General features: G+C 73.6%; 52 protein-coding genes, 1 pseudogene and 1 riboswitch (1 of these 54 only partly in view). Of the genes and pseudogenes, 25 read left to right on the top strand and 28 right to left on the bottom strand.

The features are described from left to right. From ACFY2L_RS00410 to ACFY2L_RS00400, 3 genes are all read left to right on the top strand, one after another. Positions 1–598, top strand: partial view of an amino acid ABC transporter ATP-binding protein gene (locus ACFY2L_RS00410; protein WP_390656092.1) — the 3' portion only. 194 nt of this gene lie to the left of the window's left edge; only the last 598 of its 792 coding nucleotides appear in the window; the start codon falls outside the window, past its left edge; it ends in the stop codon at positions 596–598. A 21-nt stretch (positions 599–619) separates the two neighbouring features. Beyond that, positions 620–1,711, top strand: a complete 1,092-nt coding sequence (locus ACFY2L_RS00405) for an amidohydrolase family protein (protein ID WP_390821138.1) — start codon at positions 620–622, stop codon at positions 1,709–1,711. Positions 1,712–1,874: 163 nt separating this feature from the next. Beyond that, complete coding sequence (locus tag ACFY2L_RS00400; RefSeq protein WP_390821137.1) at positions 1,875–2,780, top strand: SCO1860 family LAETG-anchored protein; 906 nt, start codon at positions 1,875–1,877, stop codon at positions 2,778–2,780. Between the two features lie 565 nt (positions 2,781–3,345). Here the strand turns inward: ACFY2L_RS00400 and cobC are convergent. The 5 genes from cobC to cobM are packed head-to-tail and all read right to left on the bottom strand — an operon-like array spanning position 3,346 to position 9,135. After that, positions 3,346–4,407: an Rv2231c family pyridoxal phosphate-dependent protein CobC gene (gene cobC, locus ACFY2L_RS00395; RefSeq protein ID WP_390821680.1), complete on the bottom strand. Its 1,062-nt coding sequence runs from the start codon at positions 4,405–4,407 to the stop codon at positions 3,346–3,348. Then, a complete protein-coding gene (locus ACFY2L_RS00390; protein WP_390821136.1) occupies positions 4,397–5,338 on the bottom strand; it encodes a sirohydrochlorin chelatase in 942 nt (313 codons plus the stop codon). The genes cobC and ACFY2L_RS00390 overlap by 11 nt, the downstream gene beginning before the upstream one ends. Before the next feature lie 46 nt (positions 5,339–5,384). Then, on the bottom strand, positions 5,385–7,067 hold the full coding sequence (gene cobJ, locus ACFY2L_RS00385) for a precorrin-3B C(17)-methyltransferase (RefSeq protein ID WP_390821135.1): 1,683 nt from the start codon (positions 7,065–7,067) through the stop codon (positions 5,385–5,387). Further along, positions 7,064–8,320, bottom strand: a complete 1,257-nt coding sequence (gene cbiE / locus ACFY2L_RS00380) for a precorrin-6y C5,15-methyltransferase (decarboxylating) subunit CbiE (RefSeq protein ID WP_390656097.1) — start codon at positions 8,318–8,320, stop codon at positions 7,064–7,066. The genes cobJ and cbiE overlap by 4 nt, the downstream gene beginning before the upstream one ends. Next, positions 8,317–9,135, bottom strand: coding sequence for a precorrin-4 C(11)-methyltransferase (gene cobM, locus ACFY2L_RS00375; RefSeq protein ID WP_390656098.1), 819 nt, complete (start codon positions 9,133–9,135; stop codon positions 8,317–8,319). Before cobM ends, cbiE begins: the two co-directional genes overlap by 4 nt. A gap of 110 nt (positions 9,136–9,245) precedes the next feature. Between cobM and ACFY2L_RS00370 the strand changes: the two genes are divergently transcribed. Next, positions 9,246–9,974 carry a ZIP family metal transporter gene (locus tag ACFY2L_RS00370; protein ID WP_390656099.1) on the top strand — a complete coding sequence of 243 codons (729 nt, stop codon included), beginning with the start codon at positions 9,246–9,248 and terminating at the stop codon, positions 9,972–9,974. An 11-nt stretch (positions 9,975–9,985) separates the two neighbouring features. Here ACFY2L_RS00370 and cobI read toward each other — a convergent pair whose 3' ends face one another. From cobI to ACFY2L_RS00325, 9 genes are all read right to left on the bottom strand, one after another. Then, on the bottom strand, positions 9,986–10,750 hold the full coding sequence (gene cobI / locus ACFY2L_RS00365) for a precorrin-2 C(20)-methyltransferase (RefSeq protein WP_390656100.1): 765 nt from the start codon (positions 10,748–10,750) through the stop codon (positions 9,986–9,988). Further along, a complete protein-coding gene (locus tag ACFY2L_RS00360; RefSeq protein WP_390821134.1) occupies positions 10,735–12,111 on the bottom strand; it encodes a cobyrinate a,c-diamide synthase in 1,377 nt (458 codons plus the stop codon). The genes cobI and ACFY2L_RS00360 overlap by 16 nt, the downstream gene beginning before the upstream one ends. Beyond that, entirely contained in the window at positions 12,111–12,710 is a 600-nt protein-coding gene (gene cobO / locus ACFY2L_RS00355; RefSeq protein ID WP_390656102.1) for a cob(I)yrinic acid a,c-diamide adenosyltransferase, read from the bottom strand. The genes ACFY2L_RS00360 and cobO overlap by 1 nt, the downstream gene beginning before the upstream one ends. Then, complete coding sequence (locus tag ACFY2L_RS00350; RefSeq protein WP_390656103.1) at positions 12,710–14,704, bottom strand: putative cobaltochelatase; 1,995 nt, start codon at positions 14,702–14,704, stop codon at positions 12,710–12,712. Before ACFY2L_RS00350 ends, cobO begins: the two co-directional genes overlap by 1 nt. Next, positions 14,701–18,357, bottom strand: a complete 3,657-nt coding sequence (cobN, locus tag ACFY2L_RS00345; RefSeq protein ID WP_390656104.1) for a cobaltochelatase subunit CobN — start codon at positions 18,355–18,357, stop codon at positions 14,701–14,703. The genes ACFY2L_RS00350 and cobN overlap by 4 nt, the downstream gene beginning before the upstream one ends. Further along, a complete protein-coding gene (locus ACFY2L_RS00340) occupies positions 18,354–19,862 on the bottom strand; it encodes a cobyric acid synthase (protein WP_390821133.1) in 1,509 nt (502 codons plus the stop codon). The genes cobN and ACFY2L_RS00340 overlap by 4 nt, the downstream gene beginning before the upstream one ends. Next, the gene (locus ACFY2L_RS00335; RefSeq protein WP_390821132.1) at positions 19,859–20,803 is read right to left on the bottom strand and encodes a cobalamin biosynthesis protein; all 945 of its coding nucleotides are present in this window, start codon (positions 20,801–20,803) and stop codon (positions 19,859–19,861) included. Before ACFY2L_RS00335 ends, ACFY2L_RS00340 begins: the two co-directional genes overlap by 4 nt. A 97-nt stretch (positions 20,804–20,900) precedes the next feature. After that, a riboswitch (cobalamin riboswitch) is annotated at positions 20,901–21,044 on the bottom strand. Between the two features lie 129 nt (positions 21,045–21,173). Continuing rightward, positions 21,174–21,395: a hypothetical protein gene (locus tag ACFY2L_RS00330; protein WP_390656107.1), complete on the bottom strand. Its 222-nt coding sequence runs from the start codon at positions 21,393–21,395 to the stop codon at positions 21,174–21,176. Positions 21,396–21,429: 34 nt separating this feature from the next. Next, positions 21,430–22,665, bottom strand: coding sequence for an anion permease (locus ACFY2L_RS00325; RefSeq protein ID WP_390656108.1), 1,236 nt, complete (start codon positions 22,663–22,665; stop codon positions 21,430–21,432). Between the two features lie 256 nt (positions 22,666–22,921). Here ACFY2L_RS00325 and ACFY2L_RS00320 point away from each other — a divergent pair, with 256 nt between their 5' ends. The 3 genes from ACFY2L_RS00320 to ACFY2L_RS00310 all read left to right on the top strand — a co-directional run bounded on the left by ACFY2L_RS00320 (position 22,922) and on the right by ACFY2L_RS00310 (position 26,512). Continuing rightward, positions 22,922–23,653: a class II aldolase/adducin family protein gene (locus ACFY2L_RS00320; RefSeq protein WP_390821131.1), complete on the top strand. Its 732-nt coding sequence runs from the start codon at positions 22,922–22,924 to the stop codon at positions 23,651–23,653. Positions 23,654–23,768: 115 nt separating this feature from the next. Further along, on the top strand, positions 23,769–24,905 hold the full coding sequence (locus ACFY2L_RS00315; RefSeq protein ID WP_390656110.1) for an alpha/beta hydrolase: 1,137 nt from the start codon (positions 23,769–23,771) through the stop codon (positions 24,903–24,905). A gap of 170 nt (positions 24,906–25,075) precedes the next feature. After that, complete coding sequence (locus ACFY2L_RS00310) at positions 25,076–26,512, top strand: hypothetical protein (protein ID WP_390656111.1); 1,437 nt, start codon at positions 25,076–25,078, stop codon at positions 26,510–26,512. 18 nt (positions 26,513–26,530) lie between these two features. Here ACFY2L_RS00310 and ACFY2L_RS00305 read toward each other — a convergent pair whose 3' ends face one another. Continuing rightward, positions 26,531–26,953, bottom strand: coding sequence for a VOC family protein (locus ACFY2L_RS00305; protein WP_390821130.1), 423 nt, complete (start codon positions 26,951–26,953; stop codon positions 26,531–26,533). 220 nt (positions 26,954–27,173) lie between these two features. Here ACFY2L_RS00305 and ACFY2L_RS00300 point away from each other — a divergent pair, with 220 nt between their 5' ends. From ACFY2L_RS00300 to ACFY2L_RS00290, 3 genes are all read left to right on the top strand, one after another. After that, positions 27,174–28,772, top strand: a complete 1,599-nt coding sequence (locus ACFY2L_RS00300) for an ABC-F family ATP-binding cassette domain-containing protein (RefSeq protein ID WP_390656113.1) — start codon at positions 27,174–27,176, stop codon at positions 28,770–28,772. Positions 28,773–29,136: 364 nt separating this feature from the next. Continuing rightward, entirely contained in the window at positions 29,137–29,358 is a 222-nt protein-coding gene (locus ACFY2L_RS00295) for a helix-turn-helix domain-containing protein (RefSeq protein ID WP_004002281.1), read from the top strand. A gap of 128 nt (positions 29,359–29,486) precedes the next feature. Beyond that, positions 29,487–30,290, top strand: coding sequence for an enoyl-CoA hydratase/isomerase family protein (locus ACFY2L_RS00290; RefSeq protein WP_390656114.1), 804 nt, complete (start codon positions 29,487–29,489; stop codon positions 30,288–30,290). Positions 30,291–30,620: 330 nt separating this feature from the next. Here ACFY2L_RS00290 and ACFY2L_RS00285 read toward each other — a convergent pair whose 3' ends face one another. Beyond that, positions 30,621–31,331, bottom strand: a complete 711-nt coding sequence (locus ACFY2L_RS00285) for a nucleopolyhedrovirus P10 family protein (RefSeq protein ID WP_390821129.1) — start codon at positions 31,329–31,331, stop codon at positions 30,621–30,623. An 88-nt stretch (positions 31,332–31,419) separates the two neighbouring features. Here ACFY2L_RS00285 and ACFY2L_RS00280 point away from each other — a divergent pair, with 88 nt between their 5' ends. The 5 genes from ACFY2L_RS00280 to amaP are packed head-to-tail and all read left to right on the top strand — an operon-like array spanning position 31,420 to position 33,747. Next, entirely contained in the window at positions 31,420–31,902 is a 483-nt protein-coding gene (locus tag ACFY2L_RS00280) for an Asp23/Gls24 family envelope stress response protein (protein ID WP_390656116.1), read from the top strand. Between the two features lie 30 nt (positions 31,903–31,932). Continuing rightward, on the top strand, positions 31,933–32,118 hold the full coding sequence (locus ACFY2L_RS00275; protein WP_390656117.1) for a hypothetical protein: 186 nt from the start codon (positions 31,933–31,935) through the stop codon (positions 32,116–32,118). Next, a complete protein-coding gene (locus ACFY2L_RS00270; RefSeq protein ID WP_390656118.1) occupies positions 32,115–32,531 on the top strand; it encodes an Asp23/Gls24 family envelope stress response protein in 417 nt (138 codons plus the stop codon). Before ACFY2L_RS00275 ends, ACFY2L_RS00270 begins: the two co-directional genes overlap by 4 nt. Next, positions 32,528–33,163: a DUF6286 domain-containing protein gene (locus ACFY2L_RS00265; protein WP_390656119.1), complete on the top strand. Its 636-nt coding sequence runs from the start codon at positions 32,528–32,530 to the stop codon at positions 33,161–33,163. The genes ACFY2L_RS00270 and ACFY2L_RS00265 overlap by 4 nt, the downstream gene beginning before the upstream one ends. Continuing rightward, positions 33,160–33,747, top strand: coding sequence for an alkaline shock response membrane anchor protein AmaP (gene amaP / locus ACFY2L_RS00260; protein WP_390821128.1), 588 nt, complete (start codon positions 33,160–33,162; stop codon positions 33,745–33,747). The genes ACFY2L_RS00265 and amaP overlap by 4 nt, the downstream gene beginning before the upstream one ends. A 176-nt stretch (positions 33,748–33,923) precedes the next feature. Here the strand turns inward: amaP and ACFY2L_RS00255 are convergent, their stop codons facing one another. Genes ACFY2L_RS00255 through ACFY2L_RS00235 form a run of 5 tightly spaced genes read right to left on the bottom strand, consistent with a single transcriptional unit; the run spans position 33,924 to position 39,009 of the window. Continuing rightward, entirely contained in the window at positions 33,924–34,679 is a 756-nt protein-coding gene (locus tag ACFY2L_RS00255) for an SDR family oxidoreductase (protein WP_390656121.1), read from the bottom strand. Positions 34,680–34,684: 5 nt separating this feature from the next. Beyond that, positions 34,685–36,472 carry a glycoside hydrolase family 15 protein gene (locus tag ACFY2L_RS00250; RefSeq protein ID WP_390821127.1) on the bottom strand — a complete coding sequence of 596 codons (1,788 nt, stop codon included), beginning with the start codon at positions 36,470–36,472 and terminating at the stop codon, positions 34,685–34,687. Between the two features lie 34 nt (positions 36,473–36,506). Further along, the gene (locus tag ACFY2L_RS00245; protein WP_390656123.1) at positions 36,507–36,884 is read right to left on the bottom strand and encodes a hypothetical protein; all 378 of its coding nucleotides are present in this window, start codon (positions 36,882–36,884) and stop codon (positions 36,507–36,509) included. Next, complete coding sequence (locus ACFY2L_RS00240) at positions 36,881–37,438, bottom strand: RNA polymerase sigma factor (protein ID WP_390821126.1); 558 nt, start codon at positions 37,436–37,438, stop codon at positions 36,881–36,883. Before ACFY2L_RS00240 ends, ACFY2L_RS00245 begins: the two co-directional genes overlap by 4 nt. A gap of 14 nt (positions 37,439–37,452) precedes the next feature. Further along, positions 37,453–39,009 carry a sodium:solute symporter gene (locus ACFY2L_RS00235; RefSeq protein ID WP_390656124.1) on the bottom strand — a complete coding sequence of 519 codons (1,557 nt, stop codon included), beginning with the start codon at positions 39,007–39,009 and terminating at the stop codon, positions 37,453–37,455. A gap of 247 nt (positions 39,010–39,256) precedes the next feature. Here ACFY2L_RS00235 and ACFY2L_RS00230 point away from each other — a divergent pair, with 247 nt between their 5' ends. From ACFY2L_RS00230 to ACFY2L_RS00220, 3 genes are all read left to right on the top strand, one after another. Further along, positions 39,257–41,410: a carbon starvation CstA family protein gene (locus tag ACFY2L_RS00230; RefSeq protein ID WP_390821125.1), complete on the top strand. Its 2,154-nt coding sequence runs from the start codon at positions 39,257–39,259 to the stop codon at positions 41,408–41,410. Beyond that, positions 41,407–41,598, top strand: coding sequence for a CstA-like transporter-associated (seleno)protein (locus ACFY2L_RS00225; RefSeq protein ID WP_390656126.1), 192 nt, complete (start codon positions 41,407–41,409; stop codon positions 41,596–41,598). The genes ACFY2L_RS00230 and ACFY2L_RS00225 overlap by 4 nt, the downstream gene beginning before the upstream one ends. Positions 41,599–41,836: 238 nt before the next feature. Beyond that, positions 41,837–42,790: a hypothetical protein gene (locus ACFY2L_RS00220; RefSeq protein ID WP_390821124.1), complete on the top strand. Its 954-nt coding sequence runs from the start codon at positions 41,837–41,839 to the stop codon at positions 42,788–42,790. A gap of 75 nt (positions 42,791–42,865) precedes the next feature. Here the strand turns inward: ACFY2L_RS00220 and ACFY2L_RS00215 are convergent, their stop codons facing one another. The 3 genes from ACFY2L_RS00215 to ACFY2L_RS00205 form a co-directional block, all read right to left on the bottom strand. Further along, positions 42,866–43,660, bottom strand: a complete 795-nt coding sequence (locus tag ACFY2L_RS00215) for an SURF1 family protein (protein WP_390821123.1) — start codon at positions 43,658–43,660, stop codon at positions 42,866–42,868. A 58-nt stretch (positions 43,661–43,718) separates the two neighbouring features. Then, positions 43,719–43,952 (bottom strand): hypothetical protein, encoded by a 234-nt coding sequence (locus ACFY2L_RS00210; protein WP_078947469.1) that lies wholly within the window; start codon positions 43,950–43,952, stop codon positions 43,719–43,721. Positions 43,953–44,049: 97 nt separating this feature from the next. Next, on the bottom strand, positions 44,050–45,042 hold the full coding sequence (locus ACFY2L_RS00205) for a DEDDh family exonuclease (protein ID WP_390656129.1): 993 nt from the start codon (positions 45,040–45,042) through the stop codon (positions 44,050–44,052). A gap of 177 nt (positions 45,043–45,219) precedes the next feature. On the opposite strand from ACFY2L_RS00205, the gene ACFY2L_RS00200 reads away from it, so the two are divergent. The 3 genes from ACFY2L_RS00200 to ACFY2L_RS00190 all read left to right on the top strand — a co-directional run bounded on the left by ACFY2L_RS00200 (position 45,220) and on the right by ACFY2L_RS00190 (position 47,660). Further along, positions 45,220–45,963, top strand: coding sequence for a VIT family protein (locus ACFY2L_RS00200; protein ID WP_390656130.1), 744 nt, complete (start codon positions 45,220–45,222; stop codon positions 45,961–45,963). Positions 45,964–46,116: 153 nt separating this feature from the next. Beyond that, positions 46,117–46,995 (top strand): sterol desaturase family protein, encoded by an 879-nt coding sequence (locus tag ACFY2L_RS00195; protein ID WP_390656131.1) that lies wholly within the window; start codon positions 46,117–46,119, stop codon positions 46,993–46,995. A 2-nt stretch (positions 46,996–46,997) separates the two neighbouring features. Continuing rightward, complete coding sequence (locus ACFY2L_RS00190; RefSeq protein WP_390656211.1) at positions 46,998–47,660, top strand: lysoplasmalogenase; 663 nt, start codon at positions 46,998–47,000, stop codon at positions 47,658–47,660. A 64-nt stretch (positions 47,661–47,724) separates the two neighbouring features. On the opposite strand, the pseudogene ACFY2L_RS00185 reads toward ACFY2L_RS00190, so the two are convergent. Beyond that, positions 47,725–49,113, bottom strand: a pseudogene (locus ACFY2L_RS00185) (CoA transferase). 130 nt (positions 49,114–49,243) lie between these two features. Beyond that, complete coding sequence (locus ACFY2L_RS00180) at positions 49,244–50,773, bottom strand: S8 family serine peptidase (protein ID WP_390656133.1); 1,530 nt, start codon at positions 50,771–50,773, stop codon at positions 49,244–49,246. A 247-nt stretch (positions 50,774–51,020) separates the two neighbouring features. On the opposite strand from ACFY2L_RS00180, the gene ACFY2L_RS00175 reads away from it, so the two are divergent. The 3 genes from ACFY2L_RS00175 (at position 51,021) to moaA (ending at position 54,145) form a co-directional block, all read left to right on the top strand. Then, a complete protein-coding gene (locus ACFY2L_RS00175; protein WP_390656134.1) occupies positions 51,021–51,377 on the top strand; it encodes a DUF485 domain-containing protein in 357 nt (118 codons plus the stop codon). Next, the gene (locus ACFY2L_RS00170) at positions 51,374–52,999 is read left to right on the top strand and encodes a cation acetate symporter (protein ID WP_390656135.1); all 1,626 of its coding nucleotides are present in this window, start codon (positions 51,374–51,376) and stop codon (positions 52,997–52,999) included. Before ACFY2L_RS00175 ends, ACFY2L_RS00170 begins: the two co-directional genes overlap by 4 nt. A 156-nt stretch (positions 53,000–53,155) precedes the next feature. Further along, positions 53,156–54,145, top strand: coding sequence for a GTP 3',8-cyclase MoaA (moaA, locus tag ACFY2L_RS00165; RefSeq protein ID WP_390656136.1), 990 nt, complete (start codon positions 53,156–53,158; stop codon positions 54,143–54,145). Positions 54,146–54,184: 39 nt separating this feature from the next. On the opposite strand, the gene ACFY2L_RS00160 is transcribed toward moaA, so the two are convergent. Then, positions 54,185–54,397 carry a hypothetical protein gene (locus ACFY2L_RS00160; protein WP_390656137.1) on the bottom strand — a complete coding sequence of 71 codons (213 nt, stop codon included), beginning with the start codon at positions 54,395–54,397 and terminating at the stop codon, positions 54,185–54,187. A gap of 186 nt (positions 54,398–54,583) precedes the next feature. Continuing rightward, positions 54,584–54,985, bottom strand: a complete 402-nt coding sequence (locus ACFY2L_RS00155) for a DUF3099 domain-containing protein (protein ID WP_390656138.1) — start codon at positions 54,983–54,985, stop codon at positions 54,584–54,586. Positions 54,986–55,187: 202 nt separating this feature from the next. Between ACFY2L_RS00155 and ACFY2L_RS00150 the strand changes: the two genes are divergently transcribed. Further along, positions 55,188–55,469: a GlsB/YeaQ/YmgE family stress response membrane protein gene (locus ACFY2L_RS00150; protein WP_390656139.1), complete on the top strand. Its 282-nt coding sequence runs from the start codon at positions 55,188–55,190 to the stop codon at positions 55,467–55,469. The last annotated feature ends 154 nt before the right edge of the window (positions 55,470–55,623 follow it).

Genomic DNA, 55,623 nt, shown 5'->3' with positions numbered 1-55,623 from the left:
CGGCACCGAGGTCACCGACCCGGACGTCGACATCGACGCCGTACGCCGCCGTATCGGCATGGTGTTCCAGCAGTTCAACCTCTTCCCGCACCTGTCGGTGACCGAGAACCTCACGCTCCCGCAGCGCCGGGTGCTCCGGCGCGACAGGGCGACCGCCGCGAAGGTGGCCGCCGAGAACCTGGAGCGCGTGGGCCTGTCCGAGAAGGCGGACGCCTACCCCTCCTCGCTCTCCGGCGGCCAGCAGCAGCGGGTCGCGATCGCCCGGGCGCTCGCCATGGGGCCCGAGGTGATGCTGTTCGACGAACCGACCTCGGCGCTCGACCCGGAGCTGGTGGGGGACGTCCTGGCCGTCATGCGCATGCTCGCGCACGAGGGCATGACCATGATGGTCGTCACGCACGAGATGACCTTCGCCCGCGAGGTGGCCGACCGGGTCGTCTTCATGGACGGCGGAGTGATCGTCGAGGACGGCACCCCCGCCCAGGTCATCGGCGCCCCCCGGCACGAACGCACCCGCCACTTCCTCTCCCGCCTGCTCGACCCCGCGATGGCGGACGTGGAGGAGGAGACCTCCGACCAGGTGGGCGGGAGCGACTAGCCGGTCACTAGGGTGCGGTACATGAGCGATCAGGCGGTGCTGCACGTGAAGGGCCGGGTCCTCGCCGGACCCGACGACATCCGCGACGAGCTGTGGGTCGTCGACGGCCGGATCTCCTACGACCGTCCCGTCGGCGCCCGCGACGTGCGGAGCGTGACGGGCTGGGCGCTGCCCGGCCTCGTCGACGCCCACTGCCATGTGGGCCTGGGGCCGGACGGCCCGGTGGACGCGGACGTCGCCGAGAAGCAGGCACTGACCGACCGGGAGGCCGGCACCCTGCTGATCCGCGACGCCGGCTCGCCCTCCGACACCCGCTGGGTGGACGAGCGCGAGGACCTCCCGAAGATCATCCGGGCCGGCCGGCACATCGCCCGCACCCGCCGCTACATCCGCGGCTACGCCCACGAGATCGAGCCCGCCGACCTGGTGGCGTACGTCGCCCGGGAAGCCCGGCGGGGCGACGGCTGGGTCAAGCTGGTCGGCGACTGGATCGACCGCGAGGTGGGCGACCTGGCCCCCAGCTGGCCCCGGGAGGCGGCCGAGGCGGCCATCGCCGAGGCGCACCGCCTCGGTGCCCGGGTCACCGCGCACTGCTTCGCCGAGAACTCCCTGCGCGACCTCGTCGAGTCGGGCATCGACTGCATCGAGCACGCGACGGGCCTGACCGAGGACCTGATCCCGCTGTTCGCCGAGCGCGGCGTCGCGATCGTGCCGACGCTCGTCAACATCGCGACCTTCCCGCGGCTCGCGGCGAACGGCGAGGCCAAGTTCCCGCGCTGGTCCGTCCATATGCGCCGGCTCCACGAGCGCCGCTACGACACCGTCCGGTCCGCGTACGACGCCGGCATCCCGGTCTTCGTCGGCACGGACGCGGGCGGCACCCTTCCGCACGGCCTCGTGGCCGCGGAGGTGGCGGAGCTGGTGACGGCGGGGATCCCGCCCCGGGAGGCGCTCTCGGCGACCACGTGGGGCGCGCGCGCCTGGCTCGGGCGCCCGGGGCTCGACGAGGGCGCCCCCGCCGACCTCGTCGTCTACGAGGCGGACCCGCGCGCCGACGTCCGCGTGCTCGCGGCACCTCGCCGGGTGGTCGTGAACGGGAAGGTCCGGGGCTGAGGGAGCCGTCGCCCCGGTGGCCGCGGGAACGTGCGTGCCGGGTGATTCGAATGCCTGCGCGGAAATCTCACGATGGGGTGAACTCCGGTCAGCTCGCTGACCGTTCACCCCTCGTACGCGATTCTTGCGGGGTCCCGAAGCATCTCTTCTGGGGGTCCCACCCATGAGCACCGTGCACGTCCGCATGCCCGCACGCCGTCTCGCCGTCGTCGCGGCGGCCACCGCGCTGGCCACCGGCCCCGCCGCCCTCGCCGGCGCGGGTCCGGCGCACGGGGCCGACGGCCGGGGCGGCGCGAGCGCGGCCGTCCTGCGCACCGGCCTCGACGTCGCCCTCGTCGACGAAGCAGCCGAGGTGCCGCTCGCCGTCGCCCTCAACGAGGTGCGGGCACCGCGGAGCGCCGCGAAGACCGCGCTGACGACCCGGTTGGACGGCGTCGACGGCGGTCAGCCCTTCAGCGTCCTGCGCGCCGACGTCGCGGAGGCGAAGGCCGTCGTCGACGACGCGAAGGCCGAGGCGTCCACCCGCCTCGCCCACGCCCGGCTGCACGTCCCCGGTCTGCCGCTGCTCTCCCTGATCGAGATCGACGCGCTCACCTCCCGGGCGACCTGCGCGGCAGGGAAGACCCCGGTCGCCACCTCCGCCCTGCCCGGCGCCGTGACGGTGTTCGGCAGGAAGGTCTCGGTGAGCGCCGGCGGCCCGGTCGAAGTCGAGGTGCCCGGCGTCGGCGAGGTCCGGCTCGACCTGTCCCGGCGTGAGGTCACCTCCCGCACGGCCGCCGCGACCGCTCTCCGGCTCACCGTCCGGGTGAACCCGCTGAAGATGAACGTCGCCGAGATCACCGGCACCCTGACCCTGGCCGAGGCACGCTGCGAGACCCCGCCCGCCTCCGAGGAGCCGGCCGGGTCGCGGGCGACACCCGAGGCCGACGTCAGGCCGCAGTCCGCCCCCGCCGGGGCCGACCTCGCCCGGACCGGCGGCAGCCCGCTCACCCGCTACCTCGCGGGCGGGGCGGTGGCGCTGCTGGCGGCCGGCGCGGCGGTGATCGCGGCGGCCCGGCGTCGCAATTAGCCCTGCGCGCGGCTGCCGGACGGGGGAAGAACCCTGCGCGTCCCCGTGGGCGCCCCGGAGCGGATGCCGCTGCCTGGCGGCCGGCGGCCCGGTGGCGTGACCGGGTTTGCGTGCGGCTGCTGGGTGGGGGGAGGGAGCCGGCGCGTCGCGGGCGACGGCCCGGCGTCGTAACCGGGGCCGCGTGTGGTTGCTCCGGGCGAGGGGAGGGAGTTGGCGCGTCCTGGGTGGCGCTCCGGGGCGGTGGCGGTGCTTGGCGGCCGGTGGGCCGGTGGGGTGACCGGGTCTGCGGGTGGTTGCTGGGTTGGGGGCAGGGAGCCGGCGCGTCGCGGGCGGCGCCCTGGGGCGGTTGCCGCTGCTTGGCGGCCGGCGGGCTGGTGGTGTGACTGGGTCCGCGTGCGGCTGCTGGGCGAGGGGAGGGAGTTGGCGCGTCCTGGGTGGCGCTCCGGGGCGGTGCCGCTGCTTGGCGGCCGGTGGGCCGGTGGTGTGACCGGGTCTGCGGGTGGTTGCTGGGTGGGGGGAGGGAGCCGGCGCGTCGCGGGCGGCGGCCCGGGGCGGGGGCCGGTGCTCAGCGGTGGGACAGTGTCATCGCCCGGTCCAGCGCCTGGAGGAACGAGTTGACCGTCGCCCGGTCCCGCACCGCCAGCCGCAGCCAGTCCTCGTCGAGCCCGGGGAAGGTGTCCCCGCGCCGGACCGCGAACCCCAGGTCCCGCAGATGCCGGCGCACGGCGGCCGCACGCGGGAGCCGGACGAGGACGAACGGGCCCTCGGCGGGCCCCGCGACCCGCACCCCGTCGGCGGCGAACTCCTCCAGACCGGCGACGAGATGGGCCCGGTCCGTGGCGGCGCGATGCGCGGCATGGGCCGCCTCCGCCAGCGCCCGGGGCGACACGCACACCTCGGCCGCGGCCAGCGCCGGCGTGGACACCGGCCACAGCGGCTGAGCCCGCTCCAGCTCGGCGATCGTCTCCGGGGCGGCGAGGACGTACCCGATCCGCAGCCCGGCCAGACCCCAGGTCTTCGTGAGACTGCGCAGCACGACGAGACCGGGTACGTCCGTGCGCCCGGCGAGGCTCTCGCGCTCGCCGGGCACCGCGTCCATGAACGCCTCGTCGACCACCAGCGTCCGCCCGGCCCGGGCCAGCCGCGCGATCGTCTCCGCCGGATGCAGCACCGAGGTGGGATTGGTCGGGTTGCCGATCACCACCAGGTCGGCGTCCTCGGGAACCGCCGCCGGATCCAGCCGGAAGCCGTCCCCGGCCCGCAGCACCACCCGGTCCACACTGTGCCCGGCGTCCCGCAGCGCCGCCTCCGGTTCCGTGAACTGCGGGTGCACCACCACGGGCCGCCGGACCTTCAGCGCCCGCGCGAGCAGCACGAACGCCTCCGCGGCGCCCGCCGTCAGCAGCACCCGTGCCACCGGCAGCCCGTGCCGCGCCGCCACCGCCGCCCGCGCGGCCCGCCCGTCCGGGTAGGCCGCGAGGCCGGTCAGGGACGCGGCGATGTGCTCGCGCAGCCAGCGCGGCGGCGTGTCCGCGCGGACGTTCACCGCGAGATCGACGAGCGCCGAGCCGTCGTCCCGCACCTCGGCGTCCCCGTGGTGGCGCAGGTCGTGCCCGTCAGTGCGCATGGGCATGTCCGCCGTGATGGTGGTGCCCGTGGTGGTGGTGACCGTGGTGGTGGTGACCGTCCTCGTCCGGGTGGAAGTGCGGCTGCTGCGGCTGCCCCACCTTGTCCTCGAACCCGGGCAGCGCGATCCGGTACACGCACGAGTCGCAGTTCATCCGCAGATCGCCCTCGACCGCCTCCCGGTACCGCTCCATCACCAGGTCGAGCAGCTCCGGCTCGGGCCCGATGACGTCCGCCGACCGCACCTCCGCCTCCGGGTGCGCGGCGGCCCACCCCTCGGTCTGCTGCCGCACCCGCTCCGGGAGGATGCCGGTGAACAGGAAGTAGGGCAGCACGACGATCCGGCGCGCCCCCAGCCGCACACAGCGGTCCAGGCCGCTCGGCACGTCCGGCGCGGCCAGCGACACGAACGCCGTCTCCACGCTCGCGTACCCGCGGCCCTCCCACAGCAGCCGCGCCGCCTTGTACACCTCGGCGTTGGCGTCCGGGTCCGTGGAGCCGCGCCCGACCAGCAGCACGGTGACGTCGGAGCGGTCCTCGGGCGAGCGCCCGGAGGAGCCCAGCGCCTCGTCGAGACGCCGCTCCAGGACCGAGAGCAGCGCCGGGTGCGGACCCAGCGGACGGCCGTAGGTGTACGAGATCCCCGCGTGCCGTTCCTTCTCACGGGCCAGCGCCGCCGGGATGTCTCCCTTGGCGTGCCCGGCGGACACCAGCATCAGCGGCACGGCGGCGAACCTGCGCACCCCACGCTCCACCAGCTCGGTCACGGCCTCGCCCAGCGGGGGCGGGGAGAGCTCGATGAAGCCGCCCGCGACGGGCAGTTCGGGGTGGCGGCGGCCCAGCTCCCGTACGAAGGCGCGGAACGCCTCGGCTCCGGCGTCGTCCCGGGTGCCGTGGCCGGCGATGAGCAGGGCGGGCGGCGGGGTGGTCACGGTTTCTCCTCAGCGAAAAGAACGGGGTGGTCCGGCAGGGGGCGGTTCACGCGGGCTCCTCCTGCCAGCGGTAACCGCGCGGGGTCACCATGCGCCCCGCGATGTTCCGGGTCGCCGTGTTGCCCACGGTCACGACCGTCATCATGTCGACCGTCGCCGGATCGAGTCCGGCCAGGGTCGAGATCCGCGCGGTGCCGTCGGGGCGCGAGGCGTTGCGCACGACACCGACGGGCGTCGAGGGCTCCCGGTGCTCCGCGAGGATCGCGAGCGCCTTGGGCAGCTGCCAGTCGCGGCCCCGGGAGCGGGGGTTGTAGAAGGTGACCACGAGGTCCGCCTCGGCCGCCGCCCGCACCCGCCGCTCGATGACCTCCCACGGCGTGTGCAGGTCGGACAGGCTGATCGACACGTGGTCGTGGCCGAGCGGCGCACCGAGGAGGGCGGCGGCCGCGAGCGCGGCGGTCACGCCCGGTACCCCTACCACGTCGATGTCGTCGGACGCCTCGGCGAGCGCGGGGGAGGCCATGGCGTACACACCGGCGTCCCCGCTGCCGATCAGCGCGACCGCGTGCCCCTTGCGGGCCTCCGCGACAGCCGTCCGGGCCCGCTCCTCCTCGGCGCCGAGCCCCGACTCCAGGATCCGGGTGCCGGGCCGCAGCAGGTCGCGGATCTGGTCGACGTACTGGTCGAGCCCCACGAGCACCGAGGCCCGCCGCAGTTCGTCCTCCGCGCGCGGCGTGAGCAGGTCCCGGGCCCCCGGCCCGAGCCCGACCACCGCGAGCCGCCCGCGCACCGGACGCCGTACGACGGCACAGGTCGCCGTCGCGGGGACCCCGGCCGACTTCCGCTTCGGCACGAGGAGTTCACCCCCGCCGACCAGCGCGGCGGCCTCGGCGACCGAGGGCGTCCCGACGGCGGCGAGCGGCGCGTCCGAGGGGTTCGGCACCTCCACGGCGGCCAGCTCCGCGGCGGAGTACGTCACCACCGGCACCCCGAGCCGCTTCGCGGCCTCCAGGATGCCGGGTTCCTCCGCCTTGGCGTCGACGGTGGCGAGCTCCGCGACGCTCCGGGGAGACAGTCCCGCGTCCCGCAGGGCGCCCTCGACGACCTCCAGCACCTCCTCGGCCGGGGCGCCCCTGGACGCGCCGACGCCGACGACGAGCGACGGCGGCCGCAGCAGCACCTCCCGCGGGGCGGGCTCCACGGCGCGGTCCGTGAGCCGCACGGTGTACGCGCCCCGACCGGCGAACGGCACCGGCGGCAGCGGCCACGCCACCTCCGCGTCCAGCACGACCGGCTCCCCGTCCAGCAGGGCCCGGCTGACCCCGGCGACGTCGCCCTCCACGGGCAGGCCGAGGGTGTCCAGACCGGCGAGGCCGACGGCGTCCGTCGCCGTGGTCACCACGGGCGCGGCCCCCAGCAGCCCGGCCACCTCGGCGGCGAGCGCGTTGGCGCCGCCGGCGTGCCCGCCGACCAGCGACACGGCGAACCGCCCGCCCTCGTCGACGCACACCACGCCCGGGTCCGACGCCTTGTCGCCGAGCAGCGGCGCGACGAGCCGCACGACGGCGCCCGTCGCCAGGAAGCACACGAGCTGCTCGCACTCCGCGAACGCCCGCCGTACGGCCTCCCCCACGGGCCCGTCGTACACGCGCGTGCGGTCCGGCCACGCCACGGCCAGCCGGTCCCGCGCCGCCGCCCCCGCCGCGGTGGCGGAAATGAGGCCGATCACTGGGCAACTCCTTCTTCAGGTACTCGATGGACGGGGGCTCTGGTCCCCCACAGCAGGAAGACGGGGTTGGTCGCCGCGAGCCGGGTGACCTCCCCCGGCAGCGGTGCGAGCCGCGAGGACTGCAGCAGCACGCCGTCGACGCCGAACCCGGCGTCCGCGAGCGCGGCCCGCACCGCCGGGACCCGGTCGAGGGCGGCCATCGCCACCACCACGGTCCGCCGGGCCCGCCGCGCGCACACCTCCACGATGCCGGGCAGCTCCCGCCCGCCCCCGCCGACGAACACGGCGTCGGGGTCGTCGAGCCGGTCCAGCGCCCCGGGCGCCGTGCCGTGCACGACCTGCACGTCCACGCCGTGCGCGCCGGCGTTGGCACGGATCCGCTCGACCCCGTCCGGGGCCCTCTCGACCGCGCTGACGGCGGCGCCGAGCCGCGCGCACTCCACGGCCACGGACCCCGACCCCGAGCCCACGTCCCACACCAGGTCGCCCGGGCGCGGACCGAGCCGGGCCAGGGCCAGCGCCCGCACCTCGAACTTGGTGATCATCGAGTCGCGGTGGGCGAACTCGCCCTCGTCCAGCGCCCACCCCGCGGGACGCCCGCCGCCCGCGAGGGTCCGTACGGGACCGAGCGCCCGCGACTCGTCCAGACACAGGACGACACTCACCGCCGTACCCCAGTCGCGGCCCGCGGCCTCGGCGGGGGAGACCCGCTCCACCCGCTCGGCCACCGGATCGCCCAGCGCGGAGGCGACGACGAGGACGCGGCCGGGCACGGTACGGGCCAGGGCGGCGCCCAGCTCGGCCGGTCCGGCGCCCGGCCCGGTGAGCACGGCGACCTTCGGATGCGCCCGGCAGACGTTGACGGCGGTCCGGGGATCCCGCCCGTGGGCGCTGACCACGACCGCGTCGTCCCAGGTCAGCCCGAGCCGGGCGAAGGCGGCGGCGACGGAGGGGACACCGGGTCGCACCTCCAGCCGCTCCGGTCCGAACCGCTCGGCCAGCGCCCGCACGATCCCGAAGAACCCCGGGTCGCCCGAGGCCAGCACGACCACGCGCCGCTCCTTGGCGACGTACTCCGCGACGACGTCGAGGGCGGGTGCGAGCGGCCCGAGCACGAGCCGCTCGGCGGTCGCGGGCAGCGGTACGGCGTCCAGATGGCGCCGCCCGCCGACGACGAGCTCGGCGCCGGTCAGCTCACCGGGGCCGGGTGGCGCCCCCGTCCCCGTACCGAGGACGGTGATCGGCCGGCTCATGTACGGGCACCCCGCTCGCGCAGCGCCCGGCGGGCCTCCGGGTCGGCCTTGCGGTGGCCGTGGAAGTGACCGGGGTGGTACAGGTGCGAGCGGGTGCCGTGGGCGTCGAGGGCCGCGCCGACCAGGAAGAGGGTGTGCTTCCAGAGCTTGTGCTCCTTGACCGTCTCCTCCAGGGTGCCGATCGTGCACTTCACGATCAGCTCCTCCGGCCAGGTGGCCTGATGGGCGACGACGACGGGGGTGGACGTCGGGTAGCCGCCCTCCAGCAGTTCCCGCACCAGCTGCCCGCTGCGGGCGGCGGACAGGAAGACCGCCATGGTCGTGCCGTGCCGGGCGAACTCCCGCACCTCCTCGCCGGGCGGCATCGGTGTCTTGCCGCCGCCGAGCCGGGTGAGCACCACGGACTGCGCGACCTCGGGGATGGTCAGCTCGCGCCGGGCGAGCGCGGCGACGGCGGAGAAGGACGACACCCCCGGGACGACCTCGGTCCCGATGCCGATCTCGTCGCACCGGTCCAGCTGCTCCTGGGTGCCGCCCCACAGCGCGGGATCGCCGGAGTGGATGCGGGCGACCTTCAGCCCCTCCCGGTGGGCGCGCTCGTACACGGCCACCACGTCCTCCAGGGACATCGTCGCCGAGTCGAGGATCTCCGCGCCCTCCCGGGCGTGTTCGAGGACCTCCGCCTGGACCAGGCTCGCGGCCCAGATCACGATGTCGGCCTCGGCGATGGCGCGCGCGGCACGGAACGTCAGCAGGTCGGCGGCGCCGGGGCCGGCACCGACGAAGGTCACCTTGCCGGTGGGGGCATCGGCCATGGGTTCGGGTCCTCTCATAGCGGGTCCATAGCGGGTCGCAACGGGTCGTAACGGGGTCAGGGCAGTGGCCGGATGTGCGCGGCCGGGGGCTGATCGGATACGAAGGGCCCATGGCTGTCTTCGTCGCGCTCGGCGCGTTCCTCATGACGCTGGCCGGCGGGTGGACGGCACAACGGGTGACCGACCGCCGCCATCTGGTCCTCGGCCTGGCCGGTGGCCTGATGCTGGGTGTCGTCGGCCTGGACCTGCTGCCCGAGGCCCTGGAGGCGGCCGGCACGGAGGTCTTCGGCGTCCCGGCGGCGCTCCTGCTGTTCGTCGCGGGCTTCCTGCTGGCCCACCTGGTGGAACGCCTGCTCGCGGTGCGGCAGGCCGCGCACGGCGCCGAGGAGCGGGACGGCCGGGCCCCCGAGGTGGGCCTGACGGCCGCCGCGGCGATGGTCGGCCACAGCGCCATGGACGGCGTGGCGATCGGCGCGGCCTTCCAGGTGGGCCACGGCATGGGCGTCGCGGTGGCCCTGGCGGTGATCGCCCACGACTTCGCGGACGGCTTCAACACGTACACGATCACGAGCCTGTACGGGAACGCCCGTCGCAGAGCCCTGTTCATGCTGGTCGCGGACGCGGCGGCACCCGTGGCCGGCGCTGCGGCGGCGACCGTCGTCACCATCCCGGAGCGGCTGCTCGGCGCCTATCTCGGCCTCTTCGGCGGCGCCCTGCTCTATCTGGCGGCCGCCGAGATCCTCCCCGAGGCCCACCACGAACACCCCGCGCGCTCGACCGTGCTGTGCACGATCGCGGGCGCGGCCTTCATCTGGCTGGTGGTGGGCATCGCGGCCTGACGTCCGGGGTCTCACAGCTTGCCGCCCCGCCCGCCGTCGCGCCGCGGGGGAGCGATGAGCGTCGAGAGGTACGGCAGCGGCTCCCCGTCCAGCTCGGCGGCCGGCCGGATGAACTCCTCCGCCAGCCCGAGCGCCGACCCCCACACGGCGTCCCCGAGCCGCCCGGTCTCCCGCAGCGCCTCGGCGACCTCGGCGGCCTGCCGCCCGAACTTGTACGCCACGACCGTCCCCGGTCCGGCCAGCGCCTCCTTGAGCGCGGCGGAACCGGCGGTGTGGGGCACCAGCGTCAGCGGCTCGGTGCCCTCGGTCAGCACGGCCCCGGAACGCGCCGCCAGATCCTGCATGGCGGTGATCCCGGGAACGGTGTCGACGACCGTCCCCGGCACCAGCTCCACGACGGTCTGCGCGAGATACGTGAAGGTGGAGTACACGTTCGGGTCACCGATGGTGGCGAAGGCGACGGTCCGGTGCCGCTTCAGCAGCCCGGCGACCCGCTCCCCGGCCGTGTCCCAGGCGGCCTCCCGCCGCGCCCGGTCCGTCCGCTCGTTGAGCGCGAACACGACCCGGACGACCTTCTCCCGCGGCACGTAGTGCAGCACCGTCGCCTCGGCCCGCCCGGGCTCACCGCCGTCCTTTCCGTCGGGCGCGGCCATGACGGGGACGACGACGACCTCGGCGGCCCGCAGCGCGTTGACCCCCTTGACCGTCACCAGCTCCGGATCCCCGGGACCCACCCCGACTCCGACCAGCCTGCTGTCGCTCATGACGTCCGGCACCTCTCCACGAACCGACGGGCCACACCGGGCTCGGCCGCCCAGTGCGTGTGCAGATAACTCGCGTGCACCCCTTGGTGCACGAAGCCTTCGACCCGCCGGTCGGGAGCCCGTACGCCCCACGCGGGGGCCGTCCCCGCGCCGGGCTCGACGACCGTGCGGTGGAACTCGTGCCCCCGCATCCGTGTTCCGGCCGGGGCCAGCACACTGTCGCTCACGGCGACGGCGTCCCGGTAGCCGAGGGTGAGCCGTTCGGACATCCGGGCGGTGGCGTCGAGCACCCCGCACATCGGCAGGCCGTCCAGCTCCCGGCACAGGTACAGCAGCCCGGCGCACTCGGCGGCGACCGGCGCACCGGACTCCGCGAGCGCGGCGACGGCCTTGCGCAGTGGCTCGTTGGCGGACAGTTCGGCGGCGTACACCTCGGGGAAGCCGCCCCCCACGACGAGCCCGGCGGTGCCCTCCGGGAGGGACTCGTCCCGCAGGGGGTCGAAGGTGACGACTTCGGCACCGGCGGCGGCGAGGAGTTCGGTGTGCTCGGCGTAGGAGAAGGTGAACGCCTCCCCACCGGCGACGGCGACGAGCGGCGCCCGCTGCCCGTCCGACCGGGACGGGCGGCCGTGGGCGGGCAGGACGGGGGTCCAGGGGACGGAGCCCCCCGGGACGGCACCCGCAGAACGGGCGAGCGCCTCCAGCGCCGCGAGATCACACCCGTCGGCGACCTGCGCGGCCATGGCCGCGACAGCCTCGACCGCAGCCCCCCGCCGTTCGGCGACGGGAACCAGCCCGAGGTGCCGGGAAGGCGTGTTCACCTGCTCAGCCCGCCGCAGGGCACCCAGCACCGGCACCCCCGCCGAGTCCAGCGCGTCCCGCAGCAACTCCTCGTGCCGGTCCGAGGCGACCTTGTTCAGGATCACGCCCCCGACCCGCACCTCGGGATCCCAGGAGGCGAACCCGTGCACCAGCGCCGCCACCGACCGCGACTGGGACGAGGCGTCCACGACGAGCACCACCGGCGCCCGCAGCAGCTTCGCGACATGAGCGGTGGACGCCAGCTCACCCTCCCCGGCGGCCCCGTCGTACATCCCCATCACGCCCTCGACGACGGCGAGGTCGCACCCGCGCGCCCCGTGCAGGAACAGCGGAGCGACGAGCTCCGGCCCGCACAGGTACGCGTCGAGGTTGCGCCCCGGTCGCCCGGTCGCGAGCGCGTGATACCCGGGGTCGATGTAGTCCGGCCCGACCTTGTGCGGGGACACGGCGAGCCCCCGCGCGGCGAACGCGGCCATCAGCCCGGTGGCGACGGTGGTCTTGCCGCTGCCGGAGGACGGCGCGGCGACGACCAGCCGGGGGACGCAGGACATCACCACTCGATGCCCCTCTGCCCCTTCTGCCCGGCGTCCATCGGATGCTTGACCTTGGACATGTCGGTCACGAGGTCGGCGAAGTCGACGAGCTTCCCGGGCGCGTTCCGTCCGGTGATGACCACATGCTGCGTCCCGGGGCGGTCGCGCAGCACGTCGATCACCTCGTCCGTGTCCACCCAGCCCCAGTGCATCGGGTACGCGAACTCGTCGAGCACGTACAGCCGGTACGTCTCGGCCGCCAGGTCCCGCTTGACCTGCTCCCAGCCCTCCCGGGCCTTCTCCTCGTTGTCCATCTGCGCATCCCGCTGCACCCAGGACCAGCCCTCGCCCATCTTGTGCCAGTCGACGGTCCCGCCCTCGCCGGAGGCGCCGAGCACCCGCAGCGCGTTCTCCTCGCCGACCTTCCACTTCGCCGACTTGACGAACTGGAACACCCCGATGGGCCACCCCTGGTTCCAGGCCCGCAGCGCGAGCCCGAAGGCGGCGGTCGACTTGCCCTTGCCGACGCCCGTGTGCACGACCACGAGCGGCCGGTTGCGACGCTGACGGGTCGTCAGTCCGTCGTCCGGCACGACACTCGGCTGTCCCTGCGGCATTACGCGGCCCTCCTCTGTACGTCCTTCACCAGTCCGGCGATCGAGTCCGCCCGCAGCTCGTCGAGCGTCACCGCCGTTCCGCCGAGCTCACCCGCGAGCTGCCCGGCGAGCCCCAGCCGCACCGGCCCCGACTCGCAGTCCACGACGACCGACGCGACGCCCTCGGCGGCGAACAGCCGCGCGGCCCGCCCCGCGAGCGCCACCGGCTCGGTCCCGCCGGTGGCCCGCCCGTCCGTCACCACCACGACGAGCGCCCGCCGCGCCGGATCCCGCAGCCGCTCCACCCGCAGCACGTCGTGCGCCCTGAGCAGCCCGGCCGCGAGCGGGGTCCGCCCACCGGTCGGCAGCGACTCCAGCCGGGCGGCGGCCGCGTCCACCGACGAGGTCGGCGGCAGCGCCACCTCGGCCGCCGCCCCCCGGAACGTCACCAGCCCCACCTTGTCCCGCCGCTGGTACGCGTCCAGGAGCAGCGACAGCACGGCCCCCTTCACGGCGCTCATCCGCTGCCGGGCCGCCATCGAACCGGAGGCGTCGACCACGAACAGCACGAGGTTCCCCTCACGCCCCTCCCGGGCCGCCTGCCGCAGATCGTCCCGCCGCACCACCAGCCCCGGCCCCGAGCGCCCCCGGGCCCGCTGATGCGGCGCGGCGGCCTGCACGGTCGCCGCCAGGTGCAGCTTGGTGAGGGCCCCCCGGGGCCGCCGGGCCCCCGTGGTCCGCCCGTGCTCGGTCCGCGCCCGCGAACGCCGCCCGGCCGCACCCTCACCGATCCCGGGCACGCTCAGCACCTTCGCACGGAACGGCTCGGCGGCCCGTACGGCCGACTGCTCGCCCGAGCCGGAGGCCTGCGGCTCTCCGCCCTCACCGGCCTCGGTCCGCGCACCCGTGTCACCGCCGTCCCGCGGACCCGCGTCCGGCGACGGCTGTCCGCCACCGCCACCGCCGCCACCGGGGCCGTCGTCGTCGGGACCGGGGTCGTCCTCGCCCGAGAACTCCTCCAGCGTCTCGTCCAGCTTGTCCTCGTCGAGCCCCGGCGCGTCGAAGGGATTGCGGCGCCGGCGGTGCGGCAGCGCCAGCAGCGCCGCCTGCCGCACGTCCTCCGCGAGCACGTCCGTGCGCCCGGCCCAGGCGGCCAGCGCGGTCGCGGTACGCGCCATCACGATGTCGGCGCGCATACCGTCCACCTCGAAGGCCGCACAGGTCGCCGCGATCTGGCGCAGCGCCCCGTCGCCCAGCCGCACCGACGGCAGCAGCTCACGCGCCGCCACGATCCGCGCCCGTACGGCGGCCTCCTCGTCCGCCCAGCGCGCGGCGAAACCGGCGGGGTCGTCGTCGTAGGCGAGCCGGCGCCGTACGACCTCCACCCGCTGGTCGGGCTCCCGGGAGGCGGCCACCTCCACGGTCAGCCCGAACCGGTCGAGCAACTGCGGCCGCAGCTCGCCCTCCTCGGGGTTCATGGTCCCGACGAGCAGGAAACGCGCGGCGTGCCGCACGGAGACGCCCTCGCGCTCCACGTACGAGGCGCCCATCGCCGCCGCGTCGAGGAGCAGGTCGACCAGGTGGTCGTGGAGGAGGTTGACCTCGTCGACGTACAGGATCCCGCGGTGCGCGTCGGCGAGGAGGCCCGGCTCGAAGGCCTTCACGCCCTCGGACAGCGCCCGCTCGATGTCGAGCGCGCCCACCAGCCGGTCCTCCGAGGCGCCCACCGGCAACTCGACCATCCGCGCGGGCCGCGTCTCGAACGCCCCCGGCTCGTGCGGCCCGTCCGGGCAGGCCGGGTCGGGGGAGTCCGGGTCGCAGGAGAACCGGCAGCCGGACACCACGTCCAGCGTGGGCATCAGTGCCGAGAGGGCGCGCACGGCCGTCGACTTGGCGGTGCCCTTCTCGCCCCGCACCAGCACCCCGCCGACCGCCGGTGACACGGCGTTCAGCAGCAGCGCGAGCCGCAGGTCGTCCTGGCCGACGACGGCCGTGAACGGGAACGGGGTACTCACTTCTCGTCGCCCTCCAGATCGCCCTCGAGCTCCAGGTACGTGGCCCGCAGCCGCTCGACGGTGTCGGCGTCCGGCTCCGCCCACAGCCCGCGGTCGGCGGCCTCCAGGAGCCGTTCGGTGATCCCGCGCAGCGCCCACGGGTTGGACTTCTTCATGAAGTCCCGGTTCTCCGCGTCGAAGACGTACTCGGCGCTGAGCTTCTCGTACATCCAGTCGTCGACCACGCCCGCCGTGGCGTCGTAGCCGAAGAGGTAGTCGACGGTCGCCGCCATCTCGAAGGCGCCCTTGTAGCCGTGCCGCCGCATGGCCGCCATCCAGCGCGGGTTGACCACCCGGGCGCGGAACACCCGGTGCGTCTCCTCGCCGAGCGTGCGGGTCTTCACCTGGTCCGGTACGGCGGAGTCACCCACGTACGCCTCGGGGCTGGCGCCGGTCAGGTGCCGCACCATCGCGACCATGCCGCCGTGGTACTGGAAGTAGTCGTCGGCGTCGACGAGGTCGTGCTCACGGGTGTCGACGTTCTTGGCGGCCACGGCGATGCGCTTGAACGCGGTCTCCATGTCGCCCCGCGCCGGCCGCCCGTCGAGCCCGCGCCCGTAGGCGTAGCCGCCCCACACCGCGTACACCTCGGCGAGGTCCGCGTCGGAGCGCCAGTTGCGGGCGTCGATCAGGGGCAGCAGACCCGCACCGTACGCGCCCGGCTTGGAGCCGAAGACGCGGGCCGTGGCCCTGCGCCGGTCGCCGTGCTCGGCGGTGTCCGCGTCGGCGTGCGCCCGCACGAAGTTGCGGTCACCGGGCTCGTCCAGCTCGGCCACCGCCCGCACCGCGTCGTCGATCAGCCCGACGACGTGCGGGAAGGCGTCCCGGAAGAACCCCGAGATACGGACCGTGACGTCGATGCGCGGCCGGCCCAGCTCCTCCAGCGGCACGATGTCGAAGCCGGTCACGCGCCTCGACGCGTCGTCCCACACCGGACGGCAGCCCAGCAGCGCCAGGATCTCGGCGATGTCGTCGCCCTGGGTGCGCATGGCGGACGTGCCCCAGACCGTCAGGCCGACGGACTTCGGGTACGCGCCGGTGTCCTGGAGGTAGCGCTGCACCAGCGAGTCCGCGAGCGACTGGCCGACCTCCCAGCTCAGCCTCGACGGGATGGCCTTGGGGTCGACCGAGTAGAAGTTGCGGCCCGTCGGCAGCACGTTGACCAGACCGCGCGTCGGCGAACCGGACGGCCCCGCCGGGACGTACCCGCCGTCGAGGGCGCGCAGGATGTGCCCGATCTCGTCGGTGGTCCGCTCCAGCCGGGGCACCACCTCGGTGCAGGCGAACTCCAGCACCGCGACGGCCTCCGGGAGTTCGGCGCCGAGCACCGCACGGACGAGGGCGGGGACCGCCGTCACGTCCCACGCCCGCGCCTCCATGCCCTCCGCGACCCGCCGGCACAGCTGCTCCAGCAGGTCGATCGCGTCGGCCGCCGTACGGGACGGCCCCTCGACCAGGTCCGTCAGCTCCGCCGGCAGCTTCACCGGCGCGCCCGGCTCGGCCAGCAGCTCCTTCTCCACCAGCCCGAAGTGCGCGGCGAGCGAGGCCCGCAGACCCGGCAGGGCGTTCGCCTTGCCGCCCCACACCTGCGAGGCGCGCAGCACGGCCAGCACCAGGTTGACGCGCGGCTCGCCGACCGGACCGCCGCCCAGGACGTGCAGCCCGTCCCGGATCTGCACGTCCTTGATCTCGCACAGATAGCCGTCGATGTGCATGACGAACTCGTCGAAGTCGTCGTCGCCGGGCTGCTCGTCCACGTGCAGGTCGTGGTGGAGCTCGGCCGCCTTCACCAGCGTCCAGATCTGGGCGCGGACGGCCGGGGCCTTCGTCGGGTCCAGGTCGGAGACGAGCGCGTACTCGTCGAGCAGCTGCTCCAGCTTGGCCAGGTCGCCGTAGGTGTCGGCGCGCGCCATCGGCGGCACCAGGTGGTCGACGACCGTGGCGTGCCCGCGCCGCTTGGCCTGGGTGCCCTCACCGGGGTCGTTGACGATGAACGGGTAGATCAGCGGCAGGTCGCCGAGGACGGCGTCCGGCGCGCACCGCCCGCTCAGCCCGAGCCCCTTGCCGGGCAGCCACTCCATCGTGCCGTGCTTGCCCATGTGCACGATCGCGTCGGCGCCGAAGCTGTTCTCCAGCCAGCGGTAGGCGGCCATGTAGTGGTGGGACGGCGGCATGTCGGGGTCGTGGTAGATCGCGATCGGGTTCTCCCCGAAGCCGCGCGGCGGCTGGATCATCACGACGACGTTCCCGAACCGCAGGGAGGCCAGCACGATGTCGTCGCCGTCGACGTAGAGGCCGCCCGGCGGCTCGCCCCACGCCTGAAGCATCCCGTCCCGCAGCTCCGGGTCGAGCTTGTCGAACCAGGCCCGGTAGTCGGCGAGCGGCACCCGCGCGGGCGCGGCGGCCAGCTGCTCCTCCGTCAGCCACTCCACGTCGTGACCGCCGGCCTCGATGAGCCGGTGGATCAGCTCGTCGCCGTTGTCGGGGTACTCGGTGAGCGAGTAGCCGGCTTCCCCGAGGGCGTCCAGCACCCGGACCGCCGAGGCGGGCGTGTCCAGCCCGACCGCGTTGCCGACCCGCGAGTGCTTGGTCGGGTAGGCGGTGAAGACGAGTGCGATCTTCTTGTCCGCGTTCGCCGTGTGCCTGAGCCGCGCGTGCCGTACGGCGATCCCGGCGACCCGTGCCGCACGCTCGGGGTCGGCGACGTACACCGGCACGTCGTCGGGGCCCTGCTCCTTGAAGGAGAACGGGACGGTGATGAGACGTCCGTCGAACTCGGGGATCGCGACCTGCATCGCCGCGTCCATGGGGGAGAGGGCCGCGTCGGACTCGTCCCAGGCCGCGTGCGAGGAGGTGAGGCAGAGCCCCTGCAGCACCGGGATGTTCAGCTCGGCGAGCGCCCCGACGTCCCAGGACTCCTCGTCGCCGCCCGCGGAGGCCTGCGAGGCGTGGGTGCCGCCGGCGGCGAGGACGGTGGCGACGAGGGCGTCCGCCCCGCCGAGGATCGTGAAGAGACCGGCGTCGGCACCTCGCAGCGAACCGCAGTACACGGGGAGGGCGTTGGCGCCCCGGGCCTCGATCGCGTCGCACAGGGTGTCCACGAAGGCGGTGTTGCCGCTGAGTTCATGGGCCCGGTAGAAGAGCACGCCGACGGTCGGACGGCCGTCCACGACGACACGCTCGCCGTGAACCCCGTACTCCGGCATCTTCTGCGGTTCGACGAAGCCCTCACCGGTCAGCAGCACGGTGTCGGACAGGAACCGGGCCAGCTCCGTGAGGTTGGCGGGCCCGCCCTCGACGAGGTAGCGCAACGCCTCGGCGACGACACCGGCCGGGACGGACGACTCGGCCATCAACTCCGCGTCCGGCACGGCCTCGCCGCCCAGCAGCACGGTCGGGATGCCGGACGCCTTCAGCGCGGCGAGCCCCTCCTCCCAGGCACGCTTGCCGCCGAGGAGGCGTACGACGGCGATGTCCGCGCCGGCGACGAGGCCGGGCAGCTCCCGCGCCACGTCCACCCGGGTCGGGTTGCCGATCCGGTAGGAGGCACCGGAGGCGGCACGGGCCGCCAGCAGATCGGTGTCGGCGGTCGACAACAACAACACAGTGCTCATGCGGGTGCTCCCGGTGGAATGAAGGGCAGTCCTTGCGGCGCGCCGGACTCGATGAGCCGCCACAGCGCGTCCGTGTCCGCGTGCTGTTCGATCAGGTCGCCGAGCCGGTCGAGCTGCTCCTCGCGCAGCCCGGCGAACGAGGTGTCGGGCGCGGGCACGAAGCGGCGGCCCGCGGCGGCGGCCACCTCGCGCAGGAAGGCCCGCCGGAAACCGTCCGACTCCAGCGAGCCGTGCCAGTGCGTGCCCCAGGTCTGGCCGACCCGGCAGCCGTCCAGGAAGGCTTCCCCGCCGTCCACCTGGGCGACCCCGTGATGGATCTCGTACCCCTCGACCCGCTCGCCGAGGGCTGCGCCCTCCGGCCGGGTGAGGGTCTTCTCGCGGGCGAACCGCACGCGCACGGGAAGGATCCCGAGCCCGTCGACGTTCCCGCGCCGGCTCTCGACCTCGTCCTCGATGTGCTCGCCGAGGACCTGGAAGCCGCCGCAGATGCCGAGGACCGGGCGCCCTTGCGCGGCTCTGCGGACCAGGGCGTCCGCGAGTCCCCGCTCCCGCAGCCACTCCAGCGCCCGGACCGTCCCCCGGGTTCCCGGGATCACGACGAGGTCCGCGTCGGCCAACTCCTCCGGCCGGTCCACGAACCGCACGACGACACCGGGTTCGGCGGCGAGCGCGTCGACGTCGGTGAAGTTCGACATGAGGGGGATCGCGCAGACGGCGACCCGCAGCACGTCCTCCCCGACGGGCGGGGCGACGTTCGACTCCCGCACGGTCCCGCGCAGGGAGACCCGCAGCCCGTCCTCCTCGTCGATCCCGAGCCCGTGGCGGAACGGCAGCACGCCGTAGGTCCGCCGCCCGGTGAGCCCGTGCAGCATGTCGAGCCCCGGCTCCAGCAGACCGACGTCCCCCCGGAACTTGTTGACGAGGAATCCGGCGACGAGCGCCTGGTCCTCGGGGGAGAGGAGCGCGACGGTCCCGAAGAACGACGCGAAGACCCCACCGCGGTCGATGTCGCCGACGACGAGCACGGGGAGCCCGGCGTTCCGGGCGATCCCCATGTTCACGATGTCGGTCCGCCGCAGATTGATCTCGGCGGGAGAACCGGCCCCCTCACAGATCACCGCGTCATACGTGCCCCGCAACTCGGCCAGACAGTCGAGGACCGTCCCGAGAAGCCGTTGCTGGCGCCCGCCGTGATACCCCCGTGCGCTCAGCTCGCCCACCGGCTTCCCGAGCAGCACCACCTGACTGCTCTGCTCGCCACCGGGCTTGAGCAGCACGGGATTCATCAGCGCGGTCGGCTCGATGCGGCAGGCCTGCGCCTGCATGGCCTGCGCCCGCCCGATCTCGGCCCCTTCCTTCGTCACGAACGAATTCAGGGACATGTTCTGCGCCTTGAAGGGGGCGACCTTCACCCCCTGCCGCACCAGCCACCGGCAGATGCCCGCCGTGACGACACTCTTGCCGGCGTCGGAGGTGGTACCGGCGACCAGGAGACCCCCGCTCATGAGCTCCGCCCCTTCGCGATGAGGCGCGCGGCGACGGTGACGCCGAGCGCGAGCAGGCCGACACGGCGGGAGAGCCGTACGGCGCGTTCGATGTCGTGGGCGACGACGGCACGTCCCGCCGTCCCGTTGAGCACGGGCCGGTGCTCCACCCGCCCGGCGTAGGACAGGGTCCCGCCCAGCCGCACCCCGAGCGCACCGGCGAAGGAGGCCTCCACGGGACCGGCGTTGGGACTGGGGTGCAGGTGGGCGTCGTCCCGCCAGGCCCGTACGGCGGCGCGCGGCCGGTCGCCGGCGACGGCGGCGAGGACGGCGGTCAGCCGCGCCCCCGGCCACCCCGCGAGGTCGTCGAGCCGCGCGGAGGCCCACCCGAAGCGCCGGTACCGGGGCGACCTGTGCCCGACCATCGCGTCCAGGGTGTTGACGGCCCGGAACCCGAGCAGCCCCGGCACACCGCCCACGGCGCCCCACACCAGGGCGCCCACCACGGCGTCGGAGGTGTTCTCGGCGACGGACTCGACGACGGCCCGCGCGATCCCGTCGGCGTCGAGGGCCTGCGGATCCCGCCCGCACAGGTGGGGCAGCCGGGCCCGCGCGCCCTCGACGTCCCCCGCCTCCAGGGCGCGCCCGACGGCACGGGCCTCGCGGGCGAGCGAGGTCCCGCCCACCACGGCCCAGGTGGCGGCGGAGGCGAGAGCGACGGAAGCGGCCGGGGAACGCCGTACGGCCCGGTCGGCGGCGGCCCCGAGGACCACGGCCCCACCGGCGCAGACGACGGTGTGCAGGGCGCCCCACCCGCGGTGGTCCCGCCACAGCACCCGCTCCACGGCTCCGGCGGCCCGCCCGAACGCGGCGACCGGATGCCCCCGGCGTGGATCACCGAGGAGCAGGTCACCGAGGAGGCCGAGGGCGGCGCCGTACGCGTGAACGCGATCGGCACGCATCGGCTCAGCCGGCCGCGGGGTCGGGCAGCGAGCTGGTGCTGTACCTCAACGGCCGAGCGAGCATGGCGATATGTCCTCACTCAGGGTGTCCACGCCCTGGTTCGACGAGACCGGCGGCGAGAGTTCCTGGCTCCCGGGGTGGTGCACCCCGGTGACAGTGGCGGGACCGCGCCGGATTCGCACCGGCTTCCTCTTCTGCCGCCGTACATGGCTCCGGCAGTCCACCATGGCCCCGGAAGGGCCGTCAACTTGCCGTTGACCTGCGAGGCTGGAGTGTGCTGAGCCCCACACAGGGGCGGTTCCGGAGGTCACGGAAAAGGGGTGCGGGACGGCGATCCGTCCCGCACCCCGAGGTGTCCGAGCTGGTGGGTCAGGCCACGATCAGGGAGATCCCGTACGCCACCGCCGCCGCGCAGGCCGCGAAGCACGCGTAGGCGCCGGTGACCGCGAGGGTGGCGGAGCCGCCCTGTTCCGCGGCGCGTTCCTGACGGGACAGGCCCATGATGCCGAGGGTGAAGAGGGCCACCAGGGCCACGGTGATCACGAGGCTGACGCCGAAGACGGAGCCGAGGGCCGCCCAGTCGATCTTCATGCTGCTTCTCTTCCTTCGTACCGGGTGGGCGGGTTCAGACCGCGGGGGCCGTGGGCTCGGTGGCCGTGGCGGCCGGGGAGGGGATGGTGGCCGTCAGGCCCTCGGTGACCGTGCCGGCCGGAGGCGGGGCGACGGCGGCGATCGCCGTGGTGACCACGCCCGCCGGCTCCTCGGTCTCGTTGACGTTGGACGCGTCCACGACCTCGCGGCGCGAGATCTTCCAGATCGCCGCGCTGGAGGCGACGAGGAAGACCGCCACGACCGCCGTGCCCCAGTCGCCCAGGTTCGTGACCGACTCGGCCAGCGCGCCCACCAGGGCGGCCGCCGGGAGCGTCAGGCCCCAGGCCACGAACATCCGGGTCGCCGTGGACCAGCGGACCACGCCGCCCTTGCGGCCCAGCCCCGCGCCCATCACCGAACCGGAGACGGAGTGCGTGGTGGAGAGGGAGAAACCGAGGTGGGAGGAGGCCAGGATGACCGTCGCCGCGCTGGTCTGGGCGGCGAAGCCCTGCTGCGGCTGGAGGTCGGTCAGGCCCTTGCCCATGGTGCGGATGATGCGCCAGCCGCCGAGGTAGGTGCCGAGCGCGATGGCCAGGCCGGCGGAGAGGATGACCCAGGTGGGCGGGTCGGAGTCGGGGGCGACGGCACCGCCGGCGACCAGGGCGAGGGTGATGATGCCCATCGTCTTCTGCGCGTCGTTCGTGCCGTGCGCGAGGGAGACCAGGCCGGCCGAGGCGATCTGGCCCGCGCGGTAGCCCTTGTCGGCCGCCTTGCCGTCGGCCTTCTTGCCGAGGGTGTAGGACAGGCGCGTCGCCAGCATCGCCGCGATGCCCGCGACCAGCGGGGCGGCGACCGCCGGGATCAGGACCTTGGTGACCAGGACGTCACCGTGGACCGCGCCCATGCCGGCGGAGGCGATGGTGGCGCCGATCAGACCGCCCATGAGGGCGTGGGAGGAGCTGGAGGGGAGGCCCACCAGCCAGGTCAGCAGGTTCCAGAGGATCGCGCCGACCAGGGCGGCGAAGATGACCTCGGGACGGATGCCGGTCTCGTCGACGAGACCCTTGGAGATCGTGTTGGCGACCTCCACCGAGAGGAATGCGCCCACAAGGTTGAGCACGGCGGACATGGCCACCGCGACCTTGGGCTTGAGTGCACCGGTGGAGATGGTCGTGGCCATCGCGTTGGCGGTGTCGTGAAAACCGTTCGTGAAATCGAACGCGAGTGCGGTTACCACCACAATCGCGAGGATCAGCGAGAAGTTTTCCATTTACCCAGGCAATCGTTCGAGGTCATTGGCTTGTTGAAAGTAGGCAACCTGGGTGAACGGAAGGTGAACTGGGGCAGGCGTCAGGGTGTCCAAATGTGAGCGCCGCCACTCTGTCCGACGCGCCGCCCCAAGCGGGGCCTGCCCCGTGCCGCCTGCGCACCCCGCCGGCCGGTCCGTGGAGCCGCGGAAAGAGATCCTGGTCACCTGATCGGCGGCACTCCGGCCGACCCGGCGTCCCCCTGGCAGGATCGGGGGCATGGGCGAGCAGCGGCGTGACGGACGGCAGGCCCGGGACAGCCGGGACCGCATACAGAACGCGGCCGGGGCGCCGGGAGGATGCGCGCTCCCGGAGGAGGCGCGGGCCTGGGAGGCGCTCGTCGCGACGGCCCGCCGCACCGTCACCGACGGCCTGGTCGTCGGCACCTCCGGCAACGTCTCCGCGCGCGTCGGCGACACCGTGCTGGTCACCCCCTCGGGGGTGCCCTACGACCGCCTCACCCCCGGCGACATCACAGGCGTCGACCTCACCGGCCGGCAGGTGCTCGGCACCCTCACCCCGACCAGCGAACTCCCCATGCACCTCGCCGTCTACCGCCGCACCGACGCCCGCGCCGTCGTCCACACCCACGCCGTCCACGCCACCGCCGTATCCACCCTCGTCACCGTGCTGCCGTCCGTCCACTACATGACCGGCGCCCTCGGCGGCCCCGTCCGCGTCGCCCCCTACGCCACCTACGGCACCGAGGAACTGGCCGAGAACACCCTCCGTGCCCTGGACGGCCGCACCGGCTGCCTCCTGCAGAACCACGGCACCCTCACCTACGGCACCACCCTCGACCAGGCATTCGACCGCACGGCGCAGCTGGAGTGGATGTGCCGCCTGTGGCTGACGGCCTCCTCCGTGCCCGGCCGTACCCCGACCCTCCTCACGGACGCCCAGCTGGCGGAGGCGGGCGAGCGTCTGCGCACCTACGGCCAGCGCCCCTGACCCCGCCCGCACCCCGGGTTCCGGCGCGGCATCGAGGCGGTGCAGGCCCCCGCGCCCCCTCACCTCCACCTTGTTACCACTGGCCGCGAGGAAGGATGCCCAGGACACTGGACGGGTGCGCACTGTCACCGCGACGGCCGCCGCCGTCACCGCAGCCCTGGCCGCCGGCGCCGCCAGCGTCGCCGCCGGCCGGTTCGCCAGCGACGCCGCGCTGAAGGCGCCGCCCGGCCGGCCCCTGCCCACCGAACCCCGGCTCACCGTGCACGGCACGGCCGCCGGCCAGGTGACCCTCACCCGTCACCTCGCCGCCCTGCGCCCCGGCACCTACGGCCTCTCCGGCAACGGCACCCACGCGGTCGTCGGCGCCGTCCTGCCCGACGCCCCGCACTCCGCGGACACCGTCGTACGCCGCCTCGAACGCGTCACGCACGGCGCCCTCGAGCCCGGCGACGCGGTCTGGCTCACCCCCAACCTGTACGTCGGCAACCCCCGCGACACCCTCGGCCTCGACCACACCGAGGTCGAGATCCCCGGCGAACTCGGCACCCTGCCCGCCTGGTTCGTCCCCGGTGCCCGCCGCACCTGGGTCATCGCCGTGCACGGCCTGGGCACCACCCGCGAACACACCCTGAACCTGCTCGCCTTCCTGCACCAGCGCCGCTTCCCCGTGCTCGCCCTCGCCTACCGCGGCGACCTCGGCGCACCCCGCCCCCCGGACGGCCTGAACCACCTCGGCCAGACCGAGTGGCGCGACCTGGACGCGGCGATGCGGCACGCCGTCCGCCACGGCGCCGAACGCCTCGTCCTGCTCGGCTGGTCCATCGGCGCCACCATGGCGCTGCGCGCCGCGGCCCGCTCCGGACCGCGCGGCCTCGTCGCCGGACTCGTCCTGGACTCCCCGGTGCTGAACTGGCAGTCCACCCTGCGCGCCCTCGCCTCCGCCCGGCACACCCCCGGCGTGCTGCTGCCGCTCGCCGTCCGCGCCGCCCAGGGCCGCACCGGACTGCACGGCGCGGCGGACGGCCACGGCGACGAGATCGCCGACCCGGCCCTGCTGACCGTCCCCACGCTGATCTTCCACGGCCCCGACGACACCGTGGCCCCCTGGGACGTCTCCCGCCGCCTCGCCGCCCGCCGCCCCGATCTGGTCGCCCTCCACACCGTCGCGCAGGCCCCGCACGGCGCCATGTGGAACGCCGGCCCCGCCGCCTACGAAGAGGCTCTCCGGCGCTTCCTCACCCCGCTGAGCTGAACCTCTCCACGCCCCCTCGATCCACCGGTGCCGAAGGTTCCGTTTAAGCCCGTACCACTGGCCTGAACCCGCCTGCTCACCGCTCTCCGCACCCCGTGCGTTGGCCAGTCCCGTAGCCCGCCGTGACATTCCGTTTGGGTTTTCGGACCGTCAACCGGAAGACTGCACCCGTGACGTCCCGTATCCCGCGCGACTCCAGGCTTCGACTCGTCCGCCCGCGACCCCTGGCCGCCGCCCCCACAGCTGTGAACCAGCGGCGCCCGCGCCGCCCCGCGCCCCGCCCCCCGGAAGGCACTCCGGCCCCGGCGGAGCTGGCCAGAATGGCACGCTCAGGTCTGGCCGCCGCGGCCCGTGTCGCCCGCTGGGCCGACAGCGCCCTCGGCCCCGGCCGCGACGCCGCCACCGCCGACGGCAAGGCCACCCTCTCCGAGGCGACCGCCGAACGCGCCGCCAGCGATCTGGGCCTGACCCTGGATCAGGTCCGCCACGACTGGGACACCGCCCGCCTGGCCGGCCTCGTCGAGGTGCACGGCGACAGCGCGCGCCCCGGCTGGCGGCTGCGCGCCTGGGACCGCGACGACAGCGCCGTGCTGCGCGGCTGGGTCGCCCTCTTCGACGCCTGGTCGCTCGCCACCCCGGAACCCGCCGACGAGGAGCCCGCCACCGTCGCCGAGGTCGTCTCGGCCATGCCCCAGGTGCTCTCCTTCCTGCAGCTGTCCGCCGGACCCGTCCCCGTGGACCAGCTCCTCGACCTGCTGCGCCAGCGCGTCACCGAACTGCGCACCGAGCGCTGCGAGGTCCCCTACGCCGCCGACGCGGCCGGCCCCCCGGCCCCCACCGCCCCCGAGCCCTCCGCCGACGCCGACCCGGCGGAGCCGGCCCAGGACGCCGAACTGGCCCCCCTCCTCGACTGGGCCCTGCGCGCCCTCGCCTCCGTGGGCGCCCTCACCTGCGGCGACGGCCAGGCCACCCTCACCCCGCTCGGCAGCTGGGCGGTGTGGGTCAAGCTGGAGCAGATCTGCGTCGCCGCGCAGAGCCCGGCCGGGAACATCGAGCAGGCCGCCGAGGACATGCTCCGCGGCTGCGCCCAGCTGCGCCCCAACGCGGCCCGCGCCGAGTACCGCGCCTGGCTCGCCGCCCGCCCCGTCGGCAGCGCCGTCACCGAGCTGCTGGCCGCCGCCCGCGGCGAGGACGCCCTGCTGCGCGGCCTGGCCTTCGAGGCGCTGCGCGTCGTCGGCGCCCCCGCCGAACCCGACGTACGGGCCGTCGTCGACGAGCCCGCCCTCAGGCCGTACGCCCTGCTCTGGCTCGCCGAGCACGACGGCGTCGACCCCGAGGACGCCCACGAGGTGCTCACCCGCGAGGAGGCCACCTGGCTCTGGGTCGACACGGCCGCCGCCGTCGCCGACCACGGCGAGGCCCCGATGCTGGTGCGCCACCTGGAGTCCGCGCTGCAGCCGACCGTGCCCGCGCTGCTGGCCGAGGTGCGCGCCGTCGGACACCCCCGCACCGTGCAGGTGCTGGTGGCGCTCGCCGCCGCGCACCCCGACCCGGCGCTGGCCAAGGCCGTGCGCCGGGCCGCCTTCCAGGTGCACACGGGAGGCTGAGCCCCGCCGGGGCCGGAGTCAGGCCTGTATGTCCGGGGCGTACGTGCCGAAGCTCCAGATGTTGCCCTCGAGGTCCCGGGCCATGTAGTCGCGGGAGCCGTAGTCCTGGTCCGTCGGGGGCATCAGGATCTCGGCGCCGTGCTCCACGGCGCGCCGGTGGTGTGCGTCGACGTCGTCCACGACGACGTACACCCCCGCCGGGCCCGCGCCCTCCATCGCCGCGTCGAAGACGCCGCCGCGGCCCTTCGAACCGAGCATCACCGCGCCGTTGCCGTACACCAGCTCGGCGTGCATCACGGTGCCGGCCTTCTCCTCGTCGCTCTCGTACACCGACAGCTCCGTGAACCCGAAGGCCTCCGTGAGCTGGCGTATCGCCGCCTTCGCGTCGGCGTACAGCAGCGTCGGACAGATGGTCGGACGTGCGCCGTTCGTGCCTGCCATACCGATCACTCCCCTGTGACCACCGCCGGACATGTCACCCACGGCCCAGTCTGGCAGCGGCCACCGACACCGCGCCCGGGAGAGATCGAACACCCGAACCCAGAAAAAGTGCTTGCACTGGGCCGTTAGACTGGCCCCATGGCCATTCTCCTCGCGCATTAGACGGCGGGAACGTCCTCAGCCGCCCAACCCGCCACCGACCCCGCACAGGAGTCTGACCGTGATCTCCGCCTCCGGCATCGAGCTGCGCGCCGGCGCCCGCGTCCTCATCGAGAGCGCCACCTTCCGTGTCGCCAAGGGCGACCGCATCGGCCTGGTCGGCCGCAACGGCGCGGGCAAGACGACCCTGACCAAGGTCCTGGCCGGCGAGGGCATCCCCGCCGCCGGACAGGTCACCCGCTCCGGCGAGGTCGGCTACCTCCCGCAGGACCCCCGCACCGGCGACCTCGACGTCCTCGCCCGCGACCGCATCCTCTCGGCGCGCGGCCTCGACCTGCTGATCCGCAAGATGCGGGACAACGAACAGCGGATCGCCAACGGCCAGGGCGCCACCCGGGAGAAGGCCCTCAGGCAGTACGAGCGCCAGGAGACGGAGTTCCTCACCAAGGGCGGGTACGCCGCCGAGGCCGAGGCCGCCACCATCGCCGCCGCGCTCAACCTGCCCGACCGGGTGCTCGGCCAGCCCCTGCACACGCTCTCCGGCGGTCAGCGGCGCCGCGTGGAGCTGGCCCGCATCCTGTTCTCCGACGCGGACACGCTCCTGCTCGACGAGCCGACCAACCACCTCGACGCCGACTCGATCGTCTGGCTGCGCGACTACCTCAAGACCTACCGCGGCGGCTTCATCGTCATCAGCCACGACGTCGACCTGGTCGAGACGGTCGTCAACAAGGTGTTCTACCTGGACGCCAACCGCTCCCAGATCGACGTCTACAACATGGGCTGGAAGCTCTACCAGCAGCAGCGCGAGGCCGACGAGAAGCGCCGCAAGCGCGAGCGGCAGAACGCCGAGAAGAAGGCCGCCGCCCTGCACTCGCAGGCCGACAAGATGCGCGCCAAGGCCACCAAGACCGTCGCCGCGCAGAACATGGCCAGGCGCGCCGACCGGCTGCTCGCCGGACTCGAGGCGGTCCGGGTCTCCGACAAGGTCGCCAAGCTCCGCTTCCCGGAGCCCGCGCCCTGCGGCAAGACCCCGCTGATGGCCGAGGGCCTGTCGAAGTCGTACGGCTCGCTGGAGATCTTCACCGACGTCGACCTCGCCATCGACAAGGGCTCCCGGGTGGTCATCCTCGGCCTCAACGGCGCCGGCAAGACCACCCTGCTGCGGCTGCTGGGCGGCGTGGAGCAGCCCGACACCGGCGAGGTCCGTCCCGGTCACGGTCTCAAGCTCGGCTACTACGCCCAGGAGCACGAGACCCTCGACCCGGACCGCACGGTCCTGGAGAACATGCGCTCCGCGGCCCCCGACATGGACCTGGTCGAGGTCCGCAAGGTGCTCGGCTCGTTCCTGTTCTCCGGCGACGACGTCGACAAGCCGGCCGGTGTCCTGTCCGGTGGCGAGAAGACCCGCCTCGCCCTGGCCACCCTGGTGGTGTCGTCCGCCAACGTCCTGCTCCTCGACGAGCCGACCAACAACCTCGACCCGGCCAGCCGTGAGGAGATCCTCGGCGCGCTGCGCACCTACAAGGGCGCGGTCGTGCTGGTCACCCACGACGAGGGTGCCGTGGAGGCGCTCCAGCCCGAGCGGATCATCCTGCTGCCCGACGGCGTCGAGGACCTGTGGGGCGCCGACTACGCGGATCTCGTCGCCCTGGCCTGATCTCCGGCGCCAGGGTCACCCCGGCTTGATCGAATGCGTGATCTCCGGCGTATGGATCATTCGGCCCATCGGTGATCCATCATCTGTGTGAGATCTCCTCGTATCGAGGTGTGTCCTACATCCATTTCACGGCCGACCCCTTTGTCGACAAGGGGTCGGCCGTCGCGCGTCCCTGACCTGGCACTTCGCTCAACAACCCGTTCGGCCCCACGAACACCACCGGGCGGAATCACAGGTTCCACTTGTGGGGACGCGCTCCTGTCGTCAAATCCCTCTCGCACGGACCTTGCCGAATGGGTGGCCATCACGCCCCGGAGGGGTGATCATGAGGAGACCAGAGCGCACTTCCCATGAGGAGGCACGGGTGGCCGAGACTCTGAAGAAGGGCAGCCGGGTGACCGGCGCCGCGCGCGACAAGCTCGCGGCAGACCTGAAGAAGAAGTACGACTCCGGTGCGAGCATCCGGGCACTGGCCGAGGAGACCGGCCGCTCGTATGGCTTCGTACACCGGATGCTCAGCGAGTCGGGCGTCACGCTGCGTGGGCGTGGCGGAGCGACGCGGGGCAAGAAGGCCGCCTCGTCCTGATCCGGGCGGCCCGTCGGCTTCGATGGTGACCACCCGGTCGGTCGGCCGATCGGCCGGGTGGTTACTGTGCAGTCACTTAGCATCGCTCCATTGATCGCTCTGTCGACCGCACGCATCGGAGGCGCCCCATGGCCACGCCGGACCAGGAACTCGTTCCCCTGCTCGACAAGGACGGCGTACGGCTCACCGTCGACGACGCGCTCGCCACGGTGACGCTGACCAACCCGGCCAAGCGCAACGCGCAGAGCCCCGCCATGTGGCGGACGCTCGCCGAGGCCGGGCGGCTGCTGCCGGGCTCCGTCCGCGTGGTCGTGCTGCGCGGCGAGGGCAAGTCCTTCTCCGCCGGCCTCGACCGGCAGATGTTCACGCCCGAGGGGATCGAGGGCGAGCCGTCCTTCATCGACCTCGCGCGCAGCGGCGACGCCGAACTCGACGCCGCCATCGCCGGGTACCAGGAGGGCTTCACCTGGTGGCGGCGCAACGACGTCGTGTCCATCGCCGCCGTCCAGGGCCACGCCATCGGCGCGGGCTTCCAGCTGGCGCTCGCCTGCGATGTGCGCGTCGTCGCCGACGACGTGCAGTTCGCCATGCGCGAGACCAGCCTCGGCCTCGTGCCGGACCTCACCGGCACCCACCCCCTCGTCTCCCTCGTCGGCTACGGCCGCGCGGCCGAGATCTGCCTCACCGGGCGGTTCGTGGGCGCCGAAGAGGCCGTGGCGTCGGGGCTCGCCAACGTCGCCGTACCCGCGGCGGAACTCGACGCGAAGGCACGGGAGCTGGCGTCCGCGATTCTTGCCGCGCCCCGTGAGGCCGTGATCGAGACCAAGGCGCTGCTGCGCGGCGCCGGGGACCGGACGTACGACGAGCAGCGCGCCGCCGAGCGTGCTGCCCAGGCCCGCCGGCTGCGGGACCTGGCCGGCCTGGGCGAATGAGCCCTGCGGCGCCGGCTCCTGGCGCGCCGGGCTCTGCCTGCCGGGCGCCGGCGCGTTGCGCCCTGCCCTGCCGGGCGCCGGCGTGCCGGGTATTGCCCGGCCGGGTTCTGCCCTGTCGGGCGCTGGGGTGTTTGCGCCCTGCCCTGCCGGGTCCATCCGTGCCGGGCTCGGGCGCCGGTGTGTGGCGCCCTGCCCTGTCGGGTCCTTCCGTGCCGGGCTCGGGCCCTTCCGTGCCGGGTCCCGCCCTGCCGGGTCCTGGCGTGTCGCGCATGTCTCGGGCCTCGGCCCGGCCGAGCCGTGCCCTGTGCGGCCGGGCGCGGCAGCCGGCGGTCAGCTCACCTCGGTGACCAGGACCGCCACGGTGGGGTGATCCGGCAGGACCTCTCCCACCACCGCGCGGACCGCCCGGGCCACATCCAGTGCCCGGTGGTCCGCGCGCACCACGATCTCCACGCGTGCGTGCCGGTGCGGCAGGGCGGCGGCCGCGCCCTGGATCTCCTCCAGACGGACCGCCCGGCCCAGGACGCCGGTCATGCCGGTCACCCCCGGCACGGACAGGGCCGCCCCGGCCGCGAGGGCCTCCTCGCCGGTGAGCGCCGGCCCGGCCGGGGGCGCGTCCCGCGGCCGTTCGGCCTCCGGTTCCGCCGCTTCGGCACCGAGCAGGTCCGTCACCCGCAGGTCCACCTCGGCCACGACCAGACCGAGCCGCTCCTCGGCAGCCGCCGCCAGCACACCGCGCACGCGTGCCGCGGCGCCCGGCAGGGGCTCGGAGACCGCCGCCGCGAAGTCCGCCGTCACCCGCAGGGGCGCCGGCGGCAAGCCACTCGGCGGAGGCGGTACGACCGGCTCGGAGGCGCCCGCCGGGTCCGCCTGCGCGATCCGGAGCACCCCGAGCCGCACCCCAGGCAGCCCCCGTACCGCCTCCCTCAGCACACGCTCCGCCGCGCCCTCGGTGATCCACGCCCCGTCGCGCGGCCCGCCCAGGGGGAGGAGCCTGCCCGGACCGAGCTGATGCCGTACCGCACTCGTCCACCCGTCCATTCCTCCAGCCTGCCGTATCCCCGGGGCGCGGCAGCGCAACGGCGCTTACCGTGGTCGAAGGGACGACGACCGAAAAGGACGTACGGCCATGACAGAGACAACGGAGCAGACCCGGGGGCAGAACACGGGGGGCGGCACGGAGTCCGTACCGACCCGTGAGGCCACCGGACGAGGCGGTGGGGACCCGGCGGCCCGTGGGCGGACCACCATCGCCGACGGGGTCGTGGAGAAGATCGCGGGCCTCGCCACCCGGGACGTCGTCGGCGTGCACGCGATGGGCAGCGGCCTGAGCCGCACCTTCGGCGCCGTGCGCGACCGGGTGCCCGGCGGGACGAAGTCCGTGGCCCGTGGTGTCAAGGCCGAGGTCGGCGAGGTGCAGACCGCGCTCGACCTGGAGATCGTCGTCGACTACGGAGTGTCGATCACCGAGGTCTCGCGGGACGTCCGGGAGAACGTGATCACGGCGGTGGAGCGGATGACCGGTCTCGAGGTCGTCGAGGTCAACATCGCGGTGAGCGACGTGAAGCTGCCCGACGAAGAGGACGAGGAGTCGGAGCCCCGCATCCAGTGACGCGTCGGCCGACGAGCGGAGGAACACAGCATGAGCATGGCCGTGATCGGGATGGTCGCCGGCATGGCGCTGGGCTTCGCCGGATACTTCGGCGGGTTCGGTGCCTTCCTTCTGGTGGCCGCCCTGGGTGCCGTCGGATTCGTCGTCGGCCGGCTGCTGGAGGGGGACCTGGAACTCGGGGACTTCTTCCGCACACGTGACAACCGGCGCAGGTGACCCGGGTGAGCCAAGGAGGCGCCACCGGCGGCGGACCGGCCGGCGTCCCCCGGGGTGAGCGCGGCGCGACCCGCATCGCGGACCGGGTCGTGGCGAAGATCGCCGCGCAGGCCGCGCGCGAGGCGGTCGGCCCGCTGCCGCCCGCCGCCGCTCCCGCGCACGCCACCGTCGTCGTGCGTCCCCACTCCCACCAGCGGTCGGGCGAGGACGGCCCCGCCGACGCCGCGTACATCCGCGTCCACCTCGAACTCGGCTACCCCACCGACATCGGCCCCCGCTGTCACGAAGTGCGTCGGCATGTCACCGAGCGGGTAGGCGCGTTGGTGGGAATGCAGGTTCCGGAGGTCGCCGTCGAGGTCGAACGGCTCCATCTGACGGCGGCCCCCGGCGTGGCGCACGGGAGGACGCGATGAGCGAGCCCCGGGGCTCGGACGGCACCACCACGCTGCCCGTACTGGAGAAACCGACGGACGCCCCGGCCCCCGAGGCGCCCGGCCCCGGCGGAGGCCGCCGCTTCTGGTCGGCCCGCCGCGTCCCGGCGGCCGTCGTCGCGGTCCTGCTGTTCGTCGTCGCGGGCGCCTTCCTCTACGACGTCGTCGCCGTCCGCGCCGGCCGGTCCGCCCTGACCTGGCGGCGCGAACTGGCCGGGCAACTCGCCGAACGCCCCCTCGACGACACCTGGGTCCTGGTCGGCGCGGGCGTCGCCGCGGCCCTGGGGCTGTGGCTGGTCGTGCTGGCCGTCACCCCCGGTCTGCGGGACGTGCTGCCGATGCGCCGCACCCGTCCCGACGTCCGCGCCGGCCTCCACCGGGGCGCCGTCGCGCTGGTGCTGCGCGACCGGGCCATGGAGGTCGCCGGAGTGCGGTCCGTGACGGTCCGCGCCGGCCGCCGCCGGGCCGACGTCCGCGCGCTCGCCCACTTCCGCGACCTGGACGACGTACGCGCCGACCTGGACGGCGTGCTCCATGAGGCGGTCGAGGGTCTCGGGCTGGTGCACCCGCCCGCCCTGACGCTGCGGGTGCGGCGTCCCGGAAGGAAGGGGTGAGCGCCGTGCTCAGGACCGTCAACCGCGTGCTGCTCGGGGTCGTGGGCCTGGTGCTGATCGCCGTCGGCGGCGCCGTCCTCGCCGTCGGCCTCGGTGCCTCCCCGCCGTCCTGGTGGATCCACGACGGCCCCCACGACGTGCTGCTCAGCACCGCCGAACGCACCCGCCGGCGGGACGAGACATGGTGGTGGCCGACGGTCATCGCCGTCCTGGCGCTCCTCGTCCTGCTCGCCCTGTGGTGGCTGACCTCGGTCCTGCGCCGCCACCTGCTCGGCGAGGTGCTGGTCGACACCGGCGACGGCGCGGGCGCGCTGCTGCGGGGCAAGGCCCTGCAGTCCGTCCTGGCGGGCGAGGCGGCCCAGGTGGAGGGGGTGGCCCGCGCCCATGTCCACCTGACGGGCCGCAGGGACGCCCCCGCGACCCGCCTGCGGCTGCGGCTGGAACCCCATGTGGACCCCGCGACGGCACTGCACCAGCTGACGACCCGGGCCCTGACCCACGCGAAGGACTCGGCGGCCCTGAAGGCGCTGCCCGCGGAGGTGCGGATGAAGGCGGCCAAACACAAGGCGGCAAGGGTCAACTGACCCCACGCCACCCTCTCTCCCGGCACCCCTGCGCCGCCCCTTCCCGAGCCGCCTTCGGGAGCCCCTTCCCGGGCCCCTTCCCGGGCCTCCCTCTGGCGCCCCGTCCGGAGCCCCCGCACCGCCCTTCCGGCAGATCCGGCGGCCGGCCCTCGCGGCGGACCCCGCCGGGCAGAGGCTCAGAAGCCGTGTCGCATGCCGCCGTCCACCGGCAGCATGATCCCGGTCAGGTAGGAGGCGGCGGGCGACAGCAGGAAGGCCGCCGTCCGGCCGAACTCCTCCGGGGTCCCGTACCGCCGCAGCGGGATCCGGGACTCGTTCGCGGCGCGGGTGGCCTCGGGGTCGGCCGACATCCCGTCGAGCTCCCGCACCCGGTCGGTGTCGATGCGCGACGGCAGCAGCCCCACGACCCGGATCCCCCGGGGCCCCAGCTCGTCGGAGAGCGACTTCGCGAACCCCGCGAGCCCCGGCCGCAGGCCGTTGGAGATCGTCAGCCCCGGAATCGGCTCGTGCACCGACCCGGACAGGACGAACCCGATCACGCCGCCGGCCTCCAGCTCGGCCGCGGCCGCCCGCGCGAGCCGCACCGCCCCCAGGAACACCGACTCGAACGCCGACTGCCACTGCTCGTCGGAGTTGTCCGCGACGAACCCCGGCGGCGGGCCGCCCACGCTCACCAGCACCCCGTCGAACCCGCCGAAGGCCTCCCGCGCGGTGGCGATCAGCCGTGCCGCGCCCTCCGGATCGCCGTTGTCCACGCCGACGCCGACCGCGTTCGGCCCCAGCTCGGCCGCCGCGGCGACCGCCCGCTTCTCGTCCCGCCCGGTCAGCACCACCTTCGCGCCGTCCGCGACGAGTTCGCGCGCGGCCGCGTTGCCGAGGCCGCGCGTGGCTCCGGTGACGACGTACACCCGGTCCTTCAGTCCAAGATCCATGGCCCCTATCCTGCCTGCTCTCCCCCGAACAGGGCGAGGGCGGTGTTCACCAGGCCGATGTGGCTGAACGCCTGCGGGAAGTTGCCGAGGTGCCGGCCCGCCACCGGGTCGTACTCCTCCGCCAGCAGCCCCACGTCGTTCACCAGCCCCACCAGCCGCTCGAACAGTTCGCGTGCCTCCTCGGTCCGGCCCGTCATGTGCAGTGCGTCCGCGAGCCAGAACGAGCACGCCAGAAAGGCGCCCTCGTCGCCCGGCAGACCGTCGACGGTGGTGCCGTCGGTGCTGTAGCGGCGCAGCAGACCGTGGTGCCCCAGTTCCTCGCGCACCGCGTCGACGGTGCCGGTCACCCGGGGGTCGTCCGGCGGGAGGAAGCCGACGCGCGGGATGAGCAGCAGGGAGGCGTCGAGGTCGGCCGACCCGTAGAACTGGGTGAAGGTGTTGCGGTCGGGGTCGTAGCCCTTCTCGCACACCTCGCGGTGCACCTCGTCGCGCAGCGCCCGCCAGCCCGCGAGGTCGCCGGGCAGGTCGGGATACTCCTCCAGCGCGCGGACCGCCCGGTCGGCGGCCACCCACACCATCACCTTGGAGTGCACGAACTGGCGCCGGCCGCCGCGCACCTCCCACAGCCCCTCGTCCGGCTGCCGCCAGTTCTCGCTCAGCCAGTCCATCAGCGAGCACTGCAGCGACCACATGTGCGGCCTGGGCGACATGCCCGCGAACCGGGCCAGCGACAGGGAGTCCATGACCTCGCCGTAGACGTCCAGTTGCAGCTGGCCCACGGCGCCGTTGCCGATGCGTACGGGCGTGGAGTCCCCGTAGCCGGACAGCCACGGCAGCTCGCTCTCGGGCAGCCGGCGCTCGCCCGCCAGCCCGTACATGATCTGCAGGTCCGCCGGGTCTCCCGCGACCGCGCGCAGCAGCCAGTTGCGCCACGCCTCGGCCTCCTCCAGGTACCCGGCAGCCAGCAGGGCGCCCAGGGTGAGGGTGGAGTCGCGCAACCAGCAGTAGCGGTAGTCCCAGTTGCGCACCCCGCCCATCTCCTCGGGCAGGGAGGTGGTGAGCGCGGCGACGATGCCGCCGGTCGGGGCGTACGTGAGCGCCTTGAGGGTGATCAGGGAGCGGACGACGACGTCCCGGTGGGGGCCCTGGTAGCGGCAGCGGGACGCCCACGCCTGCCAGTCCTCGACGCTGCTGCGCAGTGCCTCCCGCGGGTCCACGAGCGGCGGACGGGACTCGTGCGAGGGATGCCAGGTCAGCACGAACGCGACCGACTCGCCCTCGGCGACGGTGAACTCGGAGTGGGTGCCGAAGTCCTCGCCCCAGGTGTGCACGGGCGGCTCGCTGCGGAACCAGACCGCGTCGGGCCCGGCGACCGCCACCCGGTGGCCGTCGGTCCGGCGCATCCACGGGACGACCCAGCCGTAGTCGAAGCGCAGCCGCAGGGCGCTGTGCACGGTGACCCGCCCGCGCAACCCCTCCACCACACGGACGACGTCGGGGGCGCGGTCGCGCTGGGGCATCAGGTCGGTGACCCGGATCGCGCCCTCGTCGGTCTCCCACTCGGTGTCCAGGACCAGGGTGCCGGGACGGTAGGCGCGCCGGGTGCAGGAGCCCTCGACGTCCTTGGGGGCGATGCGCCAGTGGCCGTTCTCCTCGTCGCCGAGGAGGCGGGCGAAGCAGGCCCCGGAGTCGAAGCGGGGCAGACAGAGCCAGTCGACGGAACCGTCCCGGCCGACCAGGGCGGCGGTCTGTTCGTCGCCGATGAGGGCGTAGTCCTCGATGGGGGGGTGCACGGGGTTCCGGGTTCCCGGCGACGTCGGGAGGCAATCAGGGCTGCGGCCGGGGGAGTGACGACAGACCCGCCCCGTCGCCGGTGCCCGAGAAGATGACTCCCGGATGCGAGGGCGCCTGGTTCAGCACCCACAGGCCGATCAGGGTGGCCAGCGCGAAGACCACGGCGATCAGCACGGCGAGCACGAGCCGGCGCCGGCGTTCGCGGCGCAGCCACTCGCCGCGCGCCGTGCGGTAGGCGTCGGGAGCGGGCCGTACCCCGCCGGCCAGCGCCTCCAGGGCCTCGCGCAGCTCCCGCTCGGTCCGGTCGGCGGCCGCGGTCTCCCGCGGGAGGGAGGCCGGCGTCGTGCGGTCGGGTGCGGGGTCCCGTGTCATGTGGTCCCGCTCCGTGCGGTCCGGTCCGGTGTCGTTCATCGCCGGGCCTCCATCGCCTGGGTGAGCGCGGCGAGGCCGCGTGAGGTGTGGGTTTTGACGGATCCGCAGGAGATGCCCATCGCGGCGGCGATCTCGCTCTCCTTCAGCCCGAGCCAGTGCCGCAGCACGAGCGCCTCGCGCTGCCGGGCCGGCAACTGCTGGAGCGCGTCGATCAGCACCCGCTGGTCGTCGCGGAGCAGCGCGGTGCTCTCGGCGGAGGCGACGGTCTCGTCGAGGAGTTCCGCAGGGGTCTCCACATGCCTGCGGGCGACCTGGAGGTGGCGTATCCGCATCCGGGTCAGATTGCAGACGGTGGAACGCAGATAGGCCTCCGCCGCCTGGGTGTCCCGCAGCCGCCGCCATTTCCGGTAGATCTGGTAGTACGCCTCGGCGACCACGTTCTCCGGGTCGTCGGCGCCGAGCAGCACGGCGAGCCGCAGCATGGAGGAGTAGTGCTGCTCGAACAGCCGGGCGAGCCCGGCCTCGCGTTCCAGCTCCGCCGGGTCGGTCACGGCGAGCGCGAGCGGCTCGGCACAGGCATCCTGCACGGGCATCGGCTGTCTGCGTCTCACGGGTTGTTCGCTCCCGTCCGGGGACGCCGCCTGACGGTCAGGCGGGAGGGCAGGTCGGTGGTGTCGGCGCCGCGCGGGACGCCGAGGCGTTCCAGGGCCGCGGTGCCGGCCACCGCGACGGTCAGGTTGAGCAGCAGGGCCAGCAGGCCGGCGTAGATCTCCAGCGGTCCGAACCCGAGGGTCACGATGGAGGAGAACCCCTCGCGCACGACCAGGACGGTCCCGGCCGCCATGCCCGTGGCCCACCCGGCGAGCAGCGCGCGCGGATGCAGCCGCCCGGTGAACAGCCCGACGGCCACGGCCGGGAAGATCTGCAGGATCCACACCCCGCCCAGCAGCTGCAGGTTGACGGCGTCCTGGTCGCGCAGCCCGAACACGAACGCCACCGCCCCCACCTTCGCGGTCAGCGACACCGCCTTGGCGATGCGCACCTGCCGCTTGGGTGTGGCCGTCGGCTGCACGTACTCGACGTAGACGTTGCGGACGAAACTCGTGGCGGCCGCGATCGACATCACGGCGGCCGGCACCAGCGCCCCCACCGTGATCGCGGCGAACACCAGCCCGGCCAGCGGCGCCGGCATCAGCCGGTCGACCAGCATCGGTACGGCGGCCTCGGCGCCGCCCTCCGGAGCCCGCACGCCCGCCGCGAGGGCGGCGACACCGAGGAAGCCGAAGAGGGCGAGCAGTCCGGTCCAGGCGGGCAGGGCCACGGAGACCTTGCGCAGGGTGCGCGGTCCGTCCGCGGCGAACCCGGCGGTGAGCACGTGCGGGTACATCAGCAGGGCCAGCGCGGAGCCGAGGGCGAGCGTGGCGTACGCCGGCTGCTGCCCGGGGGAGAGGACCAGCGGGGAGTGCGCCACGTCCGTGCCGCCCAGCCGGCGGGCCGCGCCCTCGAAGACCGGGCCGGGCCCGCCGAGCCGGCGCAGCACCAGCCAGCACACGGCGGTGAGCGACACGAACACCGCCACCGCCTTCAGCGCCGAGATGACCGCCGGCGCCCGCAGCCCGTGCCGGTACGTCGCCACCGCCAGCCCCGCGAACAGCGCCACCATCACCAGGTCCCCGGCCGCGCCGCGCGGATAGACGCCGCCGGCCGTCAGCACCGCCCGTATCCCGAGCAGTTGCAGCGCCAGGTACGGCATCGTCGCGAGGATCCCGGTCAGCGCCACCACGAGGGCCAGCGGCGGCGACCCGTACCGGCCGCGTACGAAGTCGGCGGCGGTCACGTAGCCGTGCCGCCGGGCCACCTCCCACAGCCGGCTCAGCAGGACGAAGGCGAGCGGGCACACGATCACCGTGTACGGCACCGCGAAGAACGCGGGCGCGCCGTTGCCGTACGCCAGTCCCGGTACGGCGGTGAAGGTGTACGCGGTGAAGATCGTGCCGCCGAGCAGCAGCCAGGTCCACACGGGACCGAGGGAGCGGTCGGCCAGCGCCCAGCCCTCCAGGGAGGGCAGCCGGTCGCTCGGACGCAGCCTGCGCGCGGTCACGGCGAGCAGCGACGCCCCGCCGATCACGGCGAGGAACGTCGTCGTCATGGCGCCGTCGGCCATGGGTCACCGCCTTTGGTGTGCCTGAGCCCTCGCCTCTTGGTTGCGCGGACGGCCGCTTCGGATGACACGGAACCGGCGGGAAATCTTCCGGACATCCGCTGTCAACCGGTCTCGGGGGGTGGGCAACTCTTGCACAGACCCACAGCGAAGGGGAGAGCTGCCGCCCGCCGACGGGAGAGCCACCGCCGCTGACCCACGCCCACCTCGGATCTCGAGGTGGCGCGCACCGCCCAGGTGAGGAGCCGCCATGCCTGTGTCCACCCTGCCCGAAAACGGCCGTCCGGTGCCGGAAAAGTCGCCTACATCACTGAAGTCCGTCCTGCTGTGGGCCACGGTCGCCCTGCTCGGCGCGGTCGGCTGGGGCGTCCTCGCGCTCTCCCGCGGCGAGGAGATCTCCGCCGTCTGGCTGGTGGTGGCCGCGCTCGGCTCGTACGCCATCGCCTACCGGTTCTACTCGCGGTTCATCGCCCGCCGGGTCCTGGAGGTCGACGACACCCGCGCCACGCCGGCCGAGCGCCTGGAGGACGGGGTCGACTACCACCCCACCGACCGCCGGGTGCTGTTCGGCCACCACTTCGCGGCCATCGCCGGCGCCGGGCCGCTGGTGGGCCCGGTGCTGGCCGCGCAGATGGGCTATCTGCCGGGCACGATCTGGATCATCACCGGTGTGATCTTCGCCGGCGCGGTCCAGGACATGATCGTCCTCTTCCTCTCCATGCGCCGGGACGGCAAGAGCCTCGGCCAGATGGCCCGGGACGAGATCGGCAGGGTGGGCGGCGCCGCGGCGCTGATCGGCGTCTTCGCCATCATGATCATCCTGCTCGCGGTGCTGGCGATGGTCGTCGTCAACGCGCTGGCGGAGTCCGCCTGGGGCACCTTCTCGGTCGCCATGACCATCCCGATCGCCCTCTTCATGGGCTTCTACCTGCGCTACCTGCGGCCCGGCCGGGTCGTGGAGACCAGCTTCATCGGCGTGGCCCTGCTGCTGCTCGCCATCCTCGGCGGCGGCTGGGTCCAGAACTCGTCCCTGGCCGAGTACTTCGTCTGGAGCCCCACCACGCTGGTCTTCTGCCTGGTCGGCTACGGCTTCGTCGCCTCCGTGCTGCCGGTGTGGATGCTCCTGGCACCGCGCGACTACCTGTCGACGTTCATGAAGGTCGGCACCATCGCCCTGATGGCCGTCGGCGTCGTGATCGCCGCTCCGACCCTCAAGGCCGGGTCGGTGACCGAGTTCGCCTCCACCGGCGCGGGGCCGGTCTTCGCCGGCTCCCTGTTCCCCTTCCTCTTCATCACCATCGCCTGTGGCGCCCTCTCCGGCTTCCACGCGCTGGTCTCCTCCGGCACCACTCCGAAGCTGATCCAGAAGGAGTCCCAGGTCCGGCTGATCGGCTACGGCTCCATGCTCACGGAGTCCTTCGTCGCCGTCATGGCGCTGATCGCCGCCTGCGTCCTCGAACCGGGCCTGTACTACGCGATGAACTCCCCGGCCGCGCTGCTCGGCCCGACCGCGCAGACCGCGTCGGAGGCGGTCAGAGGTCTCGGCTTCGCCATCACCCCGGACCAGTTGACCGCGGCGGCCAGGGCCGTGGAGGAGCAGACGCTGATCGGCCGCTCGGGCGGCGCCCCCACGCTGGCCGTGGGCATGTCGGAGATCTTCTCCAGCGTGTTCGGCAGCGGACTCAAGGCGTTCTGGTACCACTTCGCGATCATGTTCGAGGCGTTGTTCATCCTCACCACGGTGGACGCGGGCACGCGCGTGGGCCGCTTCATGCTCCAGGACATGCTCGGCAACGTCTGGAAGCCGATCGGCCGCGTCACCTGGAAGCCCGGCATCTGGATCACCAGCGCCCTGGTCGTCGGCGCCTGGGGCTACTTCCTGTACGCCGGCGTCACCGACCCGCTGGGCGGGATCAAGCAGCTGTTCCCGCTGTTCGGCATCGCCAACCAGCTGCTCGCCGCCGTCGCCCTGGCCGTCACCACGACCATGCTCGTCAAGGCGGGCAAGGTGCGCTGGGCGTGGGTCACGGGCATCCCGCTGGCCTGGGACGTGGCCGTCACCTTCACCGCGGGCTGGCAGAAGATCTTCTCCGGCAACCCGAAGATCGGCTTCTTCGCCCAGCGTGACGCCTACGCGGACGCCATCGACGCGGGCAAGCTGCTGCCGGGCGCCACGACCATGGACGACATGCACACCATCGTCCTCAACAACACGGTCGACGGCGTGCTCATGGCGATCTTCCTGCTGCTGGTGCTCACGGTGCTCGTCAACTGCGCGGCGGTGTGCGTCCGCGCCCTGCGGGCCCCCGGGCCGCTGCCGACGACCGAGACCCCGTACGTGGAGTCCCGCATCGACGTCCCGGAGCAGCGCGGCAGCGAACCGCTGGTGGGAGCGGGGTCGTGACCGCCGTCCGGAAGCTGCTGCACACCGTGCTCTGGTACGCGCGCGAACTCACCGGCGAGGCCGAGTACGACCGCTACTGCGCACGGCACCGCCGCCACCACCCGCACGCCCCCGTGCCGAGCCGCCGGGAGTACCAGCGGATGCGCACCACACGGCGCGAGTACGAGTCTCCCGGCCGCTGCTGCTGAAAGCCCGTACGACGTCCCTGCCGTACGGCATACCCGGCCCGTGCCGTACCGACCCCCGGGGGTGGGTGACCGTACGGTGCCCGACCGCGCGGCGGGCGTGCCCCTCCCCAGCCCCGACGGCACGCCCGCCCCGTCTCCCGCACCCCCTGCTTCCCGTACTCCCGCCCCTGCCCCCCGCCTCCCGCCCCTGCCCCCCGCCTCCCGCCCCTGCCCCCCGCCCCTTCGCTCCGGGACCGAGATGCTGAGACGCCGACCCTCCCTGCTGATCCGCCCCGAGCTCGACGACGAACCTCTGCACAGGACCCTTCGCGAACTCCGGCCGTCCGGGCAGCTCCACGGGCTCGGAGCGGGCGGCACCCGTCCCGTCTGGGAGCCCGCGGCCCACCTGCTGCGCGCCACCGGACGGGACTGGGACCGCAGGGCGCACCGGGTCTCCGTCCTGGCCCGGAGCCTGCCGGCCGTGGTCGCACAGCGCTGGGCCGCCGACCGGCCCGGCGACGGGGACGCCCTGGTCCTGCGGGCCTGCGTGGAGACGATCCGGGCGCCCGCCGAGGGGCACGCCGCCGTTCGCGCCGCCGAGCGGACGTGTCTGCGCGCCGCCGAGGCCTGCCCCGAGGACCCGACGCCGTGGCTCGCGCTGCTGTCCCTGATGTACTCCTGCGCCGTACCGGTGAAGGACGCGGTGCCCGTGTGGACCGAGGCCGTCCGCCGCGCGCCGTGGCATCGGACGGCCCACCACCGGCTCCTGGAGTACCTGTCCCCGCGCGGACACGGGACCGTCCCGGACATGATGGACTTCGCCTGGCAGGCCGCCGCCCGCGCACCGCACGGATCGCCGGTGGCCCTGCTCCCCGTGGCGGCCCGCGTCGAGCTGACGGCCCATCGTCAGGGGGAGTCGCGGTTCGCGGCCCTCGGCGCGAGCGGCGACTGGAACGAGCCGCGCGCCGTCCAGGAGATCGGCGTGGCCCTGGAGGGCTGGTTCCACAGCGCCGCCGCGGCCCACGCCGAAGCCGTCACCGACCTCAACGTCCTCGCCTTCGCGCTGACCCGCGCGCACCTTCCGGACGAGGCCGCCCCGGTCTTCCGGCGCATCGGCCGCCATATGACCCGCCACCCGTGGGACCTGCTGCCCGACCCGGAACGCACCTTCGTCTACTGGCGGGACCGCCTGACCGCACAGCACGGGAACTGAGAGGCGGGCCCGCCGCGGGGGAGGGGGCGGCCATCACACCTGAGGACGGCCCTGCCGGACGCGCGGTGCGGCACCCTACGCCGGAGTCGGCGCCGTTTCCTTCTCGTCCTCCGTGGCCGCGGCGGCGGCCGCCGCCGCTCGGTCGCGGCGGACCAGGACCACCCAGCCGACGGGGACGCCCGCGGCGAACAGCCACCACTGGATGGCGTAGGCGTAGTTCAGCGCGGCGTCCTCGCGGCCGGGCTCCCCGATCAGCTCCGGGGTGTCGCCCTTGGGCTCGGGAGCGGTCTGCGCGATGTAGCCGCCGAGCACCTCGGCGCCGAGCCGCTCGGCCTGCTCCGCGCTGTTGATCAGCATGATCTGCCGGTCCGGCAGCCCCTTGAGGTCCTTGATGCCGCTCGCCGCGGTCGTCTCGTCGGGCATCAGCCGCCCGGTCACGGTGACCTTGCCCGAGGGCGGCGCGGGGACCTTGGGGAACGCCGTCTGGCTCGGACCGTCCGCGGGGATCCATCCCCGGTTGACCAGCAGGACCTTGCCGTCCGTCAGCACGAACGGGGTCAGGACGTGGAAGCCGACGGTCTCGTCGGAGTTGACCCGGCGGCGTACGACGACCTCGTGCGCGGTGTCGAAGGTGCCGGTCGCGGTCACCCCGCGGTACCGCTCGCCGCGGGTGACGGTGTGACCCGGGGACGTCAGCCGCTCCACGGGCACCGGCTCGGCGGTCAGCGCGTCGGAGACCAGCTGGTTGCGCGCGGTGCGCTCGTCGTAGCGGTGCATCTGCCAGAAGCCCAGGCGGATCATCGTGGGGATGAGGAGGAGGGCGACCAGCGTGAGGATCACCCACTGCCGGGACAACAGGAAGCGGTACACCCCACGACCGTACCTCTCGGGCCGCGGGGTGCTGTCGCAGGGGGTGGGGACGGACGGGTCAGACGCGGTCGACGATCCCCGCCTTCCCCTCCGCCCGCGCGCAGTGGGCGCCGCAGTACCAGTGGCCCTCGACCTCGACGCCCTGACCGATGATCTGGACCCGGCAGTGCTCGCAGATCGGGGCCATGCGATGGATCGCACAGGAGAAGCAGTCGAAGACGTGCACCGCGCCCTGGGCGTGCACCTCGAAGGTCATTCCGTAGTCATTGCCGCAAACTTCGCATCTCGCCATGCGCCACAGGGTGAGCCGTCGCCCCCGCCCGGGCGAGCGGGCGGTGGGCGAGTCGCACGGCAATCACCCGTACGTACGGCTCACCCGAACGCGGGGGTCACTCGCCGGCGGCCTCGACATCGCGCAGCAGCTGCCCGAAGGCCGCCTCGTCCACGACCGGTGTCCCGAACTGCCGCGCCTTCACCACCTTCGACGTGCCGGAGTCCGGGTCGTTGGTGACCAGCAGGCTCGTCAGCCGGGAGATGCTGGTCGCCACGTGCAGCCCCGCCTCGGTCGCACGGTCCTCCAGCAGCTCGCGGTCGACGGACGTGTCGCCCGAGAAGGCGACCCGCATGCCCTGCTTGAGCCTTTTGCCGTCTTCGTACCGCCCGGGGTTGGGATACGGGCAGGCGGGCCGCTTGCGGGACGGCCGCCAACTGGTCGGCCGGTAGCCGCCGTAGTCGCCTCCGCCCTGGCGGCCGACGCGGGGCGCGGGCCGGTCGTTCCACTCCGTCAGCGGCCGGCACTCGTGCAGTGGCAGCCGCACCCCGCCGGCCGCCGCGGCCCGCAGGCTCGGCCGGAAGGCCTCCGCGAGCACGCGGGCGTCGTCGAGGGCGTGATGCGCCTGCCGCTGCACGACACCGAAATGGGCCGCGAGCGACTCCAGCTTGTGGTTGGGCAGCGGAAGCCGCAGCTCCTTGGAGAGCGCGATGGTGCACAATCGCTGCTTCACCGGGGCCTCGCGCTCCGCGCGCGCGTACTCCCGCGCGATCATCTGCCAGTCGAAGACCGCGTTGTGCGCGACGAGCACCCGGTCCGCGAGCCGCGCCGCGAACTCCTCGGCGACGTCCCCGAAGAGGGGCGCGCCCTCCAGCACCTCGCTCGTCAGCCCGTGTATCCACACCGGCCCCGGATCGCGCTCCGGATTGACCAGCGTGTACCAGTGGTCCTCGACCTCACCGCGCGCGTCCAGCCGGTAGACGGCGGCGGAGATGATCCGGTCGTCCCGGGCCAGCCCGGTGGTCTCCACGTCAACGACCGCGTATCCCTGGGGATACGCGGCCGGCCACTCCGTGGGGGAGGACACTGTCGTCGTGTGGTCTGCGAGCATGGTCACTGAGGATACGGGGCGCCACCGACACCGGGTGCGGATGCCCGGGAGACCGGACCGCGGAAGGCCTCCGGACCGCACGGGAGTTCGCTTCCGCGCCCGAACGCCCCCTCACCGCATGCACGCGTGGAGCGTCGGTGCTGCGCGGGCGACCCCTCGGATGTCATCCTCCGTCCCGTGACGGAACGTGAGACGGAACCAGCGGCGGAACCACCCCACGGAGCCCACGAGGAGGCTCACGAGGGCACCCTCGGCTCCCGCCTGAACTGGCTGCGCGCCGCCGTCCTCGGCGCCAACGACGGCATCGTCTCCACCGCCGGCCTGGTCGTCGGCGTGGCCGGCGCGACCGACGAACGCGCGGCGCTGCTGACGGCGGGTCTGGCCGGACTGCTGGCCGGGTCGATGTCCATGGCGGCGGGGGAGTACGTCTCCGTGTCCACCCAACGCGATTCCGAGAAGGCGGCCCTCGCGCTGGAGCGGCGGGAGCTGCGCGAACAGCCCGAAGCCGAACTGGAGGAACTCACCGGGCTCCTGGAGGAACGCGGCCTCACCCGGGAGGTGGCCCGCGAGGCCGCCGTGCAGCTGACGGAACGCGACGCCCTGCGGGCCCACGCCCGCGTGGAACTCGGCATCGACCCCTACGACCTCACCAACCCCTGGCACGCCGCCTGGGCGAGCTTCCTCGCCTTCACGGTGGGCGCGCTGCTGCCGCTGCTCGCGATCGTGCTGCCCCCGGCCGCCTGGCGCCTGCCGGTGACCGTGGTGTCGGTCCTGGTCGCCCTCGTCGGCACGGGTTGGAGCAGTGCCCGGCTGGGAGCGGCCGCGCCGTCGCGCGCGGTCCTGCGGAACGTGGGGGGCGGTGCGCTGGCGATGGGGGTGACGTACGCGGTGGGTGCCCTGCTGGGGGCGGCGGGGGTGTGACCGACGGCACGTCAGCCGAGGGGCGGGACGGTCGACGCCGCCCCCGTCGCCCCGCTCTTGGCGGAGATCACCAAGAAGCAAGCGCATACCCTCGGTAATACTTGTGGGTAACAACGTCTAGCCCCGGACGACCTGCGGTTCTACGGTGCCCCCATGCCGAACCTGCCCGATGTCGTGCTGTGGTCGATACCCGCCTTCGTGCTGCTCACCGTGGTCGAGGTGATCAGCTACCGCGTCCATCCCGACGAGGACGCGGCCGGATACGAGGCGAAGGACGCCGTGACGAGCGTCGGCATGGGGCTCGGGAGCCTCGTCTTCGACTTCCTCTGGAAGATCCCGATCGTCGCCGTCTACACGGCGGTCTACGAACTGACCCCCCTCCGCGTGCCCGTCCTGTGGTGGACCGTCCCGCTCATGCTGCTCGCGCAGGACTTCTTCTACTACTGGTCCCACCGCGGTCACCACGTCATCCGCATCCTGTGGGCCTGCCACGTCGTCCACCACTCCAGCCGCAGGTTCAACCTCACCACCGCCCTGCGCCAGCCCTGGACCACCCTGACCGTGTGGCCGTTCTACGTCCCCCTCGTGGCCGCCGGCGTGCACCCGGCCGCGCTCGCGTTCTGTTCCTCCGCCAACCTCGTCTACCAGTTCTGGATCCACACCGAGCGGATCGACAAGATGCCCCGGTGGTTCGAGTTCGTGTTCAACACGCCCTCGCACCACCGTGTCCACCACGCCTCCCAGGGCGGCTACCTGGACCGCAACTTCGGCGGCATCCTCATCGTCTGGGACCGGCTCTTCGGCTCGTTCGTGCCCGAGGTGGAGCGGCCCGTCTACGGGTTGACCAAGAACATCAACACGTTCAACCCGATCAAGGTCGCCACGCACGAGTACGTCGCGATCGCCAAGGACATCAAGGCGGCGAACAGTTGGCGCGAGCGGGCGGGGCGGGTGTTCCGCGGCCCGGGATGGCAGCCGGCCCAGGCCCCCGCCGGCACGCCGGCGCCGGTCGAGGAGAGCACCGCCGCGTGACCATCCGACCCCGCCCCCTCCTCGCCGCCTTCCTCCTCGCGACCGCTGTCGACCTCGGCTCCCTCGCGGCCGGCTGGCACCCCGGGCACGCCGTCGCCAAGCCGCTTCTCATGCCCCTCCTCGCCACCTGGGCGGCCGTGAGCGGCGCACCCCGACTGCTCCTCGCCGCGCTCCTGTGCGGCTGGGGCGGCGACGTCCTCCTCCTCTCCGACGCCGAGCCCGCCTTCCTCGCCGGCATGGCCTGCTTCGCGGCGGGGCACGTCTGCTACCTCGTGCTCTTCACGCGACACGGCCGCCCTCGCGCGCGTGCCACCGTCCTCACCCCGGCCTACGTCGCCGTCCTGATCGCCACCCTCGCCCTCCTGTGGCCCGATCTCCCGCCCGGCCTGCGCGTCCCCGTCGCCGTGTACAGCACCCTCCTCACCGCCATGGCGTACGGCGCCGCAACCCGCCTGGGCCCCCTCGCCGGCGCCGGCGGCGTGCTCTTCCTGCTCTCCGACACCCTCATCGCGACCGGCGTCGCCGACTGGCCGCAGCCGCCGCGCCCCGACCTGTGGATCATGCTCACCTACGCCGCCGCACAGTTCCTGCTGGCCCGGGGCGCCCTCGGCGAACGGGCGGCGCCGCCGGGGACGTACCGGGAAATGACCTCGACCACGCCCTGATCCCGCCGTCCCCGCCACCCGTACCGGACGGCGACGGGCAGGCCCGTCCACCCGATCAAGTCGATCAACCCGGGGATCCACCCCGTGACGCCCACTCCGCCGGATCGGCTCCCCACGCGCCCGGCGGCCGGGCCCAGCCGCCGGGCCCGCCCTCGAAGGACACGGGCGGCAGCGCGTACCGGAGCCGGCCGAGGGGGCTGTCGGTCTCCGCGAGCCAGGCGTCCGGCCCCGCGTACGCCTCCTCGACCGCCTCCTCGGTCCCCGCGCCCTCCAGCAGCCAGGCCGCCGTCCGCGCCAGCGTCACCCGCACGACCCGGCTCCCGCCGTCGTACGACTGCTCGGTCAGCGCCCGCAGCACGGCCGCCGCCAGCAGATGGCCCGTGCCGTGGTCGAGGGCCTGCGCGGGCAGCGCCCCGGGCCGCTCCGCGGACCCCTCGACGGCCGCGATGCCCGTGGCCACCTGGACGAGGCTGTCGAACCCGCGCCGCCCGCCCCACGGCCCGTACGCACCCCACGCCGACACCTGCGCCACCACCAGCCCGGGCCGGCGCCGGGCCAGCTCCTCGGGGGAGAGCCCGAACCGGTCGAGGGCGCCCGGGCGGTAACCGGTGACGACGACGTCCGCCGCCGCGAGCAGCTCCTCGAAGCGGCGCCGGTCGGCCGTCAGGTCCAGCAGCGCCGAGCGCTTCCCGAAGCCCGTGTCGGCGTGCTGGTCGGGGAGTTCGGGCAGGTGGGGCGCGTCGAGGCGCAGGACGTCCGCGCCCAGCAGGGCGAGCGTGCGGGTGGCGACCGGCCCGGCGAGGACCCGGGTGAGGTCCAGGACGCGCAGCCCGGCGGCGGGCAGCAGGGGAGCACCGCCCCGGAGCGGCGGGAGCGCACGCGCGCGTACGCCGTCCAGCCGGCCTCGTTCCACGAGCGGGCGCTCGGCCACCGCGGACGCCTGCGCGTGCGCGGCCCACTCCTCGGGCGTGCGCAGCGCCACGGCCAGCCCGCCCGCCGCGTACACCGCGTCCTCGACGTCCCGCGCGGTCCGCCCTGCCATGGCCGCTGCGACGGAGTCCGGGTCCCCGGCCGTGCCGAGCGCCCTCAGCAACCGCTCCCGGTGGTGCGGGTAGTTGGCGTGCGTACGCACCCAGCCGTCCGCCGTCCGCTAGAACCGCGACAGCGGCGCGAACAGCAGGGGCGCCCGCCCGTCCACCAGCAGCTGCCGCTCACTGCTGAACGCGGCCGCCACCGCCCCGTCGTCCACCCGCACCCCGGGCACCCGGGCGAGCCCCGCCCGCCGCGCCCCCAGCTCCGCGCCGGCGAGCGCACACACCCCCACACAGGCCCGCGCCAGCTCCCGCACGGGCAGCCGCGCCGCCAGTGCCCCCTCACGGACGACGGCGGACACACGCGCGAGGAGGGCGGGGTCACCGTCCAGCTCCGACCAGACGAACTTGATGGAAGTCATGACTGCATTGTGCAGTATTGATTCAATCAATATATATGGGGCTTGATCAGCCCGGCCGTCCGGATCATGAACATGGACAGGGCCGGACGGAGAATCCCGTCCGGCCCTGTCCCGTACCGCCCGCTGGGGGTTACTTCACGGCGCGCAGCGCGTTCACGATGCCGAAGCCGTAGAAGCCGTTGACCCGCTTGGCGCCCGCGCAGGTCGCGTCCACCACGCCGTCACCGTTGCCGTCGTACGGCTCGGTGGGGCAACCGGGGTTGTCCGCCTGCGCCTTGAGCAGTGCCTGCAGCTGCGCCGGGGAGGCGTACGGGTGCGTGGACTTCAGCAGCGCGGCCACGCCGGCCACGTGCGGGGACGCCATCGACGTGCCCTGGAGGAAGCCGTACGTGTTGTTCGGCAGCGTCGACAGGATGCGGCCGTTGGCCGACGGGGTGTCCGGGATCTGGTACTTGTCGCCACCCGGAGCGGCCACGTCGACGACGCCCAGACCGTACGTGGAGTAGTACGACTTGGCGCCCTTGACGCCCGTGGCGCTGACCGTCACCACACCCGGCAGCTGCGTCGGCACGTCGAAGCACTCGTGCGGGTCGACCGTCCGCGTCACCGGCGTGGAGTCGTCGGGGCTGGAGGAGTCCACCAGGGCGTCGGAGTCGAGGTCGTGGTTGGAGTTGCCCGCCGAGGCCACGTTGAGCGTGCCCTTCTTCTGGGCGTACAGCTGGGCCCTGTTGACCGCGTCGACGATGGCCTTCTGGTCGGGGTCGTCCATGCAGTTGTACAGCCACGGGTCGACGTAGTAGCTGTTGTTGGTGATCTCGACGCCGTGGTCCGCGGCGAACACGAACGCGCAGACCACGTTCTCCGGGTAGAAGAGGCCGTCCTTCGGGTCGCTCACCTTGATGCCGGCGACCTTCACACCGGGAGCGACACCGGCCACGCCGATGCCGTTGCGGGCCGCCGCGATCTCACCGGCGACATGCGTGCCGTGGTAGTCGTCCGCGGTGTACGGCCGCCAGGCGCCCTCGCTGGTGTCCGCGACGCCGCCCACGCAGTTCGCGGACTGGGACGCGGAGAAGTTGGGCGCGAGGTCCGGGTGGGTGTCGTCGACGCCGGTGTCGATCACGGCGACCGTCACCTTCTTGCTGCCCGGGTTGATCCCGGCGGCCTTGTCGGCGCCGATCGCCCGCAGGTCCCACTGGTCGGCCTCGAGCGGCTCGCTCTGGCCCGCCGCGTCGGACGCCTTCTCGATCTTCGCGGCCTCCGCCTTCGACAGGACCTGCGCGGCCCCCTCGTCGGTGGTCCCCGCGGCGGTCAGCGGCGCGGTACGGGTGGCGCCCGCCGACTGCACCCCGCGCACCGCGCGTATCTGCGCGCCGAAGTCGGGGTTCGCCGAGTGCACGACGAGCACGCCGATCCTGTCGTACGACGCCACCAGGGTGCCGCCCGACGTGGCGATCGCCTTCTTCACCGACTCGATCGTGCGGTGGTCCACCTTCGTGTTGACGACGTACGCCAGCGTCCCGGCGTCGGCCGCCTGGGAGGTCGACGCCGTGACGGGAGCCGCGGTGGCGGCCGTCGGCAGGAAACCGACGGCGGCGGTCAGCGACAGCACGACGGGCACCGCGAGAGCGAGGCGGCGTCTGGAAGGCAGATGAGCCATGGGGTCTCCACATCATCCGGAAAACGAAACCGGCCCGAGGGCGGCGGTGTGCTCGGGCAGGTACATGACGGGTTGTGCAGCCCGAAGCTATCTCCCGAACTCGCTGGCCAGCAATGACTTATGGCGACGACTTCCGAAAGAGCCCGACCGAGTTGAACCGGCCCGAGCGCGCCGCCGTGCCCTTGGACAGGAGCCCGTGCACCATCGAGCCCCCGCCGACCCGCCGTCCGCAACGCGAGGAGACCTTGTGGCCACCGAGACACCGCCCCCCTCGAAAACCCAAGCCCAACTCCCCTCCACCGAGGAGTTCGTCGCGGTGCAGGAGAGCGCGGAGTTCGGTGAACTGCGCAGCTCCCACCGCGGCTTCGCCTTCCCCCTGACCGTCGCCTTCATCGCCTGGTACCTGCTCTACGTCCTGCTCTCCAACTACGCGGGCGACTTCATGGGCACCAAGCTCTTCGGCAACATCAATGTGGCCCTCGCCCTGGGCATCGCCCAGTTCCTCACCACGTTCCTCATCGCCTGGTGGTACGCGAGGCACGCCGCCGCCAAGCTCGACCCCAAGGCCGACGCCATCAAGTCCCGGATGGAGGGCGGCGCATGAGCCCCGCACAGCACACCCTGATCGCCGCCGGTGAGGCGAGCGAACACCGGCCGCTGATCATCACCCTGTTCGCGGTGTTCGTCGCCGCGACCCTGGTCATCACCGTCTGGGCGGGCCGCCAGACCAAGGACGCCGCCGACTTCTACGCGGGCGGACGCCAGTTCACCGGCTTCCAGAACGGCCTCGCCGTCTCCGGCGACTACATGTCCGCCGCGTCCTTCCTCGGCATCGCGGGCGCCATCGCCCTCTTCGGCTACGACGGCTTCCTGTACTCCATCGGCTTCCTGGTCGCCTGGCTCGTCGCCCTCCTCCTGGTCGCCGAACCGCTGCGCAACTCCGGCCGCTACACGATGGGCGACGTCCTCGCCTACCGCATGCGTCAGCGCCCCGTCCGCACGGCCGCCGGCACCTCCACCATCGTCGTCTCGATCTTCTACCTGCTGGCCCAGATGGCGGGCGCGGGCGTCCTGGTCTCCCTCCTCCTCGGCATCACCAGCGACGGCGGCAAGATCGGCATCGTCGCCCTGGTCGGCGTCCTGATGATCGTCTACGTCACCATCGGCGGCATGAAGGGCACCACCTGGGTCCAGATGGTCAAGGCCGTCCTGCTGATCGCCGGCGCCCTCCTGCTCACCTTCCTGGTCCTGCTGAAGTTCGACTTCAACGTCTCCGACCTGCTCGGCTCGGCCGCCGACAACAGCGGCAAGGGCGCCGCCTTCCTGGAGCCCGGCCTGAAGTACGGCGCCACCGGCACCACCAAACTGGACTTCATCTCCCTCGGCATCGCCCTGGTGCTGGGCACCGCCGGCCTGCCGCACATCCTGATCCGCTTCTACACGGTCCCCACCGCCAAGGCCGCCCGTAAGTCGGTCATCTGGGCCATCGGCCTGATCGGCGCCTTCTACCTGATGACCCTCGCCCTCGGCTTCGGCGCCGCCGCGCTGATCAAGCCCGACGAGATCATCGCGTCCAACAAGGCGGGCAACACGGCGGCACCCCTGCTCGCCCTCCACCTCGGCGGCGTCGACTCCAACTGGGGCGCGATCCTGCTGGCCACCATCTCGGCGGTCGCCTTCGCCACCATCCTCGCGGTCGTCGCCGGCCTCACCCTGGCCTCGTCCTCCTCCTTCGCCCACGACATCTACGCCAACGTCATCAAGAAGGGGCAGGCCTCCGAGAAGCAGGAGATCAACGCGGCCCGCTGGGCCACCGTCGGCATCGGCGCCGTCTCGATCGTCCTCGGCGCGCTGGCCCGCGACTTGAACGTCGCGGGCCTGGTCGCCCTCGCCTTCGCGGTCGCCGCCTCCGCCAACCTCCCGACCATCCTCTACAGCCTCTTCTGGAAGCGGTTCACCACCTCCGGAGCCCTCTGGTCGATCTACGGCGGCCTGGTCACGGCGGTCGGCCTGGTGCTGTTCTCCCCGGTCGTCTCCGGCAAGCCCACGTCGATGTTCCCGGACGTCGACTTCCACTGGTTCCCGCTGGAGAACCCCGGCATCATCTCCATCCCCGTCGGCTTCCTGCTGGGCGTCGTCGGCACCCTCCTGTCGAAGGAGGAGCCCGACCAGGGGAAGTACGCCGAGCTGGAGGTGCGCTCCCTCACCGGCACCGGCGCCCACTGAACAGCCCGGACAGCGCCCTTCGCGGCCGCGTCGTGGATGTCCGCGACGCGGCCGCGTCCTACGTCGTGGGATCGGGCACCGTGGATGTCAGTGGCGTCGCGTAGGCTCGCAGGTGACGACAGAAAGACGCGATCCGCTACGGGGGAGGGGGCCCACGTGCTCATCGACACCTACGGCCGAGTGGCCACCGACCTGAGGGTCTCACTGACCGACCGGTGCAACCTGCGCTGTACGTACTGCATGCCCGAGGAGGGCCTGCAGTGGCTGGCCAAGCCCGACCTCCTCACGGACGACGAGATCGTCCGCCTCATCGACATAGCCGTCACCACGCTCGGCATCGAGGAGGTCCGCTTCACCGGCGGCGAGCCGCTGCTGCGCCCCGGTCTCGTCGGCATCGTCGAGCGGGTGGCGGCCCTCACCCCGCGCCCCCAGATGTCCCTCACGACGAACGGCATCGGCCTCAAGCGCACCGCCACCGCCCTCAAGGCGGCAGGCCTCGACCGGGTCAACGTCTCCCTCGACACCCTGCGCCCGGACGTCTTCAAGGCCCTCACCCGCCGCGACCGCCACCAGGACGTCCTCGACGGCCTCCAGGCCGCCCGCGACGCCGGGCTCACCCCGGTGAAGGTCAACTCCGTCCTCATGCCGGGCCTCAACGCCGACGAGGCCCCCGACCTCCTCGCCTGGGCGGTCGAGCAGGACTACGAACTGCGCTTCATCGAGCAGATGCCCCTGGACGCCCAGCACGGCTGGAAGCGCGAGGGCATGGTCACCGCGGGGGACATCCTCGCCTCGCTGCGCACCCGCTTCGACCTCACCCCCGAGGGCAAGGACGAGCGCGGCTCGGCCCCGGCCGAACGCTGGCTGGTCGACGGCGGCCCGCAGCGCGTCGGCGTCATCGCCTCCGTCACCCGGCCCTTCTGCGCGGCCTGCGACCGCACCCGCCTCACCGCCGACGGCCAGATCCGCACCTGCCTCTTCGCCCGCGAGGAGACCGACCTGCGCGCGGCCCTGCGCTCCGGCGCCCCCGACGAGGAGATAGCCCGCGTCTGGCGCCTGGCGATGTGGGGCAAGAAGGCGGGCGCGGGCCTGGACGACCCGTCGTTCGTCCAGCCGGACCGGCCCATGTCCGCCATCGGGGGCTGAGGGCGCCACACGGGAGGGGTCCGAGGCCGGCGTGCGGCCTCAGACGTCCTGCTGCTCCCATTCCTTCAGGGCGACGACATCCTTGAGGAACCCCCGGACACCGAGGAACTGCGACAGATGCTCGCGATGCTCCTCGCACGCGAGCCACGTCTTGCGCCGCTCCGGCGTGTGGATCTTCGGGTTGTTCCACGCCAGCACCCACACCGCGTCGACACGGCAGCCCTTGGCGGAACAGAGGGGAGTCTCACTCACAGTTTCGTCTCACAGATGCGCACAAAAGGCGACGCCGAGCAGCCACGGGGGGAGCTGCCCGGCGTCGGTCCGTCGCTCCGACGGGGGATGCGGAGCGCGTACGAAGTATGTCACGGCCGACCCGTCGCGGGGCACCGGAACAGCATGATTGATCTGAGCTTTTCCTGAGCTTGGCGCACAGCCCTCTCATGGCCGGCGCTCAGCCTGTGAGGACTCCGATCTCCCGCGGGCGGATTCCGTGCAGCGCTCCTCTTCCGGAACCGATTCCGCCGGCCCGTCCGCCCGCGGCGCGATCATGGGCCGCACCGGGGTCGTGACGAACGTGGAGGGCAGGCCGGGCGCGTTCTCCCGCCCGGCATTGGCGATCACCACCGCGATGTAGGGCAGGACCGCCCCCAACACCAGTGCCACGACGGCGACATGACGTTCCACGTTCCAGAGCGTCGCCGCGAGGATCACCGACATCGTACGGATCGTCATCGAGATCACGTACCGCCGCTGCCTGCCGCGCACGTCCTCCTGGAGCCCCTGCCGGGCACCGGTGATCCGGAACACCTGGACGTTGCCGCCGCCACCCTGCTTCCGCATCGCATTCCACCGTCCGCCAGCTTCGAACTCTCCCCGGCACTCCACGTTACGCCGGGGCTGCGCCGCCTTCGAGACCGGGTCGTCTCCCGCCAGGACGAACGTCCTGCGCCCTACCGCGTACGGCCGCACCCGACATGCGCCGTACCAGGCGCGGAACCAGACTGAGGGCAATGCTCACGTCGAGCCGTACGAGGAGGCAGCCATGGGCTGGTTGTGGGCGATCATCGTGGGATTCGTGCTCGGTCTGCTCGCCAAGGCGATCATCCCCGGCAAGCAGCACAGCCCCCTCTGGCTGACCACCATCTTCGGCATGCTGGGCGCGATCGCGGGCAACGCCATCGCCCGCGGATTCGGCGTCGAGGCCACCTCGGGCATCGACTGGTGGCGCCACATCTTCCAGCTCGTCGCCGCGATCGTCATCGTGGCCCTGGGGGACGCCGCGTACATGGCGACCTGGGGCAAGCGGAAGCGCGAGCGGGCCTGAGCGGACGTACGAGGGCGGGGTGGGGCCCCCCCCCCGCGGGGGCCCCCCCCCCCCCCCCGCCCCCCCCCCCCCCGCCCCCCCCCCCCCCCCCCCCCCGCGCCCGCGGGCCTGGCCGTGATGGGCGTCGTCGGCGCCGATCAGTGCCGACTCCGTC

It is taken from the genome of Streptomyces sp. NPDC001381 (assembly GCF_042895685.1).
GTDB lineage: Bacteria > Actinomycetota > Actinomycetes > Streptomycetales > Streptomycetaceae > Streptomyces.
This window is presented reverse-complemented; position numbering and strand designations above follow the sequence as displayed.

Excerpts from the sequence above, each read along its gene's own strand:
- ACFY2L_RS00180 (WP_390656133.1), bottom strand. The coding sequence starts at position 50,773 with ATGGCTCATCTGCCTTCCAGACGCCGCCTCGCTCTCGCGGTGCCCGTC.
- ACFY2L_RS00150 (WP_390656139.1), top strand. The coding sequence starts at position 55,188 with ATGGGCTGGTTGTGGGCGATCATCGTGGGATTCGTGCTCGGTCTGCTC.
- ACFY2L_RS00155 (WP_390656138.1), bottom strand. The coding sequence starts at position 54,985 with ATGCGGAAGCAGGGTGGCGGCGGCAACGTCCAGGTGTTCCGGATCACC.
- ACFY2L_RS00220 (WP_390821124.1), top strand. The coding sequence starts at position 41,837 with ATGCTGAGACGCCGACCCTCCCTGCTGATCCGCCCCGAGCTCGACGAC.
- cobC (WP_390821680.1), bottom strand. The coding sequence starts at position 4,407 with ATGCGCACTGACGGGCACGACCTGCGCCACCACGGGGACGCCGAGGTG.
- cobO (WP_390656102.1), bottom strand. The coding sequence starts at position 12,710 with ATGCCGCAGGGACAGCCGAGTGTCGTGCCGGACGACGGACTGACGACC.
- cobM (WP_390656098.1), bottom strand. The coding sequence starts at position 9,135 with ATGGCCGATGCCCCCACCGGCAAGGTGACCTTCGTCGGTGCCGGCCCC.
- ACFY2L_RS00335 (WP_390821132.1), bottom strand. The coding sequence starts at position 20,803 with ATGCGTGCCGATCGCGTTCACGCGTACGGCGCCGCCCTCGGCCTCCTC.
- ACFY2L_RS00205 (WP_390656129.1), bottom strand. The coding sequence starts at position 45,042 with ATGCTCGCAGACCACACGACGACAGTGTCCTCCCCCACGGAGTGGCCG.
- ACFY2L_RS00325 (WP_390656108.1), bottom strand. The coding sequence starts at position 22,665 with ATGGAAAACTTCTCGCTGATCCTCGCGATTGTGGTGGTAACCGCACTC.
- ACFY2L_RS00230 (WP_390821125.1), top strand. The coding sequence starts at position 39,257 with ATGCCTGTGTCCACCCTGCCCGAAAACGGCCGTCCGGTGCCGGAAAAG.
- ACFY2L_RS00235 (WP_390656124.1), bottom strand. The coding sequence starts at position 39,009 with ATGGCCGACGGCGCCATGACGACGACGTTCCTCGCCGTGATCGGCGGG.
- ACFY2L_RS00265 (WP_390656119.1), top strand. The coding sequence starts at position 32,528 with ATGAGCGAGCCCCGGGGCTCGGACGGCACCACCACGCTGCCCGTACTG.
- ACFY2L_RS00305 (WP_390821130.1), bottom strand. The coding sequence starts at position 26,953 with ATGGCAGGCACGAACGGCGCACGTCCGACCATCTGTCCGACGCTGCTG.
- ACFY2L_RS00195 (WP_390656131.1), top strand. The coding sequence starts at position 46,117 with ATGCCGAACCTGCCCGATGTCGTGCTGTGGTCGATACCCGCCTTCGTG.
- cbiE (WP_390656097.1), bottom strand. The coding sequence starts at position 8,320 with ATGAGCCGGCCGATCACCGTCCTCGGTACGGGGACGGGGGCGCCACCC.
- ACFY2L_RS00400 (WP_390821137.1), top strand. The coding sequence starts at position 1,875 with ATGAGCACCGTGCACGTCCGCATGCCCGCACGCCGTCTCGCCGTCGTC.
- ACFY2L_RS00285 (WP_390821129.1), bottom strand. The coding sequence starts at position 31,331 with ATGGACGGGTGGACGAGTGCGGTACGGCATCAGCTCGGTCCGGGCAGG.
- ACFY2L_RS00275 (WP_390656117.1), top strand. The coding sequence starts at position 31,933 with ATGAGCATGGCCGTGATCGGGATGGTCGCCGGCATGGCGCTGGGCTTC.
- ACFY2L_RS00330 (WP_390656107.1), bottom strand. The coding sequence starts at position 21,395 with ATGAAGATCGACTGGGCGGCCCTCGGCTCCGTCTTCGGCGTCAGCCTC.
- ACFY2L_RS00290 (WP_390656114.1), top strand. The coding sequence starts at position 29,487 with ATGGCCACGCCGGACCAGGAACTCGTTCCCCTGCTCGACAAGGACGGC.
- ACFY2L_RS00405 (WP_390821138.1), top strand. The coding sequence starts at position 620 with ATGAGCGATCAGGCGGTGCTGCACGTGAAGGGCCGGGTCCTCGCCGGA.
- ACFY2L_RS00280 (WP_390656116.1), top strand. The coding sequence starts at position 31,420 with ATGACAGAGACAACGGAGCAGACCCGGGGGCAGAACACGGGGGGCGGC.
- ACFY2L_RS00320 (WP_390821131.1), top strand. The coding sequence starts at position 22,922 with ATGGGCGAGCAGCGGCGTGACGGACGGCAGGCCCGGGACAGCCGGGAC.
- ACFY2L_RS00210 (WP_078947469.1), bottom strand. The coding sequence starts at position 43,952 with ATGGCGAGATGCGAAGTTTGCGGCAATGACTACGGAATGACCTTCGAG.
- cobN (WP_390656104.1), bottom strand. The coding sequence starts at position 18,357 with ATGAGCACTGTGTTGTTGTTGTCGACCGCCGACACCGATCTGCTGGCG.
- ACFY2L_RS00240 (WP_390821126.1), bottom strand. The coding sequence starts at position 37,438 with ATGCCCGTGCAGGATGCCTGTGCCGAGCCGCTCGCGCTCGCCGTGACC.
- ACFY2L_RS00340 (WP_390821133.1), bottom strand. The coding sequence starts at position 19,862 with ATGAGCGGGGGTCTCCTGGTCGCCGGTACCACCTCCGACGCCGGCAAG.
- ACFY2L_RS00245 (WP_390656123.1), bottom strand. The coding sequence starts at position 36,884 with ATGAACGACACCGGACCGGACCGCACGGAGCGGGACCACATGACACGG.
- ACFY2L_RS00170 (WP_390656135.1), top strand. The coding sequence starts at position 51,374 with ATGAGCCCCGCACAGCACACCCTGATCGCCGCCGGTGAGGCGAGCGAA.
- ACFY2L_RS00370 (WP_390656099.1), top strand. The coding sequence starts at position 9,246 with ATGGCTGTCTTCGTCGCGCTCGGCGCGTTCCTCATGACGCTGGCCGGC.
- ACFY2L_RS00255 (WP_390656121.1), bottom strand. The coding sequence starts at position 34,679 with ATGGATCTTGGACTGAAGGACCGGGTGTACGTCGTCACCGGAGCCACG.
- ACFY2L_RS00360 (WP_390821134.1), bottom strand. The coding sequence starts at position 12,111 with ATGTCCTGCGTCCCCCGGCTGGTCGTCGCCGCGCCGTCCTCCGGCAGC.